Source organism: Rhodopseudomonas sp. BR0M22 (genome assembly GCF_010907035.1).
GTDB lineage: Bacteria > Pseudomonadota > Alphaproteobacteria > Rhizobiales > Xanthobacteraceae > Rhodopseudomonas.
In genome coordinates, this window is record NZ_QUMK01000048.1 from 1 (window position 1) to 43281 (window position 43281).

Below are 43281 nucleotides of genomic sequence, written 5' to 3' on the forward strand. Positions count from 1 at the left end.
CCGGGCGAGGGAGGGTTGGCCGAACTGCTGAACGAGCCGGATATCCCGCCTGACCGTTGGCAGCGTGAGGCCGAACAACTCGCCGCATTCGTGCGCGGACAATTGCCGCAGACCACGCTGATCGTCGGGCCGACCTATTGGCAACGCGCCGACTCGCTGCCGCAGTTCCGGCCGCTCGCCGACCGCAACGTGGTCTATGCGTTGCACTTCTACGATCCGATGGTGTTCACGCATCAAGGCCATTGGGATCCGGCCAATCCACTCAGTGGGATTCACGATCTTCCGTTCCCGATCGGGGCCGATGATCCGGCCGTGCGGCGGTTGCGCGCAGAGCTGACCGCGAATGGCGATGCCGAGGCGCTGCAGGAGCTCGACAGGGGGATCGGGCAAGCCGGATCGCCGAACTATGTGGCGCGTCAGCTTGTTCCGGCGGTGGCGTGGCAGGAGCGCTATGCGCGGCCGTTGATCATCAACGAGTTCGGCGTGTTCAAACAGTCGGCGCCGCGCGACAGCCGGCTGCGCTGGCTGGAATCGGTGGTCGATTCGGCCGAAGCCAGTTGTTGGGGGTGGACCTATTGGGAGCTCGACCAGGGCTTCGGTCTGACCGATTCACGTACCGGCCGTCTCGATGCCGGGGTGATCGATGCACTGATGCATCCGCGCTGATCGGAAAGGGAGGTCTCAGCGCGACCGTGTCAGCAGCAGATACATCGCGTAGGGATTGGTCTTCAGATAGCGCACGCCGAGCCGCCGCGGCTCCAGTGCCATCCGCCACAGCCATTCCATGCCGAGGTTCTGCATCCATTGCGGGGCGCGCGGCTTAGAGCCCGACAGGAAGTCGAAAAGCCCGCCGGAGGTCTTGATCACGCCCACCGTGGTCAGGCGGTGGCGGTTGCGGACGACGAACGCCTGTTCGCGCGGAACCCCCATCGACACCCACATGATGTCCGGCGCCAGAGCCGCGATCTCGCCGCATACCGCGATTTCCTCGGCCTCATCGGCAAAATAGCCGTGCCGACGTCCGACCAGGCGCAGCCCGGGATAGCGGCGCTGCATGCGCTCGACCGCGAGGCGGTTGGAATCTTCGCTGGCGCCCAGCATGTACATGGTGGCGCCGCGCTTGCTGGCTTCGCGTGCGACATCATGGAACAGATCCGTGGTGGCCACGCGTTCGGGCAGCGACTGTCCGCAGCGGAAACGCGACACGAACACCAGCGGCATGCCATCGGCGTGAATCGCGTCAGCCTGCATCACCAACTCGCGCTCGGCTGGATCGACCGCGCAGCGATACGTCACTTCGCCGTTCGCGGAGGTCATATAGGCCGGGTAACGCCACAATCCGCGCCGCTGCAGCGCTTCGTCGACCATCACTCGCGCGGTCTCGGTCTGGTCGGCGACGACGATCGGCAGGCCACCGAGCAACACCCGAGGCCATTGAGCGAACCGTTTGCGCCGACGGTCGCCGGAGACCCGGCGTTCGCCATGCGGCAGGTTCTGGTCGAACGGAACCGAGAACGCAGCCTTCCTGCGATCCGACTTGCGCCGATCGGCGCCGGTCGCCGTCGCAGCCGGCTTGTCGCTGCCATCTTGCGCGCTCGACATCAGAGTTCCTCGCGACCCCCATGGGTCGATCGACTTTGCGGCAGAACAATCGATTATTCGATCGGTCGAAGCAACCTTCCGCGAACCGTCTCCGCGCAACAAGGTAAAGTGGTTAAAGTGGCATCACTGCGGGCGCAGAAAGACCGCGGCTTGTGTCCTGGAAATGTCCTGCAACTCGACATGTGTACTGCAAAACCACACCGTTGTGCCGATTTGGTGCGGTGTGCGGGGCCGGGACTGTGCCGCGGAAGGTGCTCAGTCAGCCCAGCCGGCGCTCCCATGCCAGCGCGTCGCGAACGATAGTTTCGAGATTGTCGTAGCGTGGCGTCCAATTCAACTGGTTGCGGGCCCGCTGATTGGCAGCGATCAGCGCCGCAGGATCGCCGGCGCGGCGATCTCGCGTCCGGGTTTCGAAGTCGACACCTGATACCCGCTTCACCACCTCGATCACGTCGAGCACCGAGTAACCGTTCTCGTAGCCGATGTTGCAGGTGATGCTCGGCTGCCCGGCGCGCAGATACTGAAGCGCGTCGAGATGCGCCTGCGCCAGGTCGGACACATGGACGTAGTCGCGGATGCAGGAGCCGTCGGGAGTCGGATAGTCGGTGCCGTAAACGTCGAGCCCCGGTCGTTTGCCGAGTGCCGCTTGTACCGCCACCTTAATCAGATGGGTCGCGTTCGGCGTCGATTGTCCGGTGCGGCCATGCGGATCGGCACCGGCGACATTGAAGTAGCGCAGCGCCGCGTAGCTGAACGGATGGGCCTGGGCGATGTCGGCCAACATCCATTCGACCATCAGTTTCGAGCGGCCGTAAGGGTTGATCGGCCTGGTCGGGTCGTCCTCGTCGGCCGGGGTGCGTTCGGCCTCTCCATACACCGCCGCGGTCGACGAGAACACCAGATGCGGCACGCCGCGTTGGATGGCGCATTCGAGCAGCGTGCGCGTATTGGCAGTATTGTTGCCGTAATAGGCGAGCGGCTTGGCGATCGATTCCGGCACCACGACGCTGGCCGCGAAGTGGATGATCGCCTCGATCGGATGCGCGTCCATGATCCGGCCGACGAACTCGGCGTCGCCGACATTGCCCTCGAACAGCGGCACGCCGGCAGGCACCACGGCGCGCGAGCCGGTGGAGAGGTTGTCGATCACCAGCGGGCGTTCGCCGGCTTCGAGCAGCGCCAAGGTCATGTGGCTGCCGATATAGCCGGCGCCGCCGGTGACGAGGATATGGCGTTTGTCCATGCGGCGTCCATTCGATCTTGCCGGGCGGTCCGGCGGTCAGCTCGGGGTTGGGGCGTCCGGCCCGCGATTACGCAGCCGTGTGCTGGCGATCGCCAGGCTCCAGGTCAGGCCGAGCAGCATGAAATAGTGCCGCCAGTGGTCGGTGTCGATGATGAAGCTCTCCAGCAGCGTCACCACCATGGCGGTGACCACCACGATCGTGATCCGCTGCCATGGCGTGCGCAAGAATACGTTACGCAGTCCGTAAGCTGCGGTGACGAACACCAGGGCCGGATACAGCGTGCCGCTGATCCATCCGCCGGACATGAAGGCGTTGAGAAACGAATTGTGGGTGTCTTCCGGGAAGAACCGGCGGAATTGCAGCGGTCCGATCCCGGTCGGATAATCCAGCGCCATCGCGGCGCCGAGCAGGTGCCGGCCGAACCGTCCAAACCGGCCACTGTCGTAGGGCTGTGACAGGCTGGCGCGCTGCTTGAACAGCGCGTCGATCTGGTCGAACGACAACAGCACAGCGATCGTCGCCCCGAGCACACCGAGCGCGAGGGCGGCGAGAAGGACGATCCGCAGCCGGCGATGCTGGGTCGGTGCGGTGATGAACATCAACGCCACGGTGAGCAGCGAGGCGCCCGCCAGCATGCCCCAGGCGGCGCGCGAAAAGGCCAGAAAGATCGCCAGCGAGATGATGCCGAACGCGACGCCGTTGCGCATCATCGTCCAGAACGAGCCTTCGATCGCCCGCTGTAGGCTGTAGATCGCCGGAAAGATCAGGAACGCGCCGAGCACGTTCGGATCCTTGAAGGTGCCGCGGGCACGGCCGGCGAAGGTCAGCAGATCCTGGCCGCCCGGCAGCAGATTGAAGTAACCGGCGATGCCGGCGAGCGATGCGATGATTCCGCCCACCAGGTAGCCATGGGCGATTGCCTCGGCGCGTTCCCGCGTGTCTTCCAGGCACACCATGGCAAAGAACACGGCGGTCACCGCCATGTACCAGGATGTCAGGATCCAGTTCAGGACGATCGGATCGCTCATCAGTTCGACCGCACCGATGCTGTAGCCGAGCTCGATTCCGAGCAGCAGGCCGATCGGCACGATCAGCGCCGGAGCCATCCGCAATCCGCCGGTAACGGCGAACACCGTCAGCGCCAGCACGATGGCGATTTCATAGGGGCTCGGCTCGATGAAGACGATCGCGCCGCTGGCGCCGACCAGCCACAAAAGGCCGAGCTGCAGCGCCTTCAGGCGCGGGGCATTGGCGGATCGGGAGGCGACGCGCGGCGCAAAGGCGAAATCGGTCATCAGGTTCAGCCTTGGGTCGCGCTCGGCCCGGCAAGGTTTCGTTAACCTTTGCAGGCGGCGCGGCCCGCGGTGCCGGCGGCACGCATCGGGCGCGGTCGGTGCTCGACCGCGAGTATGAAGCGTCGCAATTAACGACAACTTATCGGACATCGCGACGTGATGTGATCGCCGTTCGCGGGCCTTTACCACGATCGCGTGTCACGCATGCGCGAACATGCCGCTGTGCGCTATCGAAGATCGCAACAGCACGGGCGATGGAGTTTGCGATGACGATCAGCAGAAGGGCGTTGTTTGGTTCGGCCGCCGGGGCGGTGATCTGCACAGCCGGCGCGCGGTTCGTGACGCCGGCCGTTGCGGAAGCGGCGGCGTATCCGGCGCGTCCGGTCAAATGGATCGTGCCCTACGCGGCCGGCGGTGCGACTGACGTGCTGTCGCGGCTGATCTGTCAGTATCTGTCGGAAAAGCTCGGCCAGAGCTTCGTCGTCGAGAACAAGCCCGGCGCCGGCAGCACCATCGGCACCCAGGCCGTGATCAACTCGCCGCCCGATGGTTACACGCTGCTGCTCACCAGCACGGCGAATGCGATCAACGCTTCGTTCGATCGCACGCTGCCGTTCGATTTCGCCAAGAGCATCACGCCGGTCGCGGGCGTCGCCCGGATCCCGCTGGTGCTGGTGATCAACAACGACATTCCGGCGACCAACGTCGCCGAGTTCATCGCCTATGCCAAGGCACATCCGGGCAAGATCAGCGTCGGCTCGTCCGGCGTCGGCACTTCGCTGCATCTGTCGGGAGAGCTGTTCAAGTCGATGGCCGGAATCGAGATGGTGCATGTGCCGTATCGCGGCTCCGCCCCGGGGCTGACCGATCTGATGAGCGGTCAGATCCAGGCGATGTTCGACAACGTCACCTCGTCGTTCGCGCTGGCGCAGGCCGGCAAGATCCGCGCCCTCGGCGTCACCAGCCGCGAGCGCTCGGCTGTGCTGCCGCAGGTCCCGCCGATTGCCGATACGCTTCCCGGCTACGAGACCAGTTCGTTCTATGGTGTCGGCGCGCCGCACGGTACGCCGCAGCCGGTCGTGGATCTGCTCAATCGCGAGATCAACGCCGCGCTGGACGAGCCGACGATCAAGCAGCGGATCGCCGATCTCGGCGCCATCCCGCTGCACGGCGACGCCAAGCAATTCGGCGCAATGTTGGCGGCGGAGACCGAAAGCTGGCGCAGGATCGTCGAAGGGGCGGGCGTCCACAAGGAGGGATGAGCCCTACCGGTCGGCGTTCTCCACCGCGCAGCCTGCGGCGAGGTGCCGCCGGCTTGCAAATCGTGCCTGAGGCCCCGATATTTCCGGTTGCACGCGGTGTTGCGCAACAGGAGACGCCGGATGCCTTCGCTCCCCGAATGGAATGTCCCGGCCGCAATCCGGCCGCGTTCGGCCGACTTCGGCTTTGATCTCGATCGCGCGCTGTCCGCTGTGGTCGGGCTGCATGCCATCATTCCGGCCGATGCTTACACGGCCGGCACGCTCGGCACCGAGCGCGCCGGCAACGGCGTGCTGATCGACGATGGCCTGGTGCTGACGATCGGCTATCTGATCACCGAAGCCGAAACGGTGTGGCTGCATCTCGGCGATGGCCGCGTCGTCGAAGGCCATGCACTCGGCTTCGATCAGGAGAGCGGTTTCGGTCTGGTGCAGGCACTCGGTCCGATCGACCTGCCGCCGCTCACGCTCGGCCGCTCTGCCTTCGCTAAAGCGGGCGAGCGCGTGATTATCGGCGGCGTCGGCGGTCGCACCCGCTCGGTCGCCGGCCGCATCGCGACGCGGCAGGAATTCGCCGGCTATTGGGAATACCTGCTCGACGATGCGATTTTCACGGAGCCGTCGCATCCGAATTGGGGCGGCACCGCGCTGTTGTCGGCGACCGGCGAACTGATCGGCGTCGGCTCGCTGCAGATCGAGCGCAGCGGCTCGAACGATCATTACAATATGAGTGTGCCGATCGATCTGCTGCCGCCGGTGCTCGACGATCTCCGCAAGTTCGGTCGGCCCAACAGGCCGGCGCGGCCGTGGCTCGGGCTGTATTCGACCGAGATCGAGGACAAGGTCGTGGTCGTCGGAATTGCCCCGAAAGGTCCGGCGGCGCGCGCCGAACTGAAGACCGGCGATGTCGTTCTTGCGGTCGCTGGCGATAAGGTGAGGAACGAAGCCGAATTTTATCGCAAGGTCTGGTCGCTCGGCGATGCCGGGGTCGAGGTGCCGCTGACGTTGTTCAGCGGCGGCGCCACCTTCGACGTTGTGCTGCATTCCTCCGACCGCGCCAAATTTCTCAAGGCGCCGCGGCTGCATTGAGTAAGCCGACCGACTCGATAGGGGGCGTGTCGACCCTCCTGCGCCGTCATTGCCGGGCTTGACCCGGCAGCCCATCGTGTTGAAGCGAGTCAGGCGCTTTCGCGCGGGATGGATACGCGGGGGGCAAGCCCGCGTATGCCGTCAGTATCGGGGAGAGGCGCCGCTCTCCTCGCCGGCGTTGAGTATCTGACTCACTTCCCCGGGATCTTGTCGTCGATGCCTTTGACGTAGAAGTTCATGCCGCGGATCTGGCCGTCGTCGAGGTGATCGCCGCCTTTGCATTCGACCTCTTTACCCTCCTGATCGAGGATCGGGCAGGCGAACGGCTTGATGGTGCCGGCGCTGATGCCGGCTTCGGTATCGGCGGCGAGCTGCTTCACGTCGTCCGGCATGTTGGTGTAGGGCGCCATCTCGATCATCTTGTCCTTCAGGCCTTCCCAGACATCCTGCGACGCCCAATTGCCGTCCATCACTGCCTTGACGCGTGAGACGTAGTACGGCGTCCAATTGTTGACGATGGCGGTGAGCTGCGCCTTCGGGCCGAACTTGATCATGTCGGAATCCTGGCCGAAGGCGTGGATGCCGCGCTCGTTGGCGATCTGCATCGCCGCGGCGCTGTCGGTGTGCTGCATGATCACATCGGCGCCCTGGTCGATCAGCGCCTTTGCGGCGTCGGCTTCCTTGCCGGGATTGAACCAGGAGTTCACCCAGACGATCTTGATCTTGATGTTCGGGTTGATCTTCTGCGCCGCCAGCATGGTGGCGTTGATGCCGGAGATCACTTCGGGCACGGGGAACGAGCCGATATAGCCGATCACGCCCTTCTTGGAGATCTTCGCCGCGATGGTGCCCTCGATGGTGCGGCCTTCGTAGAACCGGCCCGCATAGGTCGAGACGTTGGGTTCGCGCTTGTAGCCGGTGGCGTGTTCGAACTTCACGGTCGGATACTTCTTGGCGACCTTGATCACCGAATCCATGTAGCCGAACGAGGTGGCGAAGATCAGCTTGTTGCCGGCGCGGGCGAGCTGTTCGATCGAGCGCTCGGCGTCCGGTCCTTCGCTGACCTTCTCGAGGAAGGTCGTCTCGACCTTGTCGCCGAATTCCTTGACGATCGCCTGGCGCGCTTGATCGTGCTGATACGACCAGCCGAAGTCGCCGACCGGTCCGACATAGACGAAGCCGATCTTCAGCTTGTCCGGCTTGGTCTCCGGCTTGTCCTGGGCGTTGGCCGCCGACAGTGCCGCGCAGCTCGCCGTCAGTATCAGCGCCGCCGCCATGATCGCCTTGTTCATCCGATTCTCCGCTTCGTCGTTCAGGGATCGTCCTGGTCGCGGGGCCCGCGCCCCCCGCCGCGCGACTCCCGACTTGGATCTGGTTCAGCGCTCCGGCACGAAGGTGGTTCCGAGCGCCGCCGGCGCCACCGACCCACCGCGGCGGATGCGCGAGATCAGCACCAACACCACCACCGTGGCAAGATAGGGCAAAGCCGACATCAATTGCGACGGCACGCCAAGGCCGAACGCCTGGGCGTGCAATTGCAGGATCGAGACTGCGCCGAACAGTGCCGCGCCGGCGACCAGTCGGCCCGGCCGCCACGAGGCGAACACCACCAGCGCCAGCGCGATCCAGCCGCGGCCTGCGGTCATCCCCGGCGCGTAGAACGGCGTGTAGGCCAGCGTCAGATAGGCGCCGGCGAGGCCGGCACAGCCGCCGCCAAACAGCACCGCCAGCGTCCGGACCGCTGCCACGTTGTAACCGAGCGCATGCGCCGAGGCCGGATCGTCACCGACCGCGCGCAGGATCAGACCGGTTCGGGTGCGGGCGAGCACGTAGGCGATTCCGACCATCAGTCCGATCGCCAGGTAGACGAACGCATCCTGCCCGAACAGCAGCTTGCCGATCAGCGGCAGGTCGGTGAGCCCTGGCAGCCACAGATGCGGCGCGGCGGCGATGTTCTCGCCGACCAGCGGCGCCCCGATCAGGCCGGCCAGACCGGTGCCGAGGATCGTCAGCGCAAGGCCGGCCGCGACCTGATTGATGGCGAGTCCGATCGCGGCGAGCGCGAACAGCGCCGCCAGCGCGACGCCGGCCACGATCCCGCACAGTGCGCCGATCGCGGTCGAGCCGGTCGCCCAGGCGCCGGCGAAGCCGCAAACCGCGCCGATCAGCATCATGCCTTCGACACCCAGATTGAGCACCCCGGCGCGCTCGGCGATCAGCTCGCCGCTCGCCGCCAGCAGCAGCGGCGTCGAGGCGGTGATGATCGACAGCAGGATGGCTTCAAAGAGGCCCATGCAAGGCCTTTCGTTGCAGACTGCGCCAGCGGATCCGGTACAGAATCAGCGAGTCGCAGGCGAGCACGTAGAACAGCAGGATGCCCTGGATCACACCGGTCATGTCCTGCGGCAGTTTCAGCGCAATCTGCGCCTGCTCGCCGCCGATGAAAGTCATCGCCACGAACAGCCCGCTGGCAAGGATGCCGAGCGGATTGAGCCGGCCGAGGAACGCCACGATGATCGCGGTGAAGCCGTAGCCCGGCGAGATGTCCGGCTGCAGGTGTCCGATCGGTCCGGCGACCTCGATGAGGCCGGCGAGGCCGGCCAGCGCGCCGGAGATTGCGAAGGTCGTCAACACCAGACGATCGGCATTGAAGCCGGCGAACCGTGCTGCGCGGGGGGCGGTACCGACCACCCGGATCTCGAAACCCTTCAGCGTCCGCCCGAGCAGGATCGCCGCTGCGGCGACCGCAACCAGAGTCAGGATCAGGCCGGCATGGACGCGGCTGCCGGCGATCAGCAGCGGCAGTGTCGCGGCGGAATCGAATTCGGCTGTGGTCGGAAAGTTGAAGCCGGCCGGATCGCGCCAGGGCCCGCGCACCAGATAGTCGAGCAGCAGGCCTGCGACGTAGACCAGCATCAGGCTGACCAGGATTTCGGAGGCGCCGAACTTCACTTTGCACAGCGCCGGAATCAGCGCGTAGGCGGCGCCGGCCAGCGCACCCGCCAGCAGCATGGCCGGCAGCAGCCATGGTCCGGGATCGGCGCCATGCGTCATCACCGCGAGGCCGCTGCCGGCGATCGCGCCGATCAGCAACTGGCCCTCGGCGCCGATGTTCCAGGCGTTGGCTCGGTAGCACAGCGCCAGCCCCACCGCGATCATCACCAGCGGCGAAGCCTTCACGGCAATTTCCTGTAGCGAATAACCGTCGGTCAATGGCGTAATGAAATACACCGCCAGTGCGGTCGCCGGATTCTGGCCGAGCGCTGCGAACACCACTGTCATCGTCACCAGCGTCAGCGCGATCGCCAACAGCGGCGAGGCCAGCGCGATCGCTACCGATCGCTCGCTGCGCCTCTCAAGCACCAGCGCCATCGCGCGCCTCCGTGGTCTGCCAGCCGCTGCCGCCCATCAGTAGCCCGAGCTGATCGCGGCCGATCTCGCTGACGGGACGCGGCGGCGACAGCCGGCCGTGAAACATCACGGCGATCCGGTCTGCGATCTCGATCAGTTCGTCGAGATCCTGACTGATCACCAGCACCGCCGCGCCCGTCGCTGAAAGGTCGAGCAGGGCCTGGCGGATCGCGCCGGCGGCGCCGGCATCGAGTCCCCAGCTCGGCTGGTCGACGATCAGCAGCCCGGGCTCCCGCAGGATTTCGCGGCCGACGATGAATTTCTGCAGATTGCCGCCGGACAAACGCGCCGCCTCCGGGTCACGCTTGGCTTTGCGAACGTCGAAGGTTTCGGTCACCCGATCGACCAACGCCAGCGTGGCGCCGCGGTCGACCAGGCCGAAGCGCACCAGACTGCCGGTGCCGTGGCCGGTGAGCAGTGCGTTGTCCGACAGGCTCATCGTCGGCACCGTGGCGTGGCCGAGGCGCTGCTCCGGCACGAACGCGGCGCCGAGCTCCCGCCGCTGATTGATCGTCAGCCCGCCAGCAGCCGTTCCGCCGATGGCGATTGCCTCCTCGCGGTCGATCACTGTCTCGCCGGACAGCGCCGCGAACAGCTCGTCCTGCCCGTTGCCGGCAACGCCGGCGATGCCGACGATTTCGCCGCTCCGCACCTGGAGTGTGATGTCGCGCAGCGTCACGCCGTGCGGATCGTCCGGCGGTAGCGTCAGTGCTGTGACGCTGAGTCTCGGCTCCCCGATCGTGTGAATCGATTGCTTTGGTGCGATCACGTCGCTGCCGACCATCATGCGCGCCAACGTGGCGGTGCTTTCCAGGCGCGGATCGCAGCGTCCGACAACGCGGCCTCCGCGCAGGATGGTGGCGGTGCCGGCGAGGCGCCTCACCTCCTCCAGCTTGTGCGAGATGTAGAGCAGCGCCCTTCCATCGGCCCGGAGCTGCTCCAGCACCTCGAACAGCCGGTCGGCTTCGGCCGGCGTCAGCACCGCGGTCGGCTCGTCGAGGATCAGAAGCTGCGGATCCTGCAGCAGCGCGCGGACGATCTCGATCCGTTGCCGCTCGCCGACCGACAGCCGCCACACCTCGCGCTTGGGATCGAGCGGCAGGCCGTAGCGCTGTGCGACTCGCTCGAGCTCATCGGAGAGCTTGCGAACCGATGCGCGGGCATCGAGTCCGAGAGCGACGTTCTCCGCGACCGTGAGATTGTCGAACAGGGCGAAGTGCTGCGACACCGCGGCGATGCCGCGCATCCGGGCTTCGGCGGGGCCCGCGAATGCGACGGGTGCGCCCCGCCACATCATCTGCCCGTCGTCGGGTTGCAACAGCCCGGTGATCAGCTTCACCAGCGTCGATTTGCCGGCGCCGTTCTCGCCGAGCAGCGCGTGGATCTCGCCGCCGGCGAGGTCGAGATCGATCGCGTCGTTGGCGGTGAAGCTGCCGAATCGTTTGGTCAGCCCGCGGCCCAGGAACAGCGGGGGTGACGGCTCAGTCTGGCCGGGGTCAGAAGGGGGAGCCATTCACCATCACATCGGCAGCGGGTAATTTCGTAAAGGTATCTGGCCGGGCGAGGACACCCAGGCACCAATGTTGTAGTGGAAATTTGCTGCGACGGCGATCCGTCATCCGTTCGTCGACTGCACCTCTTAGGTCGTATTCTCTACCTTGGAAGACAATGATGGCCGTTCGTTTGATCCTTGCATGGGTGCTGCTCGTTGCCGTTACCGGGTGGGGAGCCTGGTTCGTCGCGCGCGCATCGCGGCGGGCGCTGTGTCTCAGGGTTGCGATCGCCGCGCTTGCTCTGATCGGATTCGCCGCCTCGTTCTGGATGTACGGCGATCATCTCGACAAGACGCTCGGCGCGGTGATCGGCTATTTTCTGTTGTGGGGTTCGGTGTTCGTGCTGTCCGGCGTGTGTGCCGGCGTGGTGGTCGGCACGTTGATTGCGCTGCTGGTGGGGTAGAGCGGCATCCCGCAGGCTGATGAAACCGATTGCCGCGGTGATCGTTATGCCAGACCCGAGCGGCAGGGCTTTGCGCCGCGTGCTGTCGTTCGCCCTTTTCGGAGACCCGTCATGATCGCTCGCCTTGCTGCTCCCATCTTCGCTGCCGGCTTTGCCGGTGCTCTGTTGATCGCTCCCACCCCGAGTTTCGCCGCGGGGGCGTTCGAGGGGCTGGCCGGCTACTGGGCTGGGTCTGGGCAGGTGCAAATGTCCGATGGTTCTGCCGAGCGGATTCGGTGTCAGGCATCCTATGCGGTCGGCGGCGGCGGACGGCTGATGCAGCAGAAGCTGACCTGCGCCAGCGACAGCCACAAGTTCGACATCTCGAGCAACGTCGAAGAATCCGGTGGTCGCCTGTCTGGCACCTGGAGCGAATCCACACGCAACGTGACCGGAAACGTCTCTGGCACGGTGCGGGGCGGCGGCATTTCGGCCCAAGTGGCGGGGCCGGGATTCAATGCGTCGTTGTCGGTCTCGACCCGCGGCGCGTCGCAATCGGTGACGATCGTGCCGCAAGGCAGCGACGTCCGGCAGATTTCGGTGTCGATGAAGCGGCGCTGATACACGCAAGACGGCGCGTACCAATGCATGCGCCGTCTGTTCCCTCCTGCCCCCATTCCAATTTACTGCAGCGAGCGGATCTGCCGCTCGCGGTCGCGTGATAGCATCTTGCCGAACATTAATATCCGGCACAGCTCCCCGTAAGGTCGCCTTCCTATACTTGGTCTCATCGTTTGACGCTCACGACAGAGCAAATGGAGACCATGTCATGGAAGGCGATCACACCGACCACGTATCTGTTCAAGACCAAGCTCGTATCCGGAAAGTGTTGAGGCCACGGCGGCTTTCGCTGATGGCCTCCGCTGCGGGATTGAGCATGGTGGTTGCACTCGGCGGTGCCGGATTTCTCAGCCGCGAGATGCCGTCTCTGACCTCTCCGGCCTATGCGGCCGAGAGCGGCAACCCGGCGCCGGCCGGCTTCGGTGATCTGGTCGCCAAGGTGAAACCGGCGGTGATTTCGGTGCGGGTCAAGATCGACGAGGATCGACAGGTGACGCCGCTGGTGCGCGACGACGGCGAGCAGATGCAGATGCCGCCTGGCTTCCAGCAGTTCGAGCGTCAGTTCGGCTTCCGCGGCCCTGAAGGCATGCAGAAGCGGCATCAGACGATCACCGGCGAGGGCTCTGGCTTCTTCATCACCGCCGACGGCTACGCGGTCACCAACAATCACGTTGTCGATCATGCCAAATCGGTGCAGGTCACCACCGATGACGGCACCATCTACACCGCCAAGGTCGTCGGGACCGACCCCAAGACCGATCTGGCGTTGATCAAGGTTGATGGCAAGACCGATTTCCCGCACGTCAACTTCGCCGATGCGCCGGCGCGGGTCGGCGATTGGGTGGTGGCGGTCGGCAACCCGTTCGGTCTCGGCGGTACGGTGACGGCCGGCATCGTCTCGGCGCGTGGCCGTGATATCGGCTCCGGCCCTTACGACGACTACGTCCAGATCGACGCGCCGATCAATAAGGGCAATTCCGGTGGCCCCGCGTTCGACACCAATGGCAACGTGATCGGTGTCAACACCGCGATCTACTCGCCATCGGGCGGCTCAGTCGGCATCGGCTTCGACATTCCGGCCGCCACGGCGAAACTCGTGGTGTCTCAGCTCAAGGACAAGGGCTACGTCACCCGCGGCTGGCTCGGCGTCCAGGTGCAGCCGGTCACTGCTGAAATCGCCGACAGCCTCGGCATGAAGCAGGCGCGCGGTGCGCTGGTCGACACTCCGCAGGAAGGCAGCCCCGCCGCAAAGGCCGGGATCAAAGCCGGAGATGTGATCGCGGCCGTCAATGGTCAGGAGGTCAAGGATTCCCGTGCGCTGGCGCGGACCATCAGCACGATGGCGCCGGGCTCCTCGGTCAAGCTCGACGTACTGCACAATGGTGAGTCCAAGACGATCGATCTGACGCTCGCCGAAATGCCGGGCGATCATCAGAAGGTCGCCGACAACAGCGGCGATCACGATGCCGGCCGCCCCTATCTCGGCTTGCGCGTCGCTCCTGCGAGCGAAGTCGACGGTGCCGGTCAGAAAGGTGTCGTCGTCACCGGCGTTGATCCCGACGGTCCGGCCGCCGACAAGGGTGTCAGCACCGGCGACGTGATCCTCGCGGTCGGAGGCAAGTCGGTGTCGAACACCGGCGATGTCCGCAGTGCGCTGCTCGCGGCCAGCAAGGACGGCAAGAAGACCGTGCTGATGCGGGTGAAGACCGCGGACTCGGCGGCACGTTTCGTCGCGGTGCCGATCGCCAAGAGCTGAACCGATCAGCTCATCACTTTCTGTCTGCAGCGAGGGACGGCTCTGCGCCGTCCCTCGTTTTGTGCATGGAGCCGTGTGACCGAGAATTCATCTTCTGTCCGGCAACTCGACCCCTCGTCGCTGCGTTGACGATCCGAACGTCTCAATCCGTTCAGCAAAGGGATCATCATGACCAATCGCGACCTCATTGAAACCGTCGTGGTGACCGGCGCCAGCGCCGGGGTCGGCCGTGCCATCGCGGTGGAGTTCGGCAGCCGGGGCTGTCGGGTCGGGCTGATCGCGCGCGGGCGCGAGGGACTGGAAAGTACCTGCCGCGAGATCATGCGCCGCGGCGGAGAGGCGTTGGTGATCGAGGCCGACGTTGCCGATGCGGAGGCGATGATGACGGCAGCGGCGCGGGTCGAAGCCGAGCTCGGACCGATCGATCTGTGGGTCAACAACGCGATGGTCACGGTCTACGGCGCGAGTGTCGACGTGTCGCCGGAGGAATTCCTCCAGGTCACGCGTGTGAGTTATCTCGGCCAGGTCCACGGTACGCTGGCTGCGCTGCGCCACATGCGGCCGCGCAATCGCGGCGCCGTCATCTCGATCGGATCTGCGCTGGCTTATCGTTCGATCCCGTATCAGGCTCCGTACTGCGCCGCCAAGGCGGCGACGCGCGGTTTCATTGATTCGCTGCGAAGCGAGCTGGAAGCCGAAAGCAGCGAGATCACCCTCACAATGGTGCATCTGCCGGCGGTCAACACGCCGCAATTCGATTGGGCTCGCAACAAGTTCAACCGCAGGCCGGCACCGGTGGCGCCGATCTACCAACCCGAAGCCATCGCCGCAGCGGTCGTTCGCGCTGCCGAGCGCGCGCCGCGAGAATATTGGGTTGGCGCCTCGGCGGTCAAAGCGATCATTGGTCAGATCGTGATGCCTTCAGTGGTTGACCGGATGCTCGCCAAGGCGGGAATTGCCAACGAGACCAGCAACCAGCCGGACGATCCCAACCGGGCCGACAATCTGTTTGTCGCCGGTCGCGGCGATCCGGGCGCGCACGGCCGGTTCGACCGACAGTCTTTGTCGGCCGCGTTCCCGTTCAACCCAACCCTGCTACGCGCCGGAGTGGCCGTGGGGGCGGCTGCGGCCGGGCTTGCATTATTGGCCGCCGTCGCTCGGACCGAGCGGCGAGGTGGTCACCATCCGCGGGCACCTCGGCTGCTCTCGGCCAACGCACGCTGACGTACCGTTCCAAAACAGGAACTTTTATACTCGGCTCGGCTTTTGCTCCCGAGCCGGTCGCTTTCGGCCGGCTTCGATCTGAGGGGCCGGAGTGACAGCACGTCTGCGCAAATTGATCGATGATATTGCCGGCTCGTTCTGGGTCGTACCGGCACTGTTGGTGATTGCAGGCGTGGTCGGGGCTTGGGGATTGGTGGTCATCGACAGCAAGGGGCTGGTTCCCGAGTGGTCGAACGGCTGGCTCTACAATGGTGGTGCGACCGGTGCCCGCACGCTGCTCGGGGCGGTCGCGTCCTCGACCATCGGAGTGGCCGGCACGGTGTTCTCGATCACCATCGCGGCGTTGTCGCTCGCCGCTGGGCAGATGGGACCACGGCTGCTGCGCAACTTCACCCGTGACCGCGGGAATCAAATTACCCTCGGCATTTTCCTCGGCACGTTCTGCTACGTTCTGGTGGTGCTGCGCAGCGTTCGCGTGCCGGACGAGGGCGCCTTTATTCCGCATCTGGCGGTCAGCGTCGGCATCGCGCTCGCCTTCGTCTGCGTCGCCACGCTGGTGTATTTCGTCGGCCATGTGTCGGGGCGGATCAACGTCGACACGGTGATCGGTCTCGTCAGTGAGGACGTCCGCGACGTGATGCGCACGCTTGCGACCGACGACACCCAGCCCTCGGCGCCTGCGCCGGCGTTCTGGAACGGAGCAGTGCCGATCCCGGACGATCGTCGCGGCTATTTGCATCAGCTCGACGAGGAGGGACTGGCGAATTGGGCCAGTGAGAACGATACGGCCATCAGGATGCTGGTGCGACCGGGCGATTATGTGTTTCCAGGCGCGCCGATTGCGATGATCAAGCCGCCGCGCGAGGGCGCTGCCGAGGCGATCCGCAACGCCACTGCGCTGAGCCCGCAGCGAAACAGTTCGACCGATCTGTTGTTCGCCGTGCGCCAGCTCGTCGAGGTCAGCGTGCGTGCGCTCTCGCCCGGTATCAATGATCCGCATACCGCGATCAGTGTGCTCGACCGGCTCGGCTCGGCACTGTGCGAGATGGAGCCGCTTCGGCTGCAGACCGGTGTGTGGGTCAAGGACGACCGCATCGTTTTAGTCGTGCCGCATGTCCGATACGACGAACTGGTCGGCGCGATGTTTCACATGATCCGCCAGAACGCTGCGGGCAAACCGTCCGTTCTGATCCGGATGATCGAAGTCATGACCTGGGTGGTGAGCTGCGAGCGCGATCCGGCGCGGATGGAAGCGGTGCGCAAGCACGCCGACCTGGTGATGCGCGACGCCGAGCGGGACGTCGGTTCGCCGAGCGACCTCAACGACATTCGCGTTCGGCATGCCGCCTTCGTCGACACGATCGCCGAAGGGGCGGCGGGTCTTTCGAAGGCTTAGCGCGCTCCTCCTGCGAGATCCAGGATACGCTGGCGACGTCGGGAAGCCGCGGCATCGATCAGCATCCGCGCCGCCCAGCGATACACGTTCCATTCCCGGATCTGCTGGCGCATCGCCCGCATCCGCTCCTGCTGCTCGCGGTCGGGCATCCGCAGCGCGGTGTCGAGCGCGGTGGCCATCTCGTGCAGATGATACGGGTTGACGATCAGCGCCGCGGCAAGCTCGCGCGAGGCGCCGGTGAAACTCGACAGCACCAGCACGCCGCGCTCGTCGTCGCGTGCGGCGGCGAATTCCTTGGCCACCAGATTCATGCCGTCGTGCAGGCTGGAGACGACGCAGCAATCAGCAGCCCGGAACAGCTTGAACACTTCGGCCGCTCCGTGATGCCGGATCAGCAGCCGGATCGGCGTGTAGTCGGCCGAGCCGTGGCGGGTGTTGATCTCGTCGGCGAGCGCGACAGCGTCGTCCTGCAGCGACGAATAGCTCGACAGCTTGCTGCGGGTCGGCGCCGCGACCTGGACGAAAACCAGCTTGTCTTTCCAATACGGCTCGCGGGTGAGCAGATCGTCGACCGCGCGCATCCGATCCAGGATGCCCTTGGTGTAGTCGAACCGTTCGATGCCGACTGCGATCCGGGTTTCGGGCGCAAGGCCGAGCGCTTCGCGGACTTCGGTGCGGCAAGTCTCGACCGGCGGCTGGCCTTCGAGCGCAGCCGGCGGCCATTCGATTGAAATCGGATAGGCGCGCACCATGGTCTCGTGGCCGCCGAGCGTGACGGTGGCGTGCTCGCGATCGATCCGGCTCTCGATGAAACGGTCGACCGTCTCGAAGAAATTGTTGCAGTGGAATTGGGTGTGGAAGCCCAGAATGGTCGAGCCGAGCATGCCGTCGATGATCTGCTCCTTCCACGGACAGATGCTGAAGGTCTCGGCGTTCGGCCACGGAATGTGCCAGAACGTGATGATCGTCGCTTTCGGCAGCTTGTTGCGGATCATCCGCGGCGCCAGGGCGAAATGATAGTCCTGCACCAGCACGATCGGATCGTCGGTCTTGGCCTCCTGCACCACGGCATTGGCGAACCGCTCGTTGATCGCCTGATACAAGCGCCAGTCGTTCTCCCGGAAGGTGGGACGCACGAAGGCGATATGGCACAGCGGCCAGAGCCCCTCATTGGCGAAGCCGTAATAGAAACCTTCCTGCTCCTCGTCGGTGATCCAGATTCGGCGCAGGCTGTAAGCGGGGCGATCCGGCGGAACCTCGATCCGGTCGTGGCGGTCGACCGTCTGCCGATCGGCACTGCCGCTGCCGTGCGCGATCCAGGTGCCGCCGCAGGCGCGTATCACCGGCTCCAGCGCCGACACCAGACCGCTCGCCGGCACCTGCACCGATACGGTTTCGCCGTCGCGGTTGTGGATGTAGGGCTCGCGGTTGGAGACAATCAGCACTTCCGCTTCGGGCAGCGAGTCGCGCAGTAACTGCTGCAGCGTCGTCGGTGACCATTCGATCTGCGTCGCATTGATCGCGCTGCGGCCGACCTCGACCTCGCTGAGCAGCTTCTTGATCTGCAGATCGATCGCGCTCTGGTCGCGAGCCGCAGCGAGCGAGCCGGTGCCGGTGCGGACATCTTCGACGGCGCGGCGCAGCGATTCCATCCAGCCGCGCAGCGTCACGAGCACAAAGATGATCGCCCCGCCCGCCATGGCGACGGCGACGCCGAGCAGCGCCGCGATGATGAAGGCGCGCGCCTCGCCGGAGCGTTTGTCGATGAAGCTCAGATCGTGGAGAATGACCAGATAGGACTTCTCGTTGCCATGCGAGATCGGAAATGCGCCGACCATGATGCGATGGCCGTCGATCGCGATCGTCGAGAAGCTTTCGGCGTCCGAGCGTGCGACCTTCTCACAGGAGAACGTCGAGGGCATCATTTTGGTCGGTGCAATCAGCCGCCCTTGCGGCGCGCACAGGCCGACCGCCAGAATACGCTGATCGAGTGCGATGGCGCTGAACAATAGGGAGAGCTGCACGTCATCGTGCTCGGCCATCGCGGTGACGATCTGGGACTGCACCGCGTTGTAGACCAGCCGCGAGCGCGCCTCGACGTCGTTGCGTGACCATTGTTCGATCAGCCGCTTCGAGAACGGCGCGATCGCCAGCCCGAACATCACGGTCACGGCGATTCCGAGGCCGAGATATTTCAGGGCCGCTTTGGTGCGCTGCATCGGTGGCCGATCTCCCCTCGCGGTCCGCAGGCTGTTTACACCACTGGATTCGATGCGTCAGGCCGTTTCTGCACGGCGTGGGAAGCGCTCATTCGCGCCGTGGTCGACGAGAATCCTGGCTCGGACTGTTTGCGGGCGTCACGGTTCTACGTAAGCACGAGGGCCGAAGGCTGCGGGATTTCTTCAGGATCAGCAACGATGCGAGCCCGAAGTCAGATCAGAGGTCACGGGTTGGAACAATGGAGCTTCAAAACGGTGACGACATCACGCTCGTTACGCACGGGGTGCCGATGCACGTCGGTTCGGTTCGTTCGCCGTCATGACCGTGATGACCACGATGTTGTCTGTGCAGCGACTGTGTGCGGCACCCATGAGCAACCGGCGTTTGTACGACAGTTGACGGAATATTGGTCGCACCCTGTTTTGCGGAACGCTCGATGGTATTTCCCGTTGTCGCAGCAGATCGTCCAGCGGCGCCTGTGTGTCGCGGTCGGCATTGATCGAAACAACAAGGAGACTATCGATGATGATTTCGCGTGCGCTACCCGCCGCTGCGTTGCTGGTGGGCTCGCTGGCGCTGGCGTCGACCCCGTCTGCGGCCGCGCCGATGATGGCCGGTGCGGCGCCTCAACAGGCGCCGTCGGCCGTTCAGCAGGTGCAATGGCGCCATCACGGTTATCACGGGCACCACGGCTGGCACGGTCACCGTGGCTGGGGGCACCGCGGCTACTATCGCCACGGCGGTGGCTATGGCTGGGGGCCGGCGATCGGCGGCCTCGCGGCCGGCGCGATCATCGGTGGCGCAATCGCAAACAGTCAGGCACAGGCTCGTGCGGCTGATGCCGACGCCTACTGCGCGCAGCGTTTCAAGTCCTATGACCCGTCTTCGGGCACCTACCTCGGCTACGATGGCCGGCGGCATGCTTGCCCGTAACGGCAAGCTCCCATCTGACAGAACGGGCCACGAGCCGCGCGACGATGTCGCGCGGCTCACTTTTGTCCGCTGCCAAGACGTGAGACGTGGCTGGCAAAGCTCGCAGGACGGTGCGATCGTGCTCGGGATTTGGATCGGATCGTAGCGAAAAACCGCATGTCGCACGCGTCGTCGAAGAAAGTGATCTATGCGGCGCTCGTCGGCAACCTCGCGATCGCCGTTACCAAGATGGCCGCGGCGGTCTGGACCGGCAGTTCGGCGATGCTCAGCGAGGGCGTGCACTCGCTGGTCGATACAGGCAACGAACTATTGCTGTTGTACGGATTGCATCGTGCCGCCAAGCCGGCCGATGCCGCCCATCCGCTCGGTTACGGCCGCGAGCTTTATTTCTGGAGCTTCATCGTGGCTCTGCTGATCTTCTCGATCGGCGCCGGCGTCTCGTTCTACGAGGGCGTGGTGCATGTGCTCGATCCGAAGCCGATCAGCGACGTGCGGGTCAGCTATATCGTGCTCGGGCTCGCTTTCGTGTTCGAGCTGGGCTCCTGGTACGTCGCCTGGAAGGGATTTCGTGAGGTCGCCCCGGCGCTGGGATACGTGCCCGACGCTGAATATGTCGAGGCGGCGATCCGCAGCAAGGACCCGACGTCGTTCATGGTGCTGTTCGAGGACACCGCGGCGCTGCTCGGCATCCTGATCGCATTGGCCGGCACCGCCGCCGCGGACTGGCTTCAGATGCCGGTGCTCGACGGCGTCGCCTCGATCGCGATCGGACTATTGCTCGGGCTGACCGGCGCATTCCTGGCGCGCGAGAGCAAGGGGCTCCTGATGGGTGAGCCAGCCGATCCCGCACTTCGGGACCGGATCTTGCAGATTGCGCGCAGCCATGGGCGCATCGTCAGCGTCGAGCCGGTGTTCACGGTGCACCTCGCGCCCTGGCAGATCGTGGTGGCGCTGACATTGGATTTTCCGGACGACAGCCGCGCGGTCGACGTCGAGCGCAGCTTCGCCTCGCTGGAAGCCGAGATCAAACGCCGTTGCCCGCAAGTGGTCGGCGTATTCATCCGCCCACAGTTGCAGCGATAGAGCGTATTCGAGCGAAGTGGAAAACCGGTTCGCGTGAAGAAGACGCTTCAAGACCGAATGCAGGACCTCCGATCTGATTCAATCAGAACGGAGCGGTCGTGCTGGAGGATCTCAGTTCGCAGTATCGTCGTCGGTTCCGCGGCGGCCGTTCCTGAGATACGCGACCGCGGCGATCATTGCCGTGAAGGTCGCGATCCATACGATCCGCGATCCATAGCGATCGTGCGGACCGGAGATGATGCCGCAGACCATGGCGTTGCCGAGCAGCGCCAGCGTCACAGTGCCGGCCAGCAGGGTGACGTCGTCGAGCCGGCGCCGCCATGCCGCCGAGCCGAGGATCGCCAGCATCAGCACCATCGACCCCAGCGCGACCGGGACGTGGACCACATTCACCGCGTCGAAATTGATGTCCCAATGCTGCTGCTTGGCCGCCCGCATCGCCTTGCTCTGCTCGGGCAGATAGCGCTCGATGATGCCGTAGGTGTGCGGCAGCCAGCCGTTGGTGCCTTCGCCGGTGGCGACGTGGACGAGCTGGTCCCAGGTCGCCTTGGCGGCGGCCTTGGCCTGCAGCCACGGATAAGTGATCAAGGCCTGCTTCGAGATGAACTCCATCTCGTCGCTCATGCCGTCGAAGCGGCCGAGCTTGTCGAACATGTTGTTGCCGCCCCACAGGAAGTCGTCGCCGGTCGGCGGCAGCTCGTCCTTGTAGGGGCACAGCTTGAGCTGTTGCTGCGGGCAATGGTCGTCGAGATAGCGCTTGACGATGCCGTCCTGCAGCATTCGGCCGAATGCGACGCCGGAGCCGCCCGGCGTCCAGGTCAGCTTGCCGGACAGCGCATAGTTGCAGCCGAGCACCAGCAGCGCCCCGAGCACCAGCGCCGAGCTGGCCTGGGTCAGGCCGGAGGCGGTGATCCGGCCGCGCAGCCAGGGCAGCAGCACCCAGCCGGCGGCGCAGACGCCGGAGAGCACGATCATGGTGGCGCTGTGGGTCGAGGCTGCGAAGGCGGTGAAGGCGAACAGCAGGATCTTTTCCAGCGTCGTGGTCTGGTTGCGATAGGCGATCAGCAGGAACAGCGTCAGCACCGACAGACCGGCGAAGATGTCGGTCAGCAGCATGCTGGTGATCCAGGGCAGCGCCGTGGTGGCGATCAGGCCGACGCCGATCGCGGCGAGCCGGAACGGGCCGGTGATACCGAACACCCGCAAGGTCAGTTGGATGATCCACAGCGAGACGATCGCCTGGAACGCGAGGTTGAGCCAGAACTGAGTCTGCTCGCCGAGATGCAGGTAGATGCCGTAGGAGGTCGACCGGTTGATGACCAGATAGCCCTCGTACCAGCGGGCGAGGTAACCGCCAGTGTCGTACTGCAGCAGCGGGTAGCCGTTCCAGATCGCCGGCGCCAGCATCAGCAGTGGCAGAACGAACAGCGCGATCCGCGCCGCATTGCTTCGGCGCGCCTGCGCGACGAGAACCTTACCGGGAATAGAAGTTTCCATCTCGACCGCTCTTACCCGCGCTGGGACCGTCGGAGCCGACGGGGCCTCTCGAAAAGGCCACCGAGGCCGTCCGAGGCGGCCCGCACCATAGTGATTTCCGTTGACTACACAAGCGCTTCGCGCCGCCAGGGTAGCCCGGCGGCCGGGCGCAGATGAAGTACAAATGAGGTTGCTTTATGTCGGTTGTGCACCTTGCGGCGCCCATGCCCGACCGGCTGCAACTTTAGGGCGCCGATGATGAACGAAGCCTGACTGAGTTAAGGGTTCGGGAGGGGCGGTGGTGGCGCCGCCCCGGAGGTGGTTATAATTCCCCTGAGCGGGAGACGGCCGGGCGGCGGCCGGCCGGTCCTGCGGTTACGACCCCGAAAGGACGGATATGAAGATCAAGACCAAGCAGTTTCGGGTCGAGGAGGGCGAAAAAGTCGACCTCGGCAAACGGCCCACCGAAGTCGATCCGTTCTACGAATCCAAGGAACACTATCACGAGCTGCTCCGCAGCCAGGTCGAGCGGCTCAGCGATCTGCAGCAGCTGCTCTACGCCAGTAACCGCCACGCCGTGCTGCTGATCTTCCAGGCAATGGACGCTGCCGGCAAGGACGGGGTGATCCGGCATGTGATGTCCGGGGTCAATCCGCAGGGCTGCCAGGTGTTCAGCTTCAAGCACCCCAGTGCCACCGAGCTGCAGCACGATTTCCTATGGCGGACCACCCGGGACCTACCGGAGCGCGGCCGGATCGGGATCTTCAACCGCTCCTACTACGAAGAGGTGCTGATCGTCCGGGTTCACCCGGACATCCTGCAGAGCGAGGCGGTGCCGAACGGCGAAAATTTCGGCAAATCGTTCTGGCATAAACGCTACCGCTCGATCCGCGATCTGGAGCAGCATCTGCACGCCAACGGTACTCGGATCGTCAAATTCTTCCTGCATCTGTCGAAGGACGAGCAGCGTAAGCGGTTCCTGGCACGGATCGACGAGCCGGAGAAAAACTGGAAGTTCAGCCCGGCCGACCTCGAAGAGCGTCAGTACTGGGACGACTATATGGATGCATATGAGAAATGTCTCAGCGAGACATCCAGCGAAGACTCGCCGTGGTACGCCGTTCCGGCCGACGACAAGGAGAATGCGCGGCTGATCGTCTCGCAGGTGATCGTCGAGACCATGGAATCGCTCAAAATGAGCTATCCGGAAACCACGCCCGCGCGGCGCAAAGAACTGCTGCGGATGCGTGACCAACTGGTGAAGTGAACCGACGACGTCCGGCATCGCCCGGAGGTTGGTTGCAGGCGCCTGTCATGGTGATGACACGGTGCTGAGGTTACGGAGACCACATGACACTGCAAGGTAAGAAGGGCTTGGTCGTCGGCATCGCCAACGACCAGAGCATCGCATTCGGTTGCGCGCGCGCGTTTCGCGAAGCCGGAGCCGAACTCGCCGTCACCTATCTCAACGACAAGGCTGCGCCGCACGTCGTACCGCTCGCCGAGCAGCTCGGTTGTCCGATCGTGGTGCCATGCGACGTGCGCGAGCCCGGCCAGCTCGAAGCGGTATTCGAGCGGATCACCCAGCAATGGGGAAGGCTCGACTTCCTGCTGCATTCGATCGCGTTCGCGCCGAAGGAAGATCTGCACGGCCGCGTGGTCGACTGCTCCCAGGCCGGCTTTGCGATGGCGATGGACGTGTCGTGCCATTCCTTCATCCGCATGGCGAGGCTCGCCGAGCCGCTGATGCCGGATGGCGGCTGTCTGCTCACCGTGTCGTTCTACGGCTCGGAGAAGGTGGTCGAAGACTACAATCTGATGGGGCCGGTGAAGGCGGCGCTGGAAAGCTCGGTGCGCTACATGGCGGCCGAACTGGCGCCGAAGCAGATCCGCGTCCACGCGCTGTCACCGGGGCCGCTGATGACCCGTGCGGCTTCAGGCATCGCGCGGTTCGACGAACTGCTGGAGCGCACCCGCGCCCGGCTGCCGGCGCATCAGCTCGTCAGCATCGAGGACGTCGGCGCCGTTGCCGCATTCCTGGTCGGTGACGGCGCAAGATCGCTGACCGGCAACATCGAATACATCGACGCCGGCTATCATGTGATCGGCTGACGTCGTTCCTCCTGGAGTAAGAGATGGAACAGATTCAGAACCGCACCTTCGACGAGATCGAGGTCGGTGACAGCGCCAGCTTGGCGCGCACGCTGACCTATCGCGACATCGAGGTGTTCGCGGTGATGTCGGGCGACGTCAATCCGATGCACGTCGATGCCGCCTTCGCCAAGAGCGACATGTTCCATCAGGTGGTGGCGCACGGGATGTGGGGCGGGGCCCTGATCTCGACCCTGCTGGGCACGCAACTGCCGGGCCCGGGCACGATCTATCTCGATCAGTCGCTGCGCTTCACCAGGCCGGTTCTGCTGGGTGACACCGTCACCGTCACCGTCACCGTCAAGGAAAAGAACGCTGCCAAGAAGCGGCTGCTGCTGGATTGCCGTGCCACCAATCAGCGCGGCGAAGACGTCATCACCGGCCTCGCCGAAGTGATCGCGCCGGTCGAGAAGATCTCGCGGCCGCGGGTCCTGCTGCCGGAGATCGATCTGCATCCCACCGCGCGCCGCTACGAGCGGATGATCGAGATGACGCGCGGGCTGGAGCCGATCCGCACCGCCGTGGTGCATCCGGTCGACTCCGCCTCGCTGCTCGGTGCCGTCGAGGCGGCGCGCGAGCGGCTGATCGTGCCGGTCCTGGTCGGGCCGGAAGCGAAGATCCGCGCCGCCGCCGCCCAGGCCGCGCTCGACCTGACGGGCTACGAGATCGTCGCCGTCGAGCACAGCGCCGCTGCCGCCGAAGCTGCGGTGGCGATGGCACGGTCCGGTGAGGTGGAGGCGCTGATGAAGGGCGCGCTGCACACCGACGAGCTGATGCACGCGGTGGTCGACGGTGCCCATGGCTTGCGCACCGCGCGGCGGATCAGTCACGTCTATGCGATCGACGCGCCGAACTATCCGCGCGCGCTGCTGGTCACCGACGCGGCGATCAACATCTATCCGTCGCTCGCCGACAAGCGCGACATCATCCAGAACGCGATCGATCTGGCGCATGCGCTCGGCATCGGTGAGCCGCGGGTGGCGATCCTGTCGGCGGTCGAGACCGTCACCGAGAACATCCGCTCCACGCTCGACGCTGCGGCGCTGTGCAAGATGGCCGAACGCGGCCAGATCACCGGCGGCATCCTCGACGGGCCGCTGGCGTTCGACAACGCGGTGTCGGCGGAGGCCGCCAAGACCAAGGGCATCGTCTCCCCTGTCGCCGGCCGCGCCGACATCTTCGTGGTGCCGGATCTCGAAGCCGGCAACATGCTGGCCAAGCAGCTCGAATATCTCGCCCACGCCCACGTCGCCGGGATCGTGCTCGGGGCGCGGGTGCCGATCATCCTCACCAGCCGTGCCGACAAGACGCTGGCGCGGCTCGGCTCCTGCGCGATCGCGCTGCTGCTCGCCCGGCACAAGGCCGCGGCCCTGTCGAATTTTTCCGGAGGTGCTGCGTGAGCGATGTGCTGCTGGTCCTCAATGCCGGTTCCTCGAGCATCAAATTCGCCCTTTACGAAGCCCACACTGAACCGACCGCCGAACATCTGATTTGCGAAGGCGGCATCGGCAGTCTTGGTCATCGCCCGCATTTCAAGGTCGTGAATCCCGACGGCGCGACGCGGCATGACGACTATCTGCCCGAGGGCGCCAGCCACGACGATGCGATGGCGGTGCTGATCGGCTGGATCGAAAGCTCGTTCCCGGACCAGCGGCTGAGCGCGGTCGGCCATCGGGTCGTCCATGGCGGCGCATTGTTCGACGGCCCGGTGCATGTCACGTCGGACGTGATCGCCCAGCTCCGCTCCTTCGACAGGCTGGCGCCGCTGCATCAGCCGCACAATGTTGCGGCGATCGAGGCGCTGGCGAAGTTACACCCGAAGCTGCCGCAGATCGCCTGTTTCGACACCGCGTTTCATCATCGCCTGCCCGAGGTCGCGACCGCCTTCGCGTTGCCGCGCAAGCTGACCGAACAGGGCGTTCGCCGTTACGGCTTTCACGGCCTGTCCTACGAATACATCGCAGGCCGCCTGCCGGACGTCGCCGGACAGGCGGTCGCCGATGGCCGTGTGGTGGTGGCGCATCTCGGCGCCGGTGCCAGCATGTGCGCGATGCTGAGGTGCCGCAGCATCGCCACCACGATGGGCTTCACCGCGCTCGACGGTCTGATGATGGGCAGCCGCTGCGGCGAGCTCGACCCCGGCGTGGTGCTGTATCTGCTCGAAGAGAAAGGCATGGCTCCGCGCGAGATCGAAGATCTACTGTATCGCGAGTCCGGCCTGCTCGGCGTCTCCGGCATCAGCGACGATATGCGCACGTTGCTGGCGAGCGACGATCCGCGTGCCTGCGAAGCGATCGAGCTATTTGTATATCGGATCTCCCGCGAACTCGGTTCGCTCGCCGCCGCGCTCGGCGGGCTCGATGCACTGGTGTTCACCGGCGGCATCGGCGAACACGCCGCCGAAATCCGGCGACGGGTTTGTGCGCAGGCGACCTGGCTCGGTGTCGTGCTCGATCCCGACGCCAATGCGAATCTATCCGGGGCGGGGCGGATCAGCGCGCCGGACAGCAGAGTTTCGGTCTGGGCGATCCCCACTGACGAAGATCTGATGATCGCGCGTCATGTGTGGCGACTCGCGGACGGCGGGCGCTGATCAGCAGGCGTCGACGTTGGTTGGCCGCGTCGCCGGAGCAGCCTGGTCGTGCTCCAGCAGGGGAGCAATTTCTGTGACCAGCGGCGCATGATCGGCCAAGAAAGCGACCTCGCGTACCCGGCCGGGCCGGTTGCGTTTCACCGCATACAGCGCCTCATCGGCCTTGTGCAGCAATTCGTCGAGCGTGACTCCATCGCTTGGCGCCAGCGCGCGGCCGAAGCTGGCGCCCAGCAGCACCGCTTCGCCGGCGACCGCATAGGGCTCCGACAGCGCCGCGACGATGCGGCGACCAAGGTCGTCGGCTGCTGCCGTATCCGTTACGTTGGCCTGCACCACGACGAATTCGTCGCCGCCGATCCGGGCCGCGAGATCCTCGTCGTCGAGGAGCTCGGTCATGCGTCCGGCAACGATCCGCAAGATCTCGTCGCCTGCGGCATGGCCGAACCGGTCGTTGGCCTCCTTGAAGAAATCGAGATCGAGGCTGATGACAGCGAAGCCTTCGCCGTGGCGGGTCAGCCGCTTGGCGAGTTCGTTGAAATGTTCGACCAGATGCCGACGGTTCGGCAGATTGGTCAGCGCGTCGGCTCGCGCAAGCCGCGTCGCTTCGGCGCGCAGCGTCAACTGCTCGGCGGTGGTAGCGTGGATGTAGTCGATCAGTTCGAGGCCGCCCAACGCGAAGATCACGAATAGCAGCGCCTGAGCGGTGTGCAGCAGATCAAGATTCCACAGCGCAGCCGCGACCGCCGGTGTCACCGAGACCACCAGCGAAGTCTGTACGATCCACGGCCGTATCGAGAACCGCGTGGTGGTGCCGGCGCAATAGCCGAACACGAGTCCGCCCGCGATCATATGCGCGGCGAGGTCGGGCAACAGGAAGCAGCGGACCGCGAAGGCACCGACGCAAACGCCGGTCGAGATCACGCCGACGGCGAGTCGGCGCTCCCACAGTTTCGCCATCCCGACATCGAGCGGGCGCTTTGCAACGGCATGGTCGAACGCGAAGCACAGAACAAGCCGTCCAAGCGTCACCGCCATGCCGGCGAGGCCGATGACCGCCATCATCAGATCGTGCGTCTGCCAAGCGACCGCGAGGCCGGTGGTCAGCATCGCACAGCCCACCACCACGATGGGCCAACGCGCGGTGTACAGCAATCGAACGAATTCGATGTAGACGGCGTTCGCGATCTTGCTGTTCGCTGTCATCAGAGGTGTCGATCTCGCAGCAGTGTGCCGCGTCAGGTGACCAGCGCCTATTGCGACAGCGAGATACCTATTCCCTCAATGTTGAATGCAGCGTGAAACCGGTTCCGCCGGCCGGATTGTGGTGAATCGCCGCTTAATCGCCAAACGACAGCTGCGAATTCGACCAGCAATGACGGCGGCTTACTCTGCCGTGCCGGAGCGCAGCTTGAAATGACCGTAGCACGACGCGATCGGCTCGGCCGGATCACGCTGATAGGCCTGTGCTTCGAACGCCACCAAGCGGCGGCCCTGCTTGACGATCGAGACCTTGGCGAAGGTGTCGAGCGGTCGGCCCGAGCGCAGATAGTTCACGGTCAGCCCGATCGGCTTCGGTGCGGCGCTGAGGCCGATCTCACGGCGCACGCTGACGATCGCGGCGGTCTCCAGGAATGCTCCGATCACGCCGCCGTGCAGCGCCGGCAGGATCGGATTGCCGACCAGCTTCGGATCATACGGCATCATCGCCTGCGCCTCGCCATCGACGCGGATGCCGAGGAAGCGCGGATAGGGGCTGATCGCCAGCGGGCCGTCGGGGCCGTCCGGCGCCACCAGCTCGGGCGGCGAGTCCATCGTCACTTTGGGCTTCTGCCGCAGCATGTCGCTCCGGTTGGCGCCGAGCATGAACATCGCGGTGGCGGAGGCGATCGGAACGTCTTCGGCATCCTGATAGGCGGTGGCGCGGACGAATGCGATCGAGCGGGTGAGATGATAGCAATGCGCGTGCGCCCGCATCACCTGTCCGGGCGTCGCCGGCCGCAAATAGTCGATCCGCAGGTCCAGCGTGGCGATCGCGGTGGTGCCGGGCAGCGCCAGCTGCACCGCCATGCCGCAGCTCTCGTCGAGCATCGCGGTGACGACGCCGCCATGGATCACGCCGGTCGAAACGTCGCCGACGAACACCGGATGATAGGGCAGGCTGCTCCACGCTTCGGCAGGGGCGTAGCGGTCGAGTTGCAAACCGATGATGGCACCGTGGATCGAGCGGCGGTTCTTGATCATCCGCGCCTTGTCGTCGAACGACAGCGCCGGATCGGGGATCGATTGGTCGGACATGAGAACGGCTTTTAGCAAGCAAGAGTGGGCCGTCAAAGCGTTCCGGCGATGTGCGACTATCATTTCGGCGCACGGCTGGTATGACTGTCTTCAGCCGGAGTGGGCGAGGTGATGAGAGGGCCGAGAATGTGTCGACTGATCGTGATGGTCTTGGGTCTGATGCTGACGACCTCCGCCTTGGCTGCAGAGGCGGTGGTGAAGGACGGCGACACACTGCAGCTCGGCGACAAGACCTTTCGGCTGGAGGGCGTCGATGCGCCTGAGCTGGATCAGCGCTGCGTGAGCGAGTTTGCGGATCCGTCAGCCTGCGGCCTCGAAGCCCGCGATGCGCTGATCAAGCTGATCGGCGGCCGCAGCGTCGCCTGCCGCGATCTCGGTCCTGATCCGGTGTTCAAGGGACGCCGGCTCGGCACCTGCACGGTCGCCGGCGAGGCCGAGAGCCTCAGCCGTCGCCTCGTGCAGGACGGCTTCGCGCTCAATGCCGCCGCCGGCGGCAAGGATCGTTTCGCCGGCGATGAGACCAGGGCCAAGGACGAACGCAAAGGACTGTGGCGCGGCTGCTTCGTCGCGCCGAACGATTTCCGGCGCTGGAACAAGGACGCTCCGCTGCGCGGCGCCGCCTGCCGCGACGACAAGCACGCCGAACTGGTCGAGGTGATGTTCCCGGACACACCGGCGATGCTGCCGGGGTGCAGCATCAAGGGCAAGCTGGCGCGCCGCGCCCGCCTCACCGGCAATGTCGGGGTATATCAGCTCCGCGGTTGCCCGAGCTATGCCAGCCTGACCAAGCCGAACCGCTGGTTCTGCTCGGAAGACGACGCTCGCGCCGCCGGCTTCCGCAAGGCCTACAACTGCCGGATCAAGCTGACGCCATAACGCCCGATCCGCCGACGCCGCGGCGGCTCTCGATCAGCTTGACCATCACGGTCAGCGCCAGATTGGTCGGGGTCGGCACACCATGCGCGGCGCCGAGCCGCGCGACCGTGCCGTTGAGAAAGTCGATTTCGCTCGGCTTGCCGCGCGCCAGATCCTGTGCGGTCGACGACTTCTGGCTCGGCATCGCCCCGGGTAGCGCCAGCGTCTTGGCCATCGCGTCGTCCGGAATGCCGACGCCGCAGGCGCGCGCCACCGCGATGCATTCGTCGATCACGTTGCGGACGACCTGCTCGGTGCCGCCAACCGCCAGCAGGGCGCCGTAAGGCAGGTCGGCGACGGCCGACAGCGCGTTATAGGCGCAGTTCAGCATCAGCTTCGACCACAGCGCCTGATCGATGTCGGCCGCGACCGTGGTCGGGATCTTCGCGGCGACCAGTGCCGACGCGATCGCGTCGCTCTGCGCCGAGGCGCCGATCAGCAGTTCGCCGCGGCCGTGATGGCGGACATGGCCCGGCCCCGCCATCTCGGTGCCGACATACACCACCGACGCGATTACCGGATGGTCGATTGCGGCCTGCAGCCGAGAGGCATTGTCGACGCCGTTCTGCAGGCTGAGGATCACGCTGTCCGGCTTCAGCCGAGGCTGCAGCGCGCGGCCCGCGCTCTCAGTATCGGCCGATTTGACGCAGAACAGCACCAGATCGGGCGGGGCGATCGTGCTGGGTTCGGTGACGGCACGCACCGGGACGGGCTGGATGCCGTCCTTGGTGTCGAGCAGCAGGCCGTTCGCCTCGATCGCATCGACGTGGGTCTGTCGCCCGATCAGCGTCACGTCGTGGCCGGCCAGCGACAGCAATCCGCCGAAATAGCATCCGACCGCGCCGGCCCCCATCACTGCCACTTGCATTCCGCTCTCCCTTCCCGTGCGCGAACCAATGCGCAATGTTTCCTTTTTAAGGTCGGCGTTCGGCCGATGAAACCGGGAGAGGCGTGCGTGCACATCGATTTGAATCCGAAACTCGACTTTCGCGACGTGCTGATCCGGCCCAAGCGCTCGGTGCTGTCGTCGCGGTTCGAGGCCAACATCAAGCGCAGCTTCCGCTTCCGCCATTCCAGCCGCGCCTGGACAGGATTTCCGCTGATCGCGTCCAACATGGACACCATCGGTACGCTGGAGATGGCGAAGGCGTTCAGACCGTTCGGTGCGCTGGTCGCCCTGCACAAGTTTCACCAGCCTGATCGACTGGCGGAGTACCTCGCCGGCGACGAGGACCCCAACGTGTTCGTCACCGTCGGCACCGGCTCGGCCGATTGGGACCGGCTCGCCGCGGTGAAGGCCAAGGTCAAGGTGCCGATGCTGAACATCGACGTTGCCAACGGCTATACCGAAGCCTTCGTGCGGGCGGTGGCCAAGCTGCGCGACGAGAACACGGACGCGATCATCATGGCCGGCACGGTGGTGACCGCCGAGATGACCGAAGCGCTGGTGATTGCCGGCGCCGACATCGTCCGCGTCGGGATCGGCTCCGGCTCGGTGTGTACGACGCGCGATCTCACCGGCGTCGGCTATCCGCAGCTCTCGGCCGTGATCGAATGCGCCGATGCGGCGCACGGACTGAAGGGGCACGTCTGCTCGGATGGCGGCTGCGTCGTGCCGGGCGATCTCGCCAAGGCCTATGGCGGCGGTGCCGATTTCGTCATGCTCGGCGGCATGTTGGCCGGTCACGACGAATGCGGCGGCGAATTGAAGTACGCCGAGCCGGACGGGAAGACCCCGACCAGCATGGTGTTCTACGGCATGTCGTCGGAGACCGCGATGAACAAGTACCACGGCGGCGTCGCCGACTATCGCGCGGCCGAGGGCAAGACCGTCGAGGTGCCGTATCGCGGCGACGTGCGCGCCACGGTGGAGAAGATCGCCGGCGGTCTGCGCTCGGCGATGACCTATATCGGCGCCGAGAATCTGAAGGAAATTCCGAAGCGAACCACCTTCATCCTGGTCAATGCTCAGCGCAACACGGTGTTCGACCGCTGAGCGCCGTGGTCATCGGCGCGGCGACAGGCCGAGGAGTTTCTCGGCCGCGCGCAGATGCGGACGATCGATCATGCGGCCGTCGAGGCGCAGCGTACCGGCATCCGGATTGGCCGCAAATGCCGCGACCACTTGCTGCGCCCAAGCCCGCTCTTCTGCGGTCGGCGCGAATGCGGCGTTGACGATGTCGACCTGCTTGGGATGGATCAGCGCCTTGGCGCCGAAACCGTCGCGCCGCGCCGCACGAGCTTCGTCCTCCAACCCGGCGAGATTGTCGATGTCGGTGTAGACGGCGTCGATCGCGGTGACACCCGCCGCGGCGGCGCCCATCAGGCACAGATCGCGCGCCAGCCGGTAGGGGCTGTGCAGCGAGCCGCCGTTGCGGTTTTCGGTCGCGCCGAGCGAGGCGGCGAGATCCTCCGCGCCCCACATCAACCCGCTGAGCCGCGGCGAGCAATCCTGATAGCTGCCGAGGCCGAACATCGAGCCTGCGGTCTCGGTCGCCACCACGACGATCCGGGTCGTGCCCACCAGCGCGGCCGCTGCCTCGAATGCGTCGAGCCACAGCGCCAAGGTGCGGACATCGTCGCCGCCGCGTGACTTCGGCAACACGATGCCGTCCGGCGCCGCCGGCATGACGGCGGCGAGGTCACCGAGCGTGCGGCCGGTGTCGAGTGCGTTGACGCGGACGTAGCGCTGCTGCGCCGTGCGCGGCGCCTGCAGCATCGCGGATGTCAGCGCGCGGGCTTCGTCTTTCCTCTCCGGTACGACGGAATCTTCGAGGTCGAGGATCAGGGTGTCGGCTGCGCCCTGCGCCGCCTTCTCGAATTTGCGCGGGCTGTCGCCCGGAACGAACAACATCGAACGCATCGGCCGTGCTCCGCTATTCCGGCGCATCGCATTGCGGATGCGATTGTTGACAGTGGATTCGACCTATAGGAACGTTTTGTCGCACAAACAATAACGATGGCGCTCTTCCGGGAGGCGCGCCGCTCCAGGCCGGAGCTTTTCCATGCGACGGAAACTTCGCGTCGCTCCGCCGACGGCTCGGCCGGCACCCAAGGACATCAGCCCACCATGGACTTCGCACTCACCGATCAGCAGGAAGCCATTCGCGATGCGATCGCCAAGATCTGCAGCGGTTTCGACGACGCCTATTGGCTGAAGAAGGACCGCGAGGGCGGCTTCCCCCACGACTTCCACAAGGCGCTGGCCGATGCCGGCTGGCTCGGCATCTGCGTGCCGGAAGCCTATGGCGGCTCCGGCCTCGGTATCACCGAGGCCGCGATCATGATGCGCACGATCTCGGAGTCCGGTGGCGGCATGTCGGGTGCCTCGGCGGTGCACATCAACGTGTTCGGACTCAATCCCGTCGTTGTCTTCGGCACCGACGAGCAGCGCCGGCGCATGCTGCCGCCGATGGTCGCGGGCCGCGACAAAGCCTGCTTCGCAGTGACCGAGCCCAATACCGGCCTCAACACCACGCAGCTCAAGACCCGCGCGGTGCGCAAGGGCGACCGCTACGTCGTCAACGGTCAGAAGGTGTGGATCTCGACCGCGCAGGTCGCCAACAAGATTCTGCTGCTGGCGCGCACCACGCCGCTCGAAGAGGTGAAGTCACCGACCCACGGCCTCAGCCTGTTTTATGCGGATCTCGATCGCACCAAAATCAAGGTGCACGAGATCGAGAAGATGGGCCGCAAGATCGTCGACTCCAACGAATTGTTCTTCGAGGATTTCGAGATCCCGGTCGAGGACCGGATCGGCGAGGAAGGCAAGGGCTTCCACTACATCCTCGAAGGCATGAACCCGGAGCGCATCCTGATCGCCGCCGAAGCGGTCGGGCTCGGCAAGCTGGCGCTGTCGCGCGCGGCCGACTACGCCAAGACCCGGATCGTGTTCAACCGCCCGATCGGGCAGAACCAGGGGATTCAGCATCCGCTCGCCAAGAACTGGGTCGAACTGGAAGCGGCGTGGCTGATGGTGATGTCGGCGGCCTGGCAATACGACCAGGGCATGGCCTGCGGCGCCGCCGCCAATGCGGCGAAGTATCTGGCCGGCGAAGCGGGCTTCTCGGCCTGCGAGCAGGCGGTGATGACCCATGGCGGCTTCGGCTATGCCAAGGAGTATCACGTCGAGCGCTACTTGCGCGAGGTGATGATCCCGAGGATCGCGCCGGTCAGCCCGCAGCTTGCGCTCAGTTTCATCGCCGAAAAGGTGCTCGGATTGGCGAAATCGTACTGACCGGGACGTCCGAAAGGAACGCTGCCGGCAAGTCGGCTGGAACTCGTGGGTTGCTCATCGGCCGCTTCGGGCAGCCTGTTGGATGCCCGACCTGGTTGCAAGGCGCGATCCTGTGGTTGTTACCAGTTCGACCATCCATCGGGTGCTCAGGGCTCGCCCGCTGACGCGGCGGCCTGTTCGCGGCGCTCCGATGTCCGCTGCGCTGCACATTTCGTCGTCAACTGCCCAACAAGTTTGCCCGCACGGTGCCCCCGAGGGGCTTTGCCGGATTCCGAGGTGCCGGCTCAACTAATTGCAGAAGCTGACAGATAACGCCTGGCGAGCGGTTGGCACGATTCTCGCTACACATATTGGCGAAGGACGCCGATGCGGCGCCCGGATATCCATCGAACTCCGACAGCAAAGCCGCTGTCCTGGATCGCGCAAGCGAACTCCAGGCAGCGGCTTTTTCGCGTTGGCGGTCGGCGATGGCGATCGTGCTCACGAACCAGGGTCTTACGACCCCAGCATGGATGCTTGCAGCGATGACGATCATGAACGGCCGCTTCGGACGCAAAATCAGCCGCCGACAGATGTTGAAAGTTGGCGCCGGTGCGGCAGCGCTGGTCGCCGCCGCCAAGTTGAATTTCCCGGGCGGAGCCTTCGCTGACGAGGCCGGTCCCGAAGTCAAGGGAGCGCGACTCGGCTTCATCGCGTTGACGGATGCGGCGCCGCTGTTCGTCGCCAAAGAGAAGGGCTTCTTCGCCAAATACGGCATGCCCGACGTCACCGTCGAGAAGCAGACGTCGTGGGGAACGACGCGCGACAACCTCGTTCTCGGCTCCGAAGGCAACGGCATCGACGGCGCGCATATTCTCACGCCGATGCCCTATCTGATGACGGCGGGGCTGGTCACTCAGAACAACGTTCCGACCCCGATGCACATTCTGGCGCGGCTCGACCTCAACTGTCAGGGGATCTCGGTCGGTAACGAATATGCCGACCTCAAGGTCGGTCTCGACGCCGCGCCGCTCAAGGCCGCGCTCGACAAGAAGAAGGCGAGCGGCAAGTCGGTGAAGGCGGCGATGACCTTTCCCGGCGGCACCCATGATCTGTGGATCCGCTACTGGATGGCGGCCGGCGGCATCGATCCGGACCGCGACATCGAGACCATCGTGGTGCCGCCGCCGCAGATGGTGGCCAATATGAAGGTCCACACCATGGACGTGCTGTGCGTCGGCGAGCCGTGGAACGAACAGCTGATCCACCAGAAGGCGGGCTATTCGGCGCTGACCACAGGCGAGATCTGGAAGGATCATCCGGAGAAAGCGCTCGGGATGCGCGCCGCCTGGGTCGAGAAGCATCCCCGTGCCGCCAAGGCGTTGCTGATGGCGGTGATGGAAGCGCTGCAGTGGTGTGACAAGGAGGAGAACAAGGACGAACTCGCCGCGATCAGTGCCAAGCGGCAATGGATGAACGTGCCGGTTGCCGACATTATCGAGCGGATCAAGGGCAACTTCGATTACGGCGACGGCCGGGTCGTCAAGAACAGCCCGCTCCTGATGAAGTTCTGGCGCGATCACGCGTCCTATCCGTTCCAGAGCCACGATCTGTGGTTCATCACCGAGAACATGCGCTGGGGCCAATTCCCGCGCTCGACCGACGCCAAGGCGCTGATCGCCAAAGTCAACCGCGAAGATCTCTGGAAGGACGCCGCCAAGACGCTCGGCGTCGCTGCTGCCGACATTCCGACCTCGACGTCGCGCGGCAAGGAGACGCTGTTCGACGGCAAGGTGTTCGATCCGGAAAACCCGGACGCTTACCTGAAATCGCTGACCATCAAGCGCATCGAAGTCTGAAGACGCGCACGGCTCCGCTGTCTTCGAAGATCATGGAGAGCAATGCAATGACCCTGCAAGCGATCAAGACCGAGCCGGCGATGGCGCTGCCTGCGCCGTCAGCGGCCGTTGTGGCGTTGCCGCCGACGCCAAAGCGGAGGTCGGCTTCCCGCTGGCTCGGAATGCTGAGGCATGCGGCGGTACGTGTCGTGCCGCCGCTGATCGTCGTGGTTCTTCTGCTGGTGATCTGGGAATTGACTTGCCGTGGTGCGGGCTCGACGCTGCCGCCGCCGTCGCGTGTGTTGTCCGACACCCGGGATCTGATCGTCGATCCGTTCTACGACCACGGCGGCATCGACAAGGGGCTGTTCTGGCACATCTATGCCAGCCTGAAGCGGGTCGCGCTCGGCTACTCGCTGGCTGCGGTCGCCGGCATCGCGCTCGGCACGCTGGTCGGACAATCGATCTGGGCGATGCGCGGGCTCGATCCGATCTTCCAGGTGCTGCGCACGATCCCGCCGCTGGCGTGGCTGCCGCTGTCGCTGGCGGCATTTCGCGACGGCGAGCCGTCGGCCATCTTCGTGATCTTCATCACCTCGATCTGGCCGATCATCATCAACACCGCGGTCGGTATCCGCAACATTCCGCAGGACTATCGCAACGTCGCCGCGGTGGTGCAGCTCAATCCGCTGGAATTCTTCTGGAAGGTGATGCTGCCGTCGGCCGCGCCCTACATCTTCACCGGCCTGCGCATCGGCATCGGCCTGTCGTGGCTCGCCATCATCGCGGCCGAGATGCTGATCGGCGGCGTCGGCATCGGCTTCTTCATATGGGACGCATGGAATTCGTCGCATATCAGCGAAATCATCCTGGCCCTCGTCTATGTCGGCATCGTCGGATTCGTCCTCGACCGGCTGATCGCAGGCCTCGGCAAACTCGTCACCCACGGCGTCTCGGCCTCCTGAGGAGCGCATCATGCAGCCCTATCTGAAGCTGGATTACATCGGCAAGACGTTCACCCGCGGCGCCGTCACCACCGAAGTGCTGAAGGACGTCTGTCTCGATATCGCCCGCGGGGACTACGTCTCGATCATCGGCCATTCCGGTTGCGGCAAGTCGACGCTGCTCAACATCGTCGCCGGGCTGACCCGCGCGACGGTCGGCGGAGTGTTGCTGGAAAACCGCGAGGTGAATTCGCCGGGGCCGGACCGCGCCGTGGTGTTTCAGAACCACAGCCTGCTGCCGTGGCTGACCGTCTATCAAAACGTGCAGCTCGGCGTCGACAAGGTGTTCGCCAAGACCAAGTCGCGCGCCGAGCGCCACGACTGGACCATGCACAATCTCAATCTGGTGCAGATGGCGCACGCCAAGGACAAGCGGCCCTCGGAAATTTCCGGCGGCATGAAGCAGCGCGTCGGCATTGCTCGGGCGCTGGCGATGGAGCCGAAGGTGCTGTTGCTCGATGAACCATTCGGTGCGCTCGACGCGCTGACCCGGGCTCACTTGCAGGACTCGGTGATGGCGCTGCACCAGAAGCTGAACAACACTATCCTGATGATCACCCACGACGTCGACGAGGCCGTGCTGCTGTCGGATCGCATCGTGATGATGACCAACGGACCGTCGGCCCGGATCGGGGAAGTGCTCGAGGTGCCGTTGCCGCACCCCCGCAATCGGCTCGAGCTGGCGAGCAATCCGACCTACCTGAAATGCCGCCAGCGCGTGCTGGAGTTCCTGTACGAGCGCCACCGCTTCGTCGAAGCGGCGTGACCGGCATGAACGCCCGCCGGATCGCGGGCAGGGAGGTCGAGGAGGCACGATGAGCGAGCCATTGGTAATCGTCGGTAACGGCATGGCGGCGGCGCGGCTGGTCGAGGAGCTGGCCGGGCGTGCGCTCGGCCGCTACGCCATCGCGGTGATCGGCGACGAGCCGCGGCTCGCGTACAACCGCGTCCTGCTGTCGTCGGTGCTGGCGCGCGAGGTCTCGCCCGCCGAGATCGAACTCCGGCCGGCGCAATGGTGGCGCGATCGTGGAGTGACGCTGCTCTACGGTCGCAGCGCCGTGGCTATCGATCCCGAGATCCGGCGCGTGCGCCTCGCCGGCGGTGCGACGCTGCCTTACTCGAAACTGGTGCTGACCACCGGCTCGAAGCCGATCCGGCTGAACGTGCCCGGCATGGAGCTGCCGGGGGTCATGACGTTTCGCGATCTGTCCGATATCACCGCGATCGAGCAGGCGGCTTCGTCGGGGCGCCGGGCCGTGGTGATCGGTGGCGGCCTGCTCGGCCTCGAAGCGGCCTATGGCCTCGCCAGATCCGGCGCGGACGTCACCGTGGTGCATCTGATGGACCGGCTGATGGAGCGGCAGCTCGATCCGCGCGCGTCCGCGATGCTGAAGCAGGCGGTCGAGCACAAGGGCATTGCGGTGCGGCTCGAGGCCGACACCGCGGCGATCGAAGGCGGCGATCGCGTCGGAGCGGTTCAGTTCGCCGACGGCACGCGCGTCGCCGCCGATCTGGTGGTGGTGGCCGCAGGGATCCGTCCCAATGTCGATCTGGCGTACAGCGCCGGCGTTGCGGTCGGGCGCGGCATTCTGGTGGACGATCGTCTGCAGACCAGCGATCCGGACATCTATGCGATCGGCGAGTGCGCCGAGCATCGCGGCGCCTGTTACGGGCTGGTGGAGCCGGCTTACGAGCAGGCGCGGGCGCTGGCATCGCATCTCGGCGGCGGCAGCGAAGCGTATCGCGGCAGCGTACTGGCGACCAATCTGAAGGTCGGCGGCATCGCGCTGTTCTCGGCCGGCGAATTTCTCGGCGGCGCCGGCACCGAAGCGATCGTTCTGACCGATCCCGGTATCGGCGCCTACAAGAAGCTGGTGATCAAGGACGGCTGTCTGGTCGGCTGCGTGCTGTTCGGCGATGCCGCCGACGGCCTCTGGTATCTCGAGCTGATCCGCTCGAAGCAGTCGATCGAACCGTTTCGCGGTGAGCTGATGTTCGGCCGGGCGTTCGCCGAGCGCGGCAGCGCCGCGCTGGCCGCTTGAGGCGGCCGATGCGCAGCATTTCGCCGGCGCTTACCCGCTATCCCCAGGGGCTTCCGCGATGAACGCATTGACGCAGCATCCTCCCGCGGTGCGGACTACTTGTGCGTATTGCGGCGTCGGCTGCGGCGTACTCGCGAGCCCGGACGGGCTCGGCGGCGCGACGATCGGCGGCGATCCGGACCATCCGGCGAATTTCGGCCGGCTGTGCTCGAAGGGGGCGGCGCTCGGCGAGACGCTGTCTTTGGACGGACGCCTGCTCTACCCGATGCTGCGTCAATCGGACGGCACCATGGTGCGGGCGTCGTGGGACGAGGCGCTGGACCGGGTCGCGGACGGCTTCGCCGCGATCGTCGAGCGGCACGGACCGGACGCCGTGGCGTTCTATTTGTCCGGTCAGCTTCTCACCGAAGACTACTACGTCGCCAACAAGCTGATGAAGGGATTCATCGGCTCGGCCAATGTCGACACCAATTCGCGGCTGTGCATGTCGTCTTCGGTCGCGGGCCATCGGCGTGCCTTCGGCGCCGACACGGTGCCGGGCGGCTACGCCGATCTCGATGAGGCGGATCTGGTCGTGCTCACCGGCTCCAATGCCGCGTGGTGTCATCCGGTGCTGTATCAGCGTATCCTTGCCAACAAGCGCGAACGCGGCGCCAGGATCGTGGTGATCGATCCCCGCCGCACCGCTACCGTCGACGACGGCGATCTGCATCTTGCGGTCGCGCCGGGAATGGACACGGTGTTGTTCAGCGGTCTGCTGGTGCATCTCGCCGACACGCTCGCCTTCGATTACGGCTATCTCGACGCGCATACCGCCGGCCTGACCGAAGCGCTGGTGCGGGCGCGCGAGATCGCTCCGACGGTGTCGGCGACGGCGGCCGGCAGCGGCGTCGCCGAAGACGATGTGGTCCGATTCTTCGAACTGTTCCGAAGCACCGAGAAGACCGTGACCTGCTACTCGCAGGGGGTCAACCAGTCGGCGCAGGGGACCGACAAGGTCAACGCGATCCTCAACTGCCACCTTGCCACCGGACGGATCGGGCGTCCCGGCATGGGGCCGTTCTCGCTCACGGGGCAACCCAATGCGATGGGTGGCCGCGAAGTCGGCGGCCTCGCCAATCAGCTCGCCGCGCATATGGGCTTCGAGCCGGAAGCGATCGATCGGGTCGGGCGGTTTTGGCGCGCTGGCGCGCCGGCGCGGCGCGAAGGCCTCAAGGCGGTGCAGATGTTCGAGGCGATCGGCCGTGGCGAGATCAAGGCGCTGTGGGTGATGGCCACCAATCCGGCCGTCTCGTTGCCGCGCGCCGGCTTGATCCAGGACGCGCTGGGCAAGCTCGATCTGCTAGTTATCTCCGACAACGTCGCACGTACCGACACCATCGCGGCCGGCGCCGACGTGTTACTGCCGGCGGCGGCCTGGGGCGAAAAGGACGGCACCGTCACCAATTCGGAGCGGCGGATCTCGCGGCAGCGCGCCTTCCTGCCGCTGCCCGGCGAAGCAAGGCCGGATTGGTGGATCGTGACGGAGGTAGCGCGGCGAATGGGCTTCGCGGATGCCTTCGCCTATCGCTCGGCAGCGGACGTGTTTCGCGAGCATGCCGCGCTGTCGGCATTCGAAAACGATGGAACGCGCGATTTCGATATCGGTGCGCTGGCCGGGCTGAGCGACGATGCCTATCGGGCGCTCGATCCGGTACAATGGCCGGTGCGCGCCGGTGAACCGACCGGCGATCGGCGTTTCTTCGCTGACGGCCGGTTCTTCACTCCGGATCGTCGCGCAAGGTTGATCGCACCGGAGCCGCCGCAGCCGCACGCTGCGCCGTCGTCGCAGTTTCCGCTGGTGCTGAACACCGGGCGGATCCGCGACCAATGGCACACGATGACGCGCTCGGGTCGCAGTCCGCGGCTCGGCGCGCATCTGCCGCAGCCCTTCGTCGAAGTGCATCCGGTCGACGCGGCGGCGGCCGGACTCAGCGACGGCGGCTTCGCGCGGGTCAGCTCCGTCCACGGAGTTTGCATCCTCAAGGTGATGGTCAGCGACGGCCAACGGCCGGGGTCGCTGTTCGCGCCGATTCATTGGAGTAACAGCACAGCTGCGATGGCGAGGGTCGGTGAATTAGTGGCGTCGGTCACCGATCCGTTCTCCGGCCAGCCCGAAGCCAAGGCGACCCCGGCGGCGATCGCGCCGGTCGGCTTTGCGTTGGAAGGTTTCGTTTTGACCCGCAGTAGATGCGATCTACCCGCCGGCACCTGGTGGTCGGAGGTGACGATCGGTGGCGGACTCGAGGTGACGGTCGCGAGCGACGCTCCGTTGGCGCAGTGGCAGTCGCATGCGCAGTCGTTGTTCGGCCCCGGCGTCGAACTCGCCGAATACCTCGACACGCCGCGGCAGAGCTATCGCGTGGCGGCGTTCCTGGACGGACGGCTGATCGCCTGCCTGTTCCTCGGCCCGTCCAACGATCCGCCGCCATCGGATGCGGTGAAGGCGCTGTTCGAGATGGAAACGCTCGGCGATGCGCCTCGCCGGACGCTGTTGTCCGGGCGGTCAGTCAGCGGTCTCACCGATCACGGCGCGATCGTCTGCGCATGCTTCGGCGTCGGCCGCAACACGCTGCAGACCGCTATTCGGGATGGCGCGACCAGCGTTGACGCAATCGGCACACGGTTGCGCGCCGGCACCAATTGCGGCTCCTGTCTGCCCGAGTTGCGCAAGCTGCTACGACACAGCGTCAGCGATCCCGCCGGTGACGCGCATGCCGGCTCGTGACGGGAGTTGGCCGTCCCGGCGAAAGCCGAGCGTTCTGTCTGATGCGGACCGGTCGAGCCGGACACGATGATCCGCGCGACGATCATGTGCGCCAGCGATCAGCTTGTCGCGTCAGCGCCGACCGCCGCTCAAGCCGCAAGTCTCGCCTTGTCGGACTTGGCACGCACTTCGCTTTCAAGCGTCGAATGTCGTCAGTATTGCATCTTGTAAAGGGATTGCGCATTGCTGGCCTGATTGCCACACGAAAAAGGCTGCTAATCAATATGGCACTAGGCGACGAAAAATTAGGCAGTTGGCGTGTCGGAGTTCTATTTTCGGAGACTGGAGTAACATCGGCTGTCGAGCGTTCACAACTCAATGCGACCTTGCTTGCGATCGAGGAGATCAATGCAGCGGGTGGGGTGCTCGACCGGCCGGTCGAACCGATCGTTTACGATCCGGCATCCAATCCAAAGCAAATTCGCAATCTGGCCGAGCGACTGCTTCAGGTCGACGGGGTGCGCCTGATCTTCGGCTGCTACATGACGAGCACCAGAAAGGCGATCCTGCCGGTCGTGGAAGCCTATCGTGGCCTTCTGTTCTATCCGACGTTGTACGAGGGGTTCGAGTACTCGCGCCACTGCATTTACACCGGCGCGGCGCCGAACCAGAATTCGATTCAGCTCGCGAAATATCTCCTGTCGGTCTACGGCAACCGCTTCGTCTTCGTCGGCTCGAATTACATCTACCCCTACGAGTCGAATCGGCTGATGGCGGATTTCGTGTCCCAGGATCGCGGCAAGGTGCTGGACGAACTCTACGTTCCGCTCGAGGTGCAGCCCAAAGACTTCGACCGCGTCATCGCCAAGATCAAGAAAGCCTCTCCCGACGTGATCTTCTCGACGGTCGTCGGCAGCGGAACGGCGATGTTCTATCA

General features: G+C 65.3%; 36 protein-coding genes. 23 read left to right on the forward strand and 13 right to left on the reverse strand.

Annotated elements, in window-relative coordinates; all coding sequences use genetic code 11:
• Positions 1-666 (forward strand): glycoside hydrolase family 5 protein (locus tag DY468_RS15960; RefSeq protein WP_164605785.1); only part of this gene is annotated, 666 nt, incomplete at its 5' end.
• Positions 667-681: 15 nt separating this feature from the next.
• On the opposite strand, the gene DY468_RS15965 is transcribed toward DY468_RS15960, so the two are convergent.
• The 3 genes from DY468_RS15965 to DY468_RS15975 all read right to left on the reverse strand — a co-directional run bounded on the left by DY468_RS15965 (position 682) and on the right by DY468_RS15975 (position 4141).
• Positions 682-1602 (reverse strand): WecB/TagA/CpsF family glycosyltransferase, encoded by a 921-nt coding sequence (locus tag DY468_RS15965; protein ID WP_164605786.1) that lies wholly within the window; start codon positions 1600-1602, stop codon positions 682-684.
• A gap of 259 nt (positions 1603-1861) precedes the next feature.
• The gene (galE, locus tag DY468_RS15970; protein ID WP_164605787.1) at positions 1862-2845 is read right to left on the reverse strand and encodes a UDP-glucose 4-epimerase GalE; all 984 of its coding nucleotides are present in this window, start codon (positions 2843-2845) and stop codon (positions 1862-1864) included.
• Positions 2846-2881: 36 nt separating this feature from the next.
• Positions 2882-4141: an O-antigen ligase family protein gene (locus DY468_RS15975; RefSeq protein ID WP_164605788.1), complete on the reverse strand. Its 1260-nt coding sequence runs from the start codon at positions 4139-4141 to the stop codon at positions 2882-2884.
• Positions 4142-4407: 266 nt separating this feature from the next.
• Between DY468_RS15975 and DY468_RS15980 the strand changes: the two genes are divergently transcribed.
• Positions 4408-5403 (forward strand): Bug family tripartite tricarboxylate transporter substrate binding protein, encoded by a 996-nt coding sequence (locus DY468_RS15980; protein WP_246701001.1) that lies wholly within the window; start codon positions 4408-4410, stop codon positions 5401-5403.
• A gap of 120 nt (positions 5404-5523) precedes the next feature.
• Positions 5524-6489 (forward strand): S1C family serine protease, encoded by a 966-nt coding sequence (locus tag DY468_RS15985; RefSeq protein WP_164605790.1) that lies wholly within the window; start codon positions 5524-5526, stop codon positions 6487-6489.
• 191 nt (positions 6490-6680) lie between these two features.
• On the opposite strand, the gene DY468_RS15990 is transcribed toward DY468_RS15985, so the two are convergent.
• The 4 genes from DY468_RS15990 to DY468_RS16005 all read right to left on the reverse strand — a co-directional run bounded on the left by DY468_RS15990 (position 6681) and on the right by DY468_RS16005 (position 11413).
• Positions 6681-7781, reverse strand: coding sequence for a BMP family ABC transporter substrate-binding protein (locus tag DY468_RS15990; RefSeq protein WP_164605791.1), 1101 nt, complete (start codon positions 7779-7781; stop codon positions 6681-6683).
• 84 nt (positions 7782-7865) lie between these two features.
• Positions 7866-8783: an ABC transporter permease gene (locus DY468_RS15995; protein WP_164605792.1), complete on the reverse strand. Its 918-nt coding sequence runs from the start codon at positions 8781-8783 to the stop codon at positions 7866-7868.
• Entirely contained in the window at positions 8770-9861 is a 1092-nt protein-coding gene (locus DY468_RS16000; RefSeq protein WP_164605793.1) for an ABC transporter permease, read from the reverse strand. The genes DY468_RS15995 and DY468_RS16000 overlap by 14 nt, the downstream gene beginning before the upstream one ends.
• Complete coding sequence (locus tag DY468_RS16005; RefSeq protein ID WP_164605794.1) at positions 9845-11413, reverse strand: ABC transporter ATP-binding protein; 1569 nt, start codon at positions 11411-11413, stop codon at positions 9845-9847. The genes DY468_RS16000 and DY468_RS16005 overlap by 17 nt, the downstream gene beginning before the upstream one ends.
• Before the next feature lie 158 nt (positions 11414-11571).
• Here DY468_RS16005 and DY468_RS16010 point away from each other — a divergent pair, with 158 nt between their 5' ends.
• From DY468_RS16010 to DY468_RS16030, 5 genes are all read left to right on the forward strand, one after another.
• Positions 11572-11856 carry a hypothetical protein gene (locus DY468_RS16010; RefSeq protein WP_164605795.1) on the forward strand — a complete coding sequence of 95 codons (285 nt, stop codon included), beginning with the start codon at positions 11572-11574 and terminating at the stop codon, positions 11854-11856.
• 111 nt (positions 11857-11967) lie between these two features.
• Positions 11968-12456: a hypothetical protein gene (locus DY468_RS16015; protein WP_164605796.1), complete on the forward strand. Its 489-nt coding sequence runs from the start codon at positions 11968-11970 to the stop codon at positions 12454-12456.
• A 208-nt stretch (positions 12457-12664) separates the two neighbouring features.
• Positions 12665-14212: a Do family serine endopeptidase gene (locus DY468_RS16020; protein ID WP_164605797.1), complete on the forward strand. Its 1548-nt coding sequence runs from the start codon at positions 12665-12667 to the stop codon at positions 14210-14212.
• 168 nt (positions 14213-14380) lie between these two features.
• Positions 14381-15436: an SDR family oxidoreductase gene (locus tag DY468_RS16025; RefSeq protein ID WP_164605798.1), complete on the forward strand. Its 1056-nt coding sequence runs from the start codon at positions 14381-14383 to the stop codon at positions 15434-15436.
• A 91-nt stretch (positions 15437-15527) separates the two neighbouring features.
• A complete protein-coding gene (locus DY468_RS16030; protein ID WP_164605799.1) occupies positions 15528-16832 on the forward strand; it encodes a DUF2254 domain-containing protein in 1305 nt (434 codons plus the stop codon).
• Here the strand turns inward: DY468_RS16030 and DY468_RS16035 are convergent.
• A complete protein-coding gene (locus DY468_RS16035; RefSeq protein ID WP_164605800.1) occupies positions 16829-19051 on the reverse strand; it encodes an alpha,alpha-trehalose-phosphate synthase (UDP-forming) in 2223 nt (740 codons plus the stop codon). The two genes, DY468_RS16030 and DY468_RS16035, sit on opposite strands and share 4 nt — an antisense overlap.
• 523 nt (positions 19052-19574) lie before the next feature.
• Here DY468_RS16035 and DY468_RS16040 point away from each other — a divergent pair.
• Both DY468_RS16040 and DY468_RS16045 read left to right on the forward strand, forming a co-directional pair.
• Entirely contained in the window at positions 19575-19985 is a 411-nt protein-coding gene (locus DY468_RS16040; protein WP_164605801.1) for a BA14K family protein, read from the forward strand.
• Between the two features lie 156 nt (positions 19986-20141).
• On the forward strand, positions 20142-21068 hold the full coding sequence (locus tag DY468_RS16045) for a cation diffusion facilitator family transporter (RefSeq protein ID WP_164605802.1): 927 nt from the start codon (positions 20142-20144) through the stop codon (positions 21066-21068).
• Between the two features lie 111 nt (positions 21069-21179).
• Here DY468_RS16045 and DY468_RS16050 read toward each other — a convergent pair whose 3' ends face one another.
• Positions 21180-22565 (reverse strand): hypothetical protein, encoded by a 1386-nt coding sequence (locus DY468_RS16050; protein ID WP_164605803.1) that lies wholly within the window; start codon positions 22563-22565, stop codon positions 21180-21182.
• 376 nt (positions 22566-22941) lie between these two features.
• Here DY468_RS16050 and DY468_RS16055 point away from each other — a divergent pair, with 376 nt between their 5' ends.
• The 4 genes from DY468_RS16055 to DY468_RS16070 all read left to right on the forward strand — a co-directional run bounded on the left by DY468_RS16055 (position 22942) and on the right by DY468_RS16070 (position 27288).
• A complete protein-coding gene (locus tag DY468_RS16055) occupies positions 22942-23811 on the forward strand; it encodes an ADP-polyphosphate phosphotransferase (RefSeq protein WP_164605804.1) in 870 nt (289 codons plus the stop codon).
• Between the two features lie 83 nt (positions 23812-23894).
• Positions 23895-24656, forward strand: coding sequence for an enoyl-ACP reductase FabI (gene fabI, locus DY468_RS16060; protein WP_164605805.1), 762 nt, complete (start codon positions 23895-23897; stop codon positions 24654-24656).
• A gap of 23 nt (positions 24657-24679) precedes the next feature.
• A complete protein-coding gene (locus tag DY468_RS16065) occupies positions 24680-26095 on the forward strand; it encodes a bifunctional enoyl-CoA hydratase/phosphate acetyltransferase (protein WP_164605806.1) in 1416 nt (471 codons plus the stop codon).
• A complete protein-coding gene (locus DY468_RS16070) occupies positions 26092-27288 on the forward strand; it encodes an acetate/propionate family kinase (RefSeq protein WP_164605807.1) in 1197 nt (398 codons plus the stop codon). Before DY468_RS16065 ends, DY468_RS16070 begins: the two co-directional genes overlap by 4 nt.
• Here the strand turns inward: DY468_RS16070 and DY468_RS16075 are convergent, their stop codons facing one another.
• The gene (locus tag DY468_RS16075; RefSeq protein WP_164605808.1) at positions 27289-28491 is read right to left on the reverse strand and encodes a GGDEF domain-containing protein; all 1203 of its coding nucleotides are present in this window, start codon (positions 28489-28491) and stop codon (positions 27289-27291) included.
• Positions 28492-28671: 180 nt separating this feature from the next.
• Positions 28672-29583, reverse strand: a complete 912-nt coding sequence (locus tag DY468_RS16080; protein WP_164605809.1) for a PaaI family thioesterase — start codon at positions 29581-29583, stop codon at positions 28672-28674.
• A gap of 126 nt (positions 29584-29709) precedes the next feature.
• Here DY468_RS16080 and DY468_RS16085 point away from each other — a divergent pair, with 126 nt between their 5' ends.
• Entirely contained in the window at positions 29710-30459 is a 750-nt protein-coding gene (locus DY468_RS16085) for a thermonuclease family protein (RefSeq protein ID WP_164605810.1), read from the forward strand.
• On the opposite strand, the gene DY468_RS16090 is transcribed toward DY468_RS16085, so the two are convergent.
• Positions 30443-31366, reverse strand: a complete 924-nt coding sequence (locus tag DY468_RS16090; RefSeq protein ID WP_164605811.1) for a ketopantoate reductase family protein — start codon at positions 31364-31366, stop codon at positions 30443-30445. The genes DY468_RS16085 and DY468_RS16090 overlap by 17 nt on opposite strands.
• 87 nt (positions 31367-31453) lie before the next feature.
• Between DY468_RS16090 and DY468_RS16095 the strand changes: the two genes are divergently transcribed.
• On the forward strand, positions 31454-32494 hold the full coding sequence (locus DY468_RS16095; protein ID WP_164605812.1) for a GMP reductase: 1041 nt from the start codon (positions 31454-31456) through the stop codon (positions 32492-32494).
• Between the two features lie 9 nt (positions 32495-32503).
• Here DY468_RS16095 and DY468_RS16100 read toward each other — a convergent pair whose 3' ends face one another.
• Positions 32504-33361, reverse strand: coding sequence for an HpcH/HpaI aldolase/citrate lyase family protein (locus DY468_RS16100; protein ID WP_164605813.1), 858 nt, complete (start codon positions 33359-33361; stop codon positions 32504-32506).
• A gap of 207 nt (positions 33362-33568) precedes the next feature.
• Between DY468_RS16100 and DY468_RS16105 the strand changes: the two genes are divergently transcribed.
• The 7 genes from DY468_RS16105 to DY468_RS16135 form a co-directional block, all read left to right on the forward strand.
• On the forward strand, positions 33569-34735 hold the full coding sequence (locus DY468_RS16105; protein ID WP_164605814.1) for an acyl-CoA dehydrogenase family protein: 1167 nt from the start codon (positions 33569-33571) through the stop codon (positions 34733-34735).
• Positions 34736-35259: 524 nt separating this feature from the next.
• Entirely contained in the window at positions 35260-36573 is a 1314-nt protein-coding gene (locus DY468_RS16110; protein WP_164605815.1) for a CmpA/NrtA family ABC transporter substrate-binding protein, read from the forward strand.
• Positions 36574-36653: 80 nt separating this feature from the next.
• The gene (gene ntrB / locus DY468_RS16115; RefSeq protein ID WP_502706231.1) at positions 36654-37517 is read left to right on the forward strand and encodes a nitrate ABC transporter permease; all 864 of its coding nucleotides are present in this window, start codon (positions 36654-36656) and stop codon (positions 37515-37517) included.
• Positions 37518-37527: 10 nt separating this feature from the next.
• Positions 37528-38322, forward strand: a complete 795-nt coding sequence (locus tag DY468_RS16120; protein WP_164605817.1) for an ABC transporter ATP-binding protein — start codon at positions 37528-37530, stop codon at positions 38320-38322.
• Between the two features lie 49 nt (positions 38323-38371).
• Positions 38372-39598: an NAD(P)/FAD-dependent oxidoreductase gene (locus DY468_RS16125; protein WP_164605818.1), complete on the forward strand. Its 1227-nt coding sequence runs from the start codon at positions 38372-38374 to the stop codon at positions 39596-39598.
• A gap of 58 nt (positions 39599-39656) precedes the next feature.
• The gene (locus DY468_RS16130; protein WP_164605819.1) at positions 39657-42365 is read left to right on the forward strand and encodes a nitrate reductase; all 2709 of its coding nucleotides are present in this window, start codon (positions 39657-39659) and stop codon (positions 42363-42365) included.
• 263 nt (positions 42366-42628) lie between these two features.
• Positions 42629-43281: transporter substrate-binding protein (locus DY468_RS16135; RefSeq protein ID WP_164605820.1), on the forward strand; the 653-nt coding region annotated here is incomplete at its 3' end.

Bases quoted from the DNA above. Each gene is read 5' to 3' on its own strand.
- DY468_RS16025 (WP_164605798.1), top strand. From the start codon at position 14,381: ATGACCAATCGCGACCTCATTGAAACCGTCGTGGTGACCGGCGCCAGC.
- DY468_RS16065 (WP_164605806.1), top strand. From the start codon at position 24,680: ATGGAACAGATTCAGAACCGCACCTTCGACGAGATCGAGGTCGGTGAC.
- DY468_RS16130 (WP_164605819.1), top strand. From the start codon at position 39,657: ATGAACGCATTGACGCAGCATCCTCCCGCGGTGCGGACTACTTGTGCG.
- DY468_RS16040 (WP_164605801.1), top strand. From the start codon at position 19,575: ATGATGATTTCGCGTGCGCTACCCGCCGCTGCGTTGCTGGTGGGCTCG.
- DY468_RS16015 (WP_164605796.1), top strand. From the start codon at position 11,968: ATGATCGCTCGCCTTGCTGCTCCCATCTTCGCTGCCGGCTTTGCCGGT.
- DY468_RS16000 (WP_164605793.1), bottom strand. From the start codon at position 9,861: ATGGCGCTGGTGCTTGAGAGGCGCAGCGAGCGATCGGTAGCGATCGCG.
- DY468_RS16035 (WP_164605800.1), bottom strand. From the start codon at position 19,051: ATGCAGCGCACCAAAGCGGCCCTGAAATATCTCGGCCTCGGAATCGCC.
- fabI (WP_164605805.1), top strand. From the start codon at position 23,895: ATGACACTGCAAGGTAAGAAGGGCTTGGTCGTCGGCATCGCCAACGAC.
- DY468_RS16120 (WP_164605817.1), top strand. From the start codon at position 37,528: ATGCAGCCCTATCTGAAGCTGGATTACATCGGCAAGACGTTCACCCGC.
- DY468_RS15995 (WP_164605792.1), bottom strand. From the start codon at position 8,783: ATGGGCCTCTTTGAAGCCATCCTGCTGTCGATCATCACCGCCTCGACG.
- DY468_RS16005 (WP_164605794.1), bottom strand. From the start codon at position 11,413: ATGGCTCCCCCTTCTGACCCCGGCCAGACTGAGCCGTCACCCCCGCTG.
- DY468_RS16045 (WP_164605802.1), top strand. From the start codon at position 20,142: ATGTCGCACGCGTCGTCGAAGAAAGTGATCTATGCGGCGCTCGTCGGC.
- DY468_RS16080 (WP_164605809.1), bottom strand. From the start codon at position 29,583: ATGTCCGACCAATCGATCCCCGATCCGGCGCTGTCGTTCGACGACAAG.
- DY468_RS15990 (WP_164605791.1), bottom strand. From the start codon at position 7,781: ATGAACAAGGCGATCATGGCGGCGGCGCTGATACTGACGGCGAGCTGC.
- DY468_RS16055 (WP_164605804.1), top strand. From the start codon at position 22,942: ATGAAGATCAAGACCAAGCAGTTTCGGGTCGAGGAGGGCGAAAAAGTC.
- DY468_RS16075 (WP_164605808.1), bottom strand. From the start codon at position 28,491: ATGACAGCGAACAGCAAGATCGCGAACGCCGTCTACATCGAATTCGTT.
- DY468_RS15975 (WP_164605788.1), bottom strand. From the start codon at position 4,141: ATGACCGATTTCGCCTTTGCGCCGCGCGTCGCCTCCCGATCCGCCAAT.
- DY468_RS16100 (WP_164605813.1), bottom strand. From the start codon at position 33,361: ATGCGTTCGATGTTGTTCGTTCCGGGCGACAGCCCGCGCAAATTCGAG.
- galE (WP_164605787.1), bottom strand. From the start codon at position 2,845: ATGGACAAACGCCATATCCTCGTCACCGGCGGCGCCGGCTATATCGGC.
- DY468_RS16085 (WP_164605810.1), top strand. From the start codon at position 29,710: ATGTGTCGACTGATCGTGATGGTCTTGGGTCTGATGCTGACGACCTCC.
- DY468_RS16110 (WP_164605815.1), top strand. From the start codon at position 35,260: ATGACGATCATGAACGGCCGCTTCGGACGCAAAATCAGCCGCCGACAG.
- DY468_RS15980 (WP_246701001.1), top strand. From the start codon at position 4,408: ATGACGATCAGCAGAAGGGCGTTGTTTGGTTCGGCCGCCGGGGCGGTG.
- DY468_RS16010 (WP_164605795.1), top strand. From the start codon at position 11,572: ATGGCCGTTCGTTTGATCCTTGCATGGGTGCTGCTCGTTGCCGTTACC.
- DY468_RS16020 (WP_164605797.1), top strand. From the start codon at position 12,665: ATGGAAGGCGATCACACCGACCACGTATCTGTTCAAGACCAAGCTCGT.
- DY468_RS15985 (WP_164605790.1), top strand. From the start codon at position 5,524: ATGCCTTCGCTCCCCGAATGGAATGTCCCGGCCGCAATCCGGCCGCGT.
- DY468_RS16105 (WP_164605814.1), top strand. From the start codon at position 33,569: ATGGACTTCGCACTCACCGATCAGCAGGAAGCCATTCGCGATGCGATC.
- ntrB (WP_502706231.1), top strand. From the start codon at position 36,654: ATGGCGCTGCCTGCGCCGTCAGCGGCCGTTGTGGCGTTGCCGCCGACG.
- DY468_RS16125 (WP_164605818.1), top strand. From the start codon at position 38,372: ATGAGCGAGCCATTGGTAATCGTCGGTAACGGCATGGCGGCGGCGCGG.
- DY468_RS16090 (WP_164605811.1), bottom strand. From the start codon at position 31,366: ATGCAAGTGGCAGTGATGGGGGCCGGCGCGGTCGGATGCTATTTCGGC.
- DY468_RS16050 (WP_164605803.1), bottom strand. From the start codon at position 22,565: ATGGAAACTTCTATTCCCGGTAAGGTTCTCGTCGCGCAGGCGCGCCGA.
- DY468_RS15965 (WP_164605786.1), bottom strand. From the start codon at position 1,602: ATGTCGAGCGCGCAAGATGGCAGCGACAAGCCGGCTGCGACGGCGACC.